The sequence below is a fragment of the Vibrio sp. ZF57 genome (assembly GCF_001691235.1).
GTDB lineage: Bacteria > Pseudomonadota > Gammaproteobacteria > Enterobacterales > Vibrionaceae > Vibrio > Vibrio crassostreae_C.
Window position 1 is genome coordinate 57,672 of the sequence record NZ_MAKD01000097.1, and the last position, 57,671, is coordinate 115,342.

A 57,671-nucleotide genomic window follows, 5' to 3' on the forward strand; every position below is an offset into this window, starting at 1 on the left:
TTATGGAATTCAAAAAGGTGGAACATCAATGGTGTAGAGATGTTATATGGCAAGTTACCAAAGATGCGTAGCTTATTGTTTGGCTTAACCAGTTCTTGGAAATCGAACTTCATCGCATCGCCTTCACGGATCGTTAGCTTGTCCGCAAGATCTGGATGGTTACGAAGACGTTCTGCAAGGTCTCTATCCAATTCGATAACAGTAAATTTATCGACAAGCTTACCCACAGGCTCAGTAATTGCGCCTAGACCAGGACCGATCTCTACCAAGTTTTGACCTGGTAGTGGGTTAATACTCGATACGATGCCATCAATAATGTATGGATCGTTAAGGAAGTTTTGACCAAAACGTTTACGCGCTTTGTGCCCTAAGTGGACATCATTTCTCATTGCTTTTTCTCTACTAATTCAATGGCGTGCGTGAGCGCTGTTCTAAAGCTCCCTGTATCGGCTTGGCCTTTCCCTGCCAAGTCTAAGGCGGTACCGTGGTCGACTGATGTGCGAATAAACGGTAAGCCAAGCGTGATGTTCACTGAGCGACCAAACCCTTTGTATTTCAATACCGGGAGTACTTGGTCGTGATACATACCTAAAACAGCATCTGCATCTTGCAAATATTTTTCATTAAAGATGGTGTCTGCTGGCAATGGGCCAACTAAATTGATGCCATCTTTTTGGCGAATTTTTTCTAGCGTCGGGGTGATAGTTTCAATCTCTTCACGCCCTAAACAACCATCTTCACCAGCATGTGGATTCAAGCCACACACATAGATAGTTGGTTTCTCAATAGCAAATTTTTCAACCAAGTCTTTATTTAGAATAGCAATAATTTGCTCTAATCTGTCTTCGGTCACAGCTTGAGATACATAAGCTAGTGGGATGTGCGTTGTTACTAGCGCAACACGCAGCCCTTCAGTTGCCAACATCATCACCACCAGTGGTGTATTGGACTTCTCTGCAAAGAACTCGGTATGGCCGCTAAAAGCAACGCCAGCTCGGTTAATTACACCCTTGTGAACGGGGCCGGTGACAATAGCATCAAATTCATCATTCATACAGCCAATTGCTGCGGTTTCTAAAGTATTTAATACGTAATGACCATTAGCCTCATTGAGTTGACCTGCAACTGCCGTTTCAGCAAGTGGAACGTGTTTCACTACCAGTGTGCCAGCGCGTTGCGGTTGCTTAGCTGCATTTGCATCGTAGTCCAGAAGATCGACTTCGATACCAAGAATTTTAGCTCGCTCGGATAGCAGTGTTTTATCAGCACAAACCACGAGTTGATGAGGCCAACTTTCTTGAGATAGAGCCAAAGTTAAATCTGGGCCTATCCCTGCTGGTTCACCTGCGGTTATGACAATACGTTTAGTTGTTGTCATCTTGGTCGTCCTCAACCATCTCAACAAAGGCACTTGCTCTTACTTCTTGTAGCCAAGCACCAGCTTCTTCGTTGAATTTACGGTTAAATAGAATTTGGTAAGCTTTGTTTTTCAAAGCTGAATCGGTACGGTCGACTTCGCGACGGTCTAGTACTTCAACAATGTGCCAACCGTGTACGGTTTTGAATGGCGCACTGATTTTGCCTTCTGGTAGCGTTTCTACTTGGTGTTTGAATTCTGGTACATACAAATCTGGTGTTTGGTAGCCTAGCTCACCATCTTGTACTGCAGAACCTGGATCTTGGCTGTATTGCTGTGCAAGGTCGCCAAAGCTCGCTTCACCTGTGTTTACGCGGCGCGTGATCTCTTCAAGTTGTTCTTTCGCGCCATCGTCACTCAAGATTACGGTTGGCTTAATCAAGATATGACGAGCATTCACTTCCGTTACTGCTACGGTTTCTAAGCCTTTCACATCTTCAATTTTTAGAATGTGGAAACCTACACCGCTACGGAAAGGACCGATGATGCTGCCTTTATTTTGCATTTTGATCTGGTCAGCAAAAATGGTTGGCATCTCTTCTTTACGCATCCAACCCCAATCACCACCTTGCAGCGCTTTAGGACCCTTAGAGTAAGTATATGCCATGGTGCTGAAATCTTTGCCTGAGTTCAGTTCTTCAACCAGTTCAGTAGCTTGAGCTTCTAACTCTTCTTTGGTTTGGTCATCATTGAAGCGAAGTTGAATGTGTCCAATCTTGTATTGAACGGTTGCGTTAGTCTCTTGCGCTAAGATATCCGCTAGGTTATCGACCTCTGCAGGAAGGATGTTAATACGACGGCGAACTAGAGCATTGCGAGCCTCACTTGCCGCAATTTCTTTTCTTACTTGCTCTCGAAATGCATTGTAGCTAAGGCCTTCTTCAGCAACCGATGCGGTAAGTTGTTCTACCGTTTGGTTGTTGTCTTTAGCGATACCTTCAATTGCTTGATCAAGTCGAGCATCATCAATACGAACACCGATACGTTCTGCTTCTTGAGTTTGAATAGTATCGATGATCAGTTTTTCTAGTACTTGCTCATTGAGCACATCTTGCGATGGCAGTGTTTGACCGCTTTTTTTTGCGTTGGCACGCAGTGTCTTCATCGAAGCATCGATGTCGCTTTGTAAGATAACGCCTTCGTTAACGATAACTTTTACGCTGTCTAGCTCAACCGGTGCTGCAAAGCTTGTTGATAAAGTACAAGTCGCTGCAATAGCAATTAATGTGCGTTTCCACAATGTCATGTGTAATCCTTTAAATTTACTGATTTCTTATCAGTAAAGAAAATTAGTTGTTTAAGAAGAATGGGCGACCGTAGCTCAATGAGTTATCAGAACTGCTATCCCCAACAGCGCCTGAATCAGAGCCTAAGTTAGTACCAAAGCCGATAATACCGAAATTCACACCAAAGTTATTTTCATATTCAGGCGTGACATTTGGATCACTAATGTTATTTGTCAGCTGGTTACTATACGTAAATCCGATATACCAACAATCCGATTTATAGTTCAAGCGAGCCAACCATTCTAGATTTTCTTGTGTGGTTAAATCATAGAAATATTGAGCACTGGCATTCCACTTCCGCGAAATCTGGTAAGCACCAAGTAAGCCTGCTTGTGAGATACCATCTCTAGTTATGGATGATACGTCAAAATCTACAGTTTCATTTATGTACTCTTCTGTTACATAGCGGTAGTTGGTTTGTATATAGCCGCCGGCAAAACGGTACTCAATGGTACTGTTAGCAAGTTGCATCGAAGATGAATCAATGTCGTATTGCACACCGCCATGGTAGAAAAGGTAATCATCGTAGTTGAAATCCATTTCAATAGCCCAAGACGAATAATTAGTTTTGTCAGCGGAGTCTTCGTTGCCTAAAGTTTGCTTTGTATCTTTATCAAAATAGAAAATTTGACCAAAAGATATGTTTAAGCGCTCTCGGTACTCATCATCAAAAAAGCGAGATGATGCGCCATAGCTAATTTGATTTGCTGACGCAATGCGGTCTACACCACTGTATTTGCGGCTTCTGAATAAGCCATAGTAATCAGTCTGTAGTAGTGTTGTATCGTAAAGACCAATGTCACTTTGATCTTCTTCTGGCACGTAAAGGTACTGAACTTGAGGTTCGAGTGTTTGAGTGTAATTACCTACAATTTTTGTATCACGTTCAAGAACGATACCTGCGTGGCTTCTAAACTCTGGAATAACTCGACTTACTGATTCTTCCAAGCCTTCATAATCAGAGCCTGCGCCGGTATCAACGCCATCAAGGTCTTGTTGATAGTAAGTACCAAGTAGTCGAGCTTCTGTTGTCCAAGTACCCCAAGTGTTACCTACTGGGATTGTAATACCAGGTTCAACGTGAACACGAGTGGCTGATGGTTTGCCTGATGCGTCGGTATCGAACATTGATATATGACTGATTAAGTCAAAATCTAGGTAATCCATTACCTCTGGAGCATAGTAGTTATACTCGAGTTGTGGCATTAGACGATAAGGCAAGTTATTGCTGGTGGTAAGAACTTGGAAGTCTCGAACAAGTACAGACGCATCCCAATTTTGAGAACGGTATGTTGCTTGCCCTTCTTGAAGCAGTTGTCCATCTTCACGGTTACCGATATTTGAGCTCATGTCCGAAAAGTAGTCAATATCACTGACTTTAGAGTAATCAATTTCGAATAACCAAGATTGTTGGAATATTCCTGAATGTTCTAGTTGGAAACCCCAACGATCGCCTAGATCAGTGTACTTTTGATCGTCTGGTAAATATTCAGACTCGATACTACCGGAACCAAAATCGCTTAAATATCTGAATTTACTGTTGAGTTGAGTGCCACGCTCTTGCATGTACTTGAAGGTAGTTTCCAAATCGTAGTCTGGTGCTAAGTTCCAATAAACAGGAATTTCAGCTTCAAAACCATCGCTTGAACCATACGAAACTGTTGGGTACAAGAAACCGGTTTTACGTGTATCACCCACCGGTACTGTTAAGTAAGGTAAGTAAAAGACGGGAACACTTTGGATTTCAAAACGTGGATTATAAAAAGTGGCTTGTTCTTCGTCTTGGTCGACACTGATGCTCGATGCTCTTAGACGCCAAGCATTATCGCCGATAGGGCAAGAGGTAATGGAGCCATCTTCAATCTCATAAACCGCTTTACCTGTTTTTGCTATATAAACAGCATCTCCGCGACCGGGCTCGCAAAGGAATTCGTAATCGGTGTTCTCAAGCGTCATTTCATCTGTAGTCAGATTATTGGTCGCTCTGTCTGAGGTAGATTTGATTTGACCATCACTAAAGTTTACGTTGCCTTCAGCTACAACGATATTTTCTTGTTGGTGCAGGGTTACGTTATCTGCAAGGATGGTCTTGTTCCCTTGCGTAACGACTACGTCACCTGAGTATATTGCCTTGTCACCATTGATAGCTTCTAAGCGATCTGACTCAACATGAGCGGGTAGCTGTGTCTCGTTTTCTGCAGCGGGCTCGATCAAGCATTGATCTATAGAGGGCATTTCCTGCACACTACTATCGGTGATTGTTTCAGCTTGAGTTGTCGACACGTATAACGCCGTACTTATAGACGCGGCTAACAAGGTGCGGGAAAAAGATTGCATGAAGTTGAACTATCCTGTGTCACTAGATGAAGGGTTGATCTAGTATCAATCCAATTAATAAAGCATTTTCCTTATGATAAAGGAAATAATAGCATTCAGCATCATCAGACAGCATTACTCAGATAAAATTCATAGATAGAGAACACATAATGCAAATATTTGGCAAAATTTTGGGCGCGTTTTTTGGCTTTTTATTTGGAGGGCCACTCGGTTTAGTTTTTGGTCTGTTTTTAGGACACCAATTCGATAAAGCTCGCGGATTGAACCAATCAGGCTTCAATAGCTCTGGTTTTGGTCGAGGTCCAAGCCAAGCAGAAAGACAGAACGAGTTTTTTAAATCCGCTTTTGCGGTTATGGGGCACGTTGCTAAAGCGAAAGGGCAGGTAACGCCAGAAGAGATTCAACTCGCTTCTACCATGATGGAGCGTATGAACCTGCATGGCGAACAGCGTAAAGCAGCGCAAGATGCATTCCGTGACGGCAAAGAGAGCGACTTCCCTCTGAACGACGTACTTGAGCGAGTTAAAATCTCATCGGGTGGTCGTTTTGATCTTCTGCAGTTCTTTCTAGAGCTTCAGGTATCTGCCGCATTTGCGGATGGAAGTTTGCACCCGAGTGAACGTCAAGTTCTGCATAAAATAGCGCAAGGGCTTGGGTTTTCGGCAGCACAACTAGAACGCCGCTTGCAGATGCAAGAAGCTGCGTTCCGTTTCCAACAGCAAGGTGGAAGCTTTGGTGGCCATCAGGGTCATGGGCAATCATCAGGTTGGCAACAGGCTTCGCAACAGAACCAACTTGGCGACGCATATAAGGTTCTTGGTGTGAGTGAAAGTGCTGACGGTAAAGAGGTGAAGAAAGCCTACCGCAAGCTGATGAATGAACATCACCCAGATAAACTGATGGCGAAGGGCTTACCGCCTGAGATGATGAATGTTGCGAAAGAGAAATCGCAAGAAATTCAGAATGCTTATGACCTGATAAAGAAAGTAAAAGGTTTTAAGTAATTGAACACTAAACCGAGTAATAACAAAGTTACTCGGTTTTTTATTAAAGGGAATTATATGACGGTAACGTATCAGGATGTTCTAGAGTTTTGGTTCGATGAGTTGACGCCTAAAGATTGGTTTACTGGCGGCGCCGAGATTGACACTTTGATAGAGTCTCGATTTTCTGAATTGCATAAAGCAGCCATTCAAGGCGAGCTATTTGAGTGGCGCCAAACTGCGCAAGGACGATTGGCTGAGATTATCGTACTTGATCAGTTTTCTCGAAATATTGGTAGAAAAAGTCCGACAGCATTTTCTGCTGATCCGATGGCGTTGGCTCTAGCCCAAGAGGCGGTAGCGGGTGGTTTTGATCACCAGCTTAACGAGCAACAGAAAAGCTTCCTGTATATGCCTTATATGCACAGTGAATCTTTGTTAGTCCATGAACAAGCCGTGGAACTCTTTTCTCAAACGGGATTAGAGCATAATCTGGACTTTGAGTTTAAGCACAAGGTTATCATTGAGCGATTTGGTCGCTATCCGCACCGTAATGAGGTGTTAGGGCGAGCTTCGACTCCCGAAGAGATTGAGTTCTTGCAGCAACCGGGCTCAAGCTTTTAATTGTAGAAATACGGTCAAAGAATTGAGAAGAGGCTAGAGGTTAATAAAAACCTCTCGCCTCTTTTTTACTTTAGTGATCAACTTTAGCCTTAGAGCTAGTTTGCTTGGTTGAGCGACCAATCGTATTCATAACTGATGTTTTGAGTATTGGTTACTGCTTCAATTCGATATTGTTCTAAGTGCTGAATAAGCTGTTTCTTCGTACCAAAATCCACAGCAAACCATTCGTAAATCGATGATAGTTGAAGCTTATTGTTTGTAACCATCACGCCTTTGTCACTGCTTACAAACTCAGTTGCAGCTTGCTCTAGCAAGGCTTCAGTATTTTTAGAGGTAAAAGCGTCAGGTTGTAAGTTAGGGCAACCTAGGCTGGCACAGTTCACTGCATAATGCGTGCGAGGATCTTGCCAAATTGGTCTTAGGATTCGGTGTTCAATGTCATTGAGTGTCAGTGATTTCCCATTAACGACTACCACATCATCTCCCCACGGACCGAAACTAAATAGTCCGCCAAGTTTAGTTATGGATTTGATCGGGTAGGTATCAAGAATCAAATCGACAGTCACGGCGTTATATAGATTAACCCAGTAGGCATACTGCTCCGCTTTTGAATAGTTGAGCGGATTCACCTGTTCGAGTTGCTTGATGTATTGCTTAAGTTTGGTCTTATCGGCAGTGTTCACTGCTTTATAGCGAACTAACGTATTTTGCCCCTGTTTAACCAAGTAGCTATCGAGGAATTGCTGCCAATCTTGATGAGATACCTGTTCTAGGTTGGTTTCGTCGCTTTGCTTCCAGTATGGCCAAAGATCGGATTTAGGCGCAGACCAAGCTAAGGTTGAGAAAAGTAGGCTGACAATAAAAAGTAGTTGTTTCATGGCATTCTCCTGATGACTGACTACTAAGACCTTAAGGCTTACCATTTTCTTTCATTGCTCTTCATTTAAATAAACATATGAAGTTAAGTTAAAAGCTTAGCCAAATAAAAAAGGTTGGCACTTGGCCAACCTTTAGATTTATTCAGAAACGTCTCATTATTTTAGGAAGCTAGGAATCTTAGCTTCAAACTCTGAGATCTTATCGGCATGTTGAAGTGTAAGGCCGATATTATCTAAACCATTCAGTAAGCAGTGACGACGGAACTCATCAATTTCAAACGAGTACTCTTTGCCGTTCGCGCTGACTTTCATTGCTTCTAGATCAACCGTAATTTCTGCACCTTCATTCGCTTCAACGAATTGGAATAGCTCATCCACTTCTTGCTCAGTCAATCGAACTGGCACCATTTGGTTGTTGATCGAGTTACCGTAGAAAATGTCGGCAAAGCTTGGTGCGATCATTACTTGGATACCGTAATCGGCAAGCGCCCACGGTGCGTGTTCACGAGATGAACCACAACCGAAGTTTTCACGAGCTAAAAGAATTGAAGCGCCTTGGTAGCGAGCTTCGTTCATTACAAAATCAGGGTTTGGCTGTTGGCCTGCATCGTCTAGGAAGCGCCAATCGTGGAACAAGTGCTTACCAAAACCGATGCGGTTTACTTTCTGTAGAAACTGCTTTGGAATGATCGCATCAGTATCGATGTTGGCCGTATCTAGAGGAACGACTAATCCGGTGTGTTGTTGAAAACCTGACATGTTAAATCCTCTAATTAAAGTTCACGAATATCGACAAAGTGACCAGCGATAGCCGCTGCGGCTGCCATTGCTGGGCTAACTAGGTGCGTACGACCATCACGGCCTTGGCGACCTTCAAAGTTACGGTTTGATGTAGAAGCACAGCGCTCTTGTGGACCTAGACGGTCGTTGTTCATCGCAAGACACATAGAGCAACCCGGTAAACGCCATTCAAAGCCTGCTTCGATGAAGATCTTATCTAGGCCTTCAGCCTCAGCTTGTGCTTTAACTTGCTCTGAACCCGGAACGATAAGCGCTTGAACATGTTTCGCTACTTGACGGCCTTTCGCTACCGCTGCTGCTGCACGCATGTCTTCGATACGAGAGTTAGTACAAGAACCCACGAACACTTTATCTACGTTGTAATCAGATAGAGATTTACCGGCTTCAAGACCCATGTAAGCCAGCGCTTTTTCAGCTGATGCTTTTTCTACAGGGTCTGCGAAGCTTTCTGGTGCAGGGATTGGTGTGTCTACTGAGATAACCTGACCTGGGTTGGTACCCCAAGTGACTTGTGGTTTGATGTCTGCCGCTTCTAATGTAACAACTGCATCGAATTCTGCATCAGCATCGGTTTTTAACGTATCCCAGTATTCGATTGCTGCTTCTAGGTCTTCGCCTTCTGGAGAGAACTTGCGACCTTTGATGTACTCGTATGTCGTTGCATCTGGAGCGATTAAGCCTGCTTTAGCGCCAAGCTCGATTGCCATGTTACATACTGTCATACGACCTTCCATCGTAAGGTCGGTAATTGCCTCACCACAGAATTCAACTACGTAGCCAGTACCGCCAGCAGCCGTTGTTTTACCGATGATCGCTAGCACGATGTCTTTTGCAGTGATGCCAGGAGTAACCTTGCCTTTTACTTCGATCTTCATGGTTTTAGCGCGAGCTTGTTTTAGCGTTTGCGTAGCTAGAACGTGTTCCACTTCTGAAGTACCGATACCAAATGCTAGTGAACCAAATGCACCGTGTGTAGCCGTGTGCGAGTCACCACATACGATGGTCATGCCCGGTAGCGTAATACCTAGCTCAGGACCCATTACGTGCACAATACCTTGGTATTTGTGGTTTAGATCGTAAAGCGTGACACCAAACTCTTCACAGTTCTTCGATAGCGTTTCCATTTGGATACGAGCCATCTCACCAGAAGCGTTGATGTCTTTAGTTTGTGTCGATACGTTGTGATCCATGGTCGCGAAAGTCTTGCCAACTTGGCGAACTTTGCGGCCTTTCTCACGCAAGCCATCAAATGCTTGAGGTGACGTTACTTCGTGAACTAAGTGACGATCGATATAAAGAATTGGTGTTTCGCCCTTCGCTGCAACCGCAACGTGAGCGTCATAAACTTTTTCGTATAAGGTTTTTGCGTGCTGGTTTGTCGACATAGCTTTTCTTCCTTGGGAGCATCGGTCCCAGTGTTTGTTTCGAGCCAAGTCATGCGGTTTACGCTGACTTGGCTTGATATTATTCTTATGTACTTGCTTCTAATCGGAGCCTTTAGCTTATGAAGCTAAGATGTACTCAGCGATCTTGTCACCCATTTCAGAGGTAGTCAGCGCTTGGTTTTTGCCAGCAAGGTCTGCCGTTAGCTCGCCTGCAGAAAGTGCTTTAGAAACCGCTGCTTCGATGTCTTGTGCTGCCGCTTCTTCGCCTAGGCTGTAACGAAGCATTAGGGCTGCAGAAAGGATTTGCGCGACTGGGTTTGCGATGTTCTTACCTGCGATATCTGGTGCGCTGCCACCTGCTGGTTCGTATAGGCCGAAGTTGCTTTCATTTAAACTTGCAGAAGGAAGCATACCCATAGAGCCAGTGATCATTGCGCACTCATCAGAGATGATGTCACCAAAGATGTTTGAACATAGCATTACGTCAAACTGAGATGGGTCTTTGATTAGCTGCATGGTCGCGTTGTCGATGTACATGTGGTTTAGCGTGACATCTGGGTAATCTTTTGCGATTTCTTCAACCACTTCACGCCATAAGATAGAGCTCTGCAGAACGTTTGCTTTATCGATTGAGTAAACGTTTTTGTTACGTAGGCGTGCCGATTCAAACGCAATCTTTGCAATACGTTCGATTTCGTAGCGGTGGTAAACCTCTGTATCAAAAGCTTTTTCAGTTGCGCCTTCGCCTTCACGGCCTTTAGGTTGGCCGAAGTAGATACCGCCTGTTAGCTCACGGACTACCACGATGTCGAAACCGTTACCTGAGATGTCAGCACGTAAAGGAGAGAAAGACTCTAGACCTTTATGGATTTGAGCTGGACGTAGGTTACAGAACAGTTGGAAGTGTTTACGGAGAGGAAGTAGGGCACCACGCTCTGGTTGGTCGTTCGGTGGAAGGTGTTCCCATTTAGGACCGCCAACAGAACCAAAAAGTACTGCGTCAGATTCTTCACAGCCAGTGACTGTTGCTTCTGGAAGTGGACAGCCGTGGTTATCAATTGCAATACCACCAACATCATACTCTTCGCGAGAAAAGCTAATCGCGTGCTTCTTTTCGATCGCGTCTAGCACTTTATGCGCTTGTTGCATTACTTCTGGGCCAATGCCATCACCAGGTAGTACGGCAATTTTGTATGATTTATCAGTCATGTTAATCCTTTAATTCTTTGTTACTGAGCTATTTAGCTCGTTTTAAATTTTGTCCCTAAAGCCAATAACATCGGCTCTAGGGCTCTGTTATTGGGTGTTTAAACTGTTGCGATTCTTTGCTGTTTCATTTCAGCAATGGTGTCTGCGCGTTGAATGCTATTAATAACGTGCAGTAGCGCCTGACCAGAGGCCTCAACGATATCCGTTGAAACGCCTGTACCGTGGTACTTGCGGCCTTTGTAGTTCGCAATAATATCAGCTTGGCCTAAGCCATCTTCGCCTTCACCTTTCGCGGTAAGGTCGAATTTATCCAATGCAATTTCGTAACCCGTTAAGCGGTAGATACATTGGTATAAAGCATCAACAGGTCCGTTACCGACAGCCGCTTCGCATTTCTCTTCATCACCACATTGCAGCTTGATGCTAGTGGTAGACATAACACTACCAGATTGTACGCTTAGGTAGTTAAGTTTATAGAAGTCATCTTCGTCACGTAGATTTGCGAAGTGCATTAGTGCTTCTAGGTCGTAATCGAATACTTGGCCTTTACGGTCAGCCAGTTTCAAAAAGTCTTCGTACAATGAATCTAGGTTGTACTCATTGTCTTTGTAGCCCATTGCGTCCATGTGGCTCTTAACGGCTGCACGACCACTGCGGCTTGTTAGGTTCAATGCTTTGTTTTTCAAGCCAATAGACTCAGGTGTCATGATCTCGTAAGTGTTCTTGTTCTTTAGCATGCCATCTTGGTGGATACCTGAAGAGTGGCTGAATGCGTTAGCACCAACGATTGCTTTGTTGTCTTGAATCGGCATGTGGCAAAGCTGGCTCACCAATTTACTGGTACGGTGGATCTCTTGGTGATCTAGGCCGGTATGAACACCTAATAACTCTTGACGAGTCTTGATGATCATTGCGATCTCTTCTAAAGAACAGTTACCCGCGCGTTCACCAATGCCGTTAATGGTACCTTCAACTTGGCGAGCACCTGCTTGTACCGCTGCGATTGAGTTAGCAACCGACATGCCTAAGTCATCGTGACAGTGAACAGAGATGATCGCTTGGTCGATGTTGGGTACGCGATCAAATAGCGTTTTGATAATGCCACCAAACTCGTTAGGTACTGTGTAGCCTACAGTGTCTGGAATGTTGATGGTTTTTGCGCCAGCGTTAATCGCGGCTTCAACCATACGACATAGGTTGTCGATAGGAGTACGACCTGCATCTTCACAAGAGAATTCAACATCGTCTGTGTAGTTGCGCGCATGCTTTACCGCTTTCACTGCCATCTCGACAACATCGTCGTAGCTGCGGCGTAATTTGTCTTGAACGTGAACCGTCGATGTAGAAATGAAGGTATGAATACGGAACTGCTCAGCCACTTTTAGCGCTTCTGCAGCGGCATCGATATCCTTCGCTACAGCACGAGAAAGCGCACAGATACGGCTATCTTTAATATTTTTTGCGATGGTTTGTACTGATTCGAAATCGCCTGGCGATGACACAGGGAAACCCGCTTCAATAACATCTACACCCAGTCGTTCAAGTGCATAAGCGATCTGTAATTTCTCTTTTACCGTAAGGCTTGCTGCCAACGCTTGCTCGCCATCACGTAAGGTCGTGTCAAAAATTATCACTTGATCGTTCATGGGTGCTTCCTTATATCGATAATGAATCGATTGCTATCCAAATTATTATTAAGAATGATGTTCTTTTAAAAGTGCCAGTTACAAAAAAACCCGCTCAGCGCGGGTTTTAATATTTGTGTAGTTCTTGACCCACAACTTACCCGCGCGATTGGTTCACGATAAGGAGAAGTTTCAGCAGTCGAGAAGAAGAAAAAATCATTACACAAATATCCGTAAATAAACTGTTAACACCATATTTACCGCAATTTATTCTGAGCGTCAAACAAGAAAATCCAATATCAGCGTGCATTAGCGACGTTTTGGTTTGGTTTGTGCTGTTTTGTGTTACGTTATTGGCTAAATCATCTGATTGGAGGTTTTGTATTGGGGGGTTAGTTTATCGTTTGGCTTATGTGTAGGTTAAAACTTTGTAGTAAATCTTTTTGATGGAACGATTCACCAAAAAAATCACAAGCGTGACCAAATTAATTAATCACTTGATTAAATAGTGAGTAATTAATCTTCTACTGTTACACCTGTTTATCTCTATAATTAATCAGATGATTAATTATAGAGATGGATTTTTGCCATGACGGCACGAAAAGCGGGGCGACCTCAAAAAAACTTAGATGTTCGAAAGTTATTGATTGAGCATGCTCGTGATCTGTTTGTCGTTCAACCATACGACAAGGTCTCGACGCGCCTGATTGCTGAGCGTGCGGGTGTGAATATAGCGATGATCCGCTATTACTTTGGTAGTAAGGCCGGGCTGTTTGAAGCGATGCTGCGTGAAACGCTACGACCGATGCAATTGCAGATGCAGAGGTTGGTTGAAGAAAGCAGTCATGAGAACTTTCTTGATTTAATGAGGACTTACTACAAAGAGATGGTCAAGGTGCCGAAGTTTCCTCGCTTGATAGCCCAAGTGATGAATATGCCTCCCTCTGAAGTGCAAAGAGAGTTGCTCGAAAAGGTTTTCCTCGATGTTGCAAAGCCAGCCCAAGATGTCATTTTTGAAAAGTTGGTTGAACAAGGCATCTTAAAACAGAACATGGATCCAAAATTGTGCCGTATTTCGTATGTAAGCTTGATGGTGTTTCCTTTCATCGCTCCGCCGCCTTTATTGGCAATTCATGGGATTGAGATTAATGAAGAATTTCTTAATCGTTTAATCGAACACAACATTCAATTGATGACTGAAGGCTTTATTAACGCACCGAGCCCTTCTTCCGTGCAGGACCAAAGATAATGAAAATAAATAAAAAACTACTCTTCTTTCCAGCACTTGCGGTTGGTGTTATTGGCCTTGTCGCCGCGATTAACTTGAAGCCGGATCTTCCAACCAAACCTGCGGGTGATAGGGCTCGCTTAGTTGATACTGTGAGCCTAGAACAACAACTGATAGCGCCGTTAGCGGTCGGCTTTGGCAAAGTAGTGCCTAAAGTTGAATGGAAAGCGATTGCTGAGGTGACAGGACAGATCGTGTATCGACATCCAGATCTTGAAAAAGGCCAGGTGATCCCTGCAGGAACGGTCGTGCTCAAGGTTGATCCATTGGATTACGAATTGAAACTGATACAAGCAGAGGCGGATCTAAAATCAAGCCAAACCTCATTAGCGAAATTGAATCAAGAAGAAGACAACCTTAATAAGACTCTTAAGATCGAAAAGAATCGTTTGGTGATCAGCAATAAAGAGCTACAACGTAAACAGGATCTGCGTAAGAAAGGGCTCACCTCTCAATCGGATGTCGACCTGCAACAACAAAGCGCATTGTCTCAGCAGAAGTTGGTATTAGATATCGCGAACCAAATCGCGTTGATGCCAGATGAAAAGCGTGTTGCGGAAGCGGTGATTAAGGTCAACGTGTCTAAGGTAAAAGAGGCGCAGCGCTCTCTCGATAAGACCACGATCACTTTGCCAAGAGCGATGCGAATTGCTCAGGTTGATATCGAACAAAATCAAGTAGTTAACCTTCAGCAGGAGATGTTTATTGCTCACGGGATTAATGTCATGGAAGTGGAGGCGCAACTTTCTATTCACGATATGCAAACTTTAGCCTCCAGCTTTAACCAGTTCCCTCGTGATGCTGCAGGAATCCCTAATCCTTATGAAGCGCCAATCAAAGCAAGCATTCAACTTAACAGTGGCAACCTTAACCTCAGTTGGCCTGCGAAGGTGGCAAGAATCAGTGAAACGGTTGATGAAAACCAAGCGACGGCGGGGATTATTCTCGAGATCGCTCAAGATTACTCGCAATTGCAACCAGACAGCGCAACGCCTTTGGTTAACGGTATGTTTGTCAAAGCCGAGATTGAGGGTGTCGCGAATCTAAGTTGGGTGGTTCCAGAGCGAGCACTGCATGGTGCTAAGGTTTACCTGATGGATGACAACCAGCGTTTGCAAGTGGTCAATGTTGAAGTGCTTTATCGCAGAGACAATCAAGTGGTTGTGAGTGGAGAGCTACAAACTGGAGATAAACTGGTTCTCAATGATGTCCTGCCAGCAATAGAAGGCATGTTACTGAGAGAGTCCAACTCTGAAGAGGCTGAGCTTGAATCAGATACTCAGGAGAGTGCGTCATGATCAAGTTTTTCTCTCGGCACCCAACAGCAGCAAACTTGTTGATGCTTGGGTTGTTGATCTTGGGTATAAGCTCACTATCAACCATCAAACGTGAAACCTTCCCCGCTTACGATCCGCCTTACATTATGGCTGCGATTGTTTATCCCGGCGCCTCTCCAAAAGAAGTGGAAGAGAGCTTGTGTGTGCGAATGGAAGATGCAGTAGACGGCTTAGCCAACATTGAAGAAACTCAGTGTGAAGCCATCGAAGGCAGCGCTCGTTTAATTCTAAAGTTAAATGAAAAAGCGGACATCGGCCGAATGCTGGTGGATGTGCAAACCCAGATCAACTCGATCAATGATTTCCCAACTGAGATTGAATCGCCTGTTGTTCAAGAGCTAGATTGGAATGAACCGGTTGTCGATATCGCTATAACAGCCGAAACGTCGTGGCCAGAACTTAAGGCCTACGCGGAAGATCTTAAGCGCACCATGAAGCTTGATTACGATGTATCTTTGGTCGAGGTTAGCGGCTTCTCGGATCATCAATATCGAGTGGAACTGGATACCCAAGCTATTCGTCAGTTGGGTTTGAGTGTCGGTGATATCGCGGATCAAATTGGTCGACAGAATGTAAAACTGCCGAGTGGTAACGTTGAAACACCAGACAAAAACTTTCTGATTCGTTTCGACGAGAGACGAGTTACGCCTGTTGAGCTGGAAAGCATCGTGGTTGGATCTGCGCCTAATGGCTCGGTGATTCGTTTGAGAGACATAGCCAAAATAACCGACCGCTTTGAACTTGATGAGCAAAAGGTGCTATTTGATGGCAAGCCTTCAGCGCTGCTTAAGATCAGTAAGAACAAAGAAGACGATGCGCTGCGAATCAAAGAGAACGTAACACGATTCGTTGAAGATCAAAGCGCGATTGCTCTTGATGGCGTGACACTACAAATGACCAACGATCTCTCATCTGTACTTTGGGATCGTCTAACCATGATGGTGAGCAATGGCTGGCAAGGTATTGTGCTGGTGTTCGCCACCATGTGGCTGTTCTTCAGCTTACGTTATTCATTTTGGGTGGCGGCAGGGTTGCCAGTGGCCTTCCTTGGTGGCTTGTTCTTAATGGCCAACCTTGGTTTGTCGATCAACATTATGTCGCTGGTCGGGTTGTTAATGGCAATCGGTATTATGATGGATGACGCCATCGTGATCGCCGAATCGATAGCCTCCCACTTAGATAGGGGACAAAGCGTCGATGATGCGGTGTACAACGGCGTTAAGAAAGTGCTTCCCGGAGTACTGTCTTCTTTCTTAACCACGGTGTGTATTTTCGGTAGCTTACTGTTTCTTGATGGCGAGATGGGCGCGGTGCTTAAGGCCGTTCCTCAAGTATTGATTTTGGTGCTGTCGTTGAGCTTGATTGAAGCCTTCCTGATTCTACCTAATCACTTATCTCATTCATTACATAAAGAAAAAAATGATAAGCCAGCGTTGCGCTTTAAAGTGGTGTTGCTTGAGAAGTTTGAGAACTTCCGTAATACCACTTTGATGAACATGGTTGAGAAAGTCGTGACCTTCCGCTACGCCTTTATGGGCGGAGTGATTACGCTGTTGTTGCTTTCAGTCGCCTTGATTGCTGGTGGTGTTGTTAAGTTTCAACCTTTCCCAGAGCTGGATGGTGATATTGCTGAGGCGCGTATTATTCTTCCGCCGGGCGCATCACTGTCTCAAACCGAGAAAGTGGTCGACAAAATTGTCGCGTCTGCTGAGCGTTTGAACAAGCAATGGAGCGAAGAGGTTGAAGAAGGCAATACACTGGTCGAGCACATAACTAGCCAATTCAATGCTAACGCCGATGCCAATGAATCTGGCCCGCACTTAGCCACAGTGCGCTTAGATTTACGCGGAGCAGAGAGCCGTAATACCGTTATCGATGATTTCATTGATGCGTGGCGTGAAGATATTGGTGATTTAGCGGATCCTATTTCATTGGTGTTCAAGCAACCCACGATGGGGCCGGGCGGTCGTGCTATTGAAATCCGCGCCAAACACGATGACCTGAGCGCATTGAAATCCGCTTCTTTGGATATTCAGGAGTACCTTAATCAGTTTGATGGGGTGCATGGCGTGCTTGATGACATGCGCATGGGTAAAGAAGAGATCTTGGTGAAGCTGCGTCCGGGCGCTGAAACCTACAATGTGAATGGGCAGATGATTGCTTCCCAATTGCGTGCGGCTTTCTTTGGGCAAACGGCGGATGAGATTCAAATCGGCGTTGAAAATATCTCGATTGAAGTGCGTCTTGATAAGGAACAAGCGGGCGACATACAGCAGCTAGCTAACTTCCCAATCATTACCGCAGATGGCAGTCAGATCCCGCTAGCAACGTTGGCGACATTAGATTTCCAGCGTAACTACGTGCGAATTCAGCGTATTGATGGGCTGAGAACCATCAGTATTTTTGGTGATATTGATAATAAGAAAGCGAGTTCATCCGCGATTTTGGCTCAGTTCCAAAAAGATGAAGCCGCCAAACTTATTCAGAAGTACCCGGGTTTACGCTTTGATTTCGAAGGGGAGGCCAAGGATGCAGCCAAGACTGGCGCTTCGATGGGCAAAGGATTCTTGCTCGGCTTATTCGGCGTGTTTGCGATTCTTAGCTATCAGTTCAGAAGCTATTTAGAGCCTGTGGTCGTGATGTTAGCGATTCCACTCGCTTTTATTGGGGTGGTCGTTGGTCACTGGATACTTGGCCATTCTTTGAGTATGCCAAGCATGATGGGCTTTGTGTCGCTTGCCGGAATTGTGGTTAATGATTCCATCTTGTTGGTGCAGTACATTCGTCACCATGTCGATGAGGGAGATAGCGTGCATGACTCGGTGGTGAAAGCCAGTCGCGAGCGTTTCCGAGCGGTATTCTTGACCTCAATGACGACTGCGGCAGGTTTGCTACCGCTGTTGACGGAAACCAGCTTACAGGCTCAGGTTATCCAGCCATTGGTTATTTCGATCGTATTCGGCATATTTGCCTCGACCTTACTGGTGCTGTTTATGACCCCTGCTGCTTACGCGATATTGGCGGATTTCGGTTTGGTTAAAAAGCACGAGCCACTAGCGCTATAGCCTTTAGCGTTTAATTATTTGCGAGCTCTATTATCATTAGCGAACGCTATAACCATTAACACGATAGAAGTAGCGTTTGCTTGCTTATATAAAGAATTGAAAACATAGAAGAATAAAGCGGCCTTGGGTCGCTTTATTTTTATCGGTCGCTTCTATCGCCATCCTGACTTGATCCATTGACCAGCCTATCAAGCATGGGAAATTTCATTTTAGTTCATTCAAAACGTCACTTAACTGTCATTTCAGGAGCATAACTTGAGCCTTAACTGAATAAGGATTGTTAAGGAGATTGTATGCGTACTATCGAACCTATTGTCCGCTGGGATGTGGCATTTTCTGTTTTCTGTTTAAACAACCGCTATGGCGGGCAACATGCAACGCTCAGTAAAGCGGTGTCTCATACTGGAGATGGACACCTTTATGTTTTGATTGCCTTGATTGCACTGCTGGTCGATAGCAACACCGGTCGAGACTTTCTTTTGGTGGGCTTAACCGCCTTCGCAATCGAACTGCCTATTTACTGGTTTGCTAAAAATACCCTCAAGCGCCGTCGACCAGCTGAATTCTCTTCACTACTTCACTCTCATATTGTGCCATCCGATAAATACAGTCTGCCTTCAGGGCATTCCGCTGCTGCTTTTGTTATGGCGACCCTAATCGGGCATTTCTATCCGAGCTTGTACCTCTTTAGCTTGGTGTGGGCAACTGCGATTGCAGGCTCTCGAATCTTACTTGGTGTGCACTTTTTAACAGACGTACTGATTGGCGCAGCCTTGGGCATCGCTTGTACCAGCCTAGCTATCAGCTTCATCCTGTAATTATTTTGTTGGCAACCACTGCCGAGCTTAAGTGGTAAATTTAAAGGAACATGCATGAAAATTTTATATGGCGTACAAGGCACAGGAAATGGGCACATCGCTCGAGCGAGAGCAATGGCCGTCGCTTTTCGTCAGCAAAATATTGATGTCGATTTTCTGTTCTCTGGGCGAGATGAGAGCAAATACTTTTCGATGGAAGCGTTTGGCAACTATCAGACCCGCAGCGGCTTAACTTTTTACAGCGAGCAGGGGCAGGTTAAATACGGCAAAACATTCATGAAGAACAACATCTGGCGATTTCTCCGTGAGATTAACCAGATCGATCTTACGCCTTATGACTTAGTGATTAATGATTTTGAGCCTGTCACTGCATGGGCGGCTAAGAGACAAGGTGTGTCATGCATTGGGATAAGCCACCAGAATGCGTTTCGTTATGATGTACCCAAAGAAGGGGGCAACTGGATTGAACATTCAGTGATTCAACATTTCGCCCCAACCGAGCACTCTATTGGCTTGCACTGGTATCACTTTGAACAGCCGATTTTGCCGCCTATCGTTCACACGCTGGTTGGTGATCAACAAATAAAAACAACACAAGATTTTACGTTGGTCTATTTGCCATTTGAGGATCTTGAGTCGATCTCAGAGCTGCTGATGAAGTTCATTTCGCAAAACTTTGTCTGTTACCACCCGGATGTGATTGAGCATAGCCGAGTTGAAAATATTGAGTTCAAACCACTGAGTCATGCGGGCTTTCAATTCGACCTCAATCAGTGCTCTGGTGTGGTCGCAAATGGCGGCTTTGAATTGCCATCTGAAGCCTTAACCTTAGGGAAGAAATTGCTTCTCAAACCACTCGAAGGGCAGTTCGAACAACAGAGCAATGTGGCGACGCTAGAGGCCCTTGGGTTAGCTCAAACCATGACGTTTTTAGATGCGGCTATCTTGCGTGCTTGGCTCAGTGAAAAACAGGCCGAAGTGGTCACCTATCCAGACGTGGCAAGTGCACTCGTTGAGTGGGTATTAGCAGGGAATTGGTCTAATCAAGATGATTTAAGAAAGCAACTTTGGGACAAGGTCGACTTTCCAAGTTATGCATCGCTCACCTAACTCATAAGTGCTATTTCTAAATTGACCGGTTGAACAATTCACGAGTTCAATAAATTGTAACAAATGTAACCAAACGATAGAACAGCTAAATAAGTCGAAATTAAACTCATAAGTGACGCATTTTATGTTTTTTTATAACTCTATAAATAATTGATTTTTAGATGTTGTTTAATCATTAAGGTAAAATAAAATTATTCTTTATCAATCTTGTTGGTAGCTCGAGATGCATTGGTTAATAGTAATGTCAATCCGAAAAACATCGGTCTGATAAATATAAGAATTAGTGGTTATCTATTCTCATACCATTACCAATTTAACGCTGTCGAACCGACAAGAGGCAACTTGAATGTTAGATAAGAAAGACGCAATGAGTGCTATTGCAAGCTACAGAATGGAAAGCACACTTCGTGGAGTCGACTTAAATCTTTTGACTGTATTTGATGCAGTTATGCAAGAGCAAAACATTACACGTGCAGCTCACAATCTGGGTATGTCTCAGCCTGCTGTAAGTAACGCTGTTGCTCGTCTAAAAGTGATGTTTAACGACGAACTATTCATGCGCCAAGGTCGTGGTATTCAACCGACTCAACGTGCACGTCAGTTGTTTGGTCCTATCCGCCAAGCGCTACAATTAGTACGCAACGAACTACCAAGTTCTGTGTTCTCTCCAGAGTCTTCTTCTCGCCTGTTCAAGCTTGCGATTTGCAGCCCTTGTGACATGCGTTTTGCACCTAAGATTATGTCGACTATCAACGAGCAAGCACCTAGCGTGAAACTGCACATGGATGCTGAATTCGATCGTCAACTTTCTGAGCGCATGCGCTACCAAGAAATCGACTTCGTGATCGATTACGCTCGCTTTGATGAGCAAGGTTTCTCAAGCACTGAAATCTTCCAAGATGAGTTGGTTGTTGTCGCTTCTGCTTCTCACCCACGCATTAACGGTGAAGTAACAGCGGCAGAGCTGCTTAACGAAAAGCACGCGAAATTGTCTCGCATTCACGGTCAACGTAGCTTCTCTGAGCAAGCTTACCGTGACCTAGACTGCATGCCTTTCTACGAAGGCACGAGCCTAAGCAACGTTCTTTACGTTGTAGGTCAGTCTGAACTAGTAACGATTGCTCCTCGTTGGATGGTAGAACATGCAGCAAACAAAGAGCAGCTTCAGATTCTAGATTTCCCATGTGATAATGCGGCAATTTCAGGCTTCCTAAGCTGGCACGAATCAAGTGAAAAGGACAAAGGACACATTTGGTTACGAGATCAGTTAATGATGATCTGTGGCGAAGTAGTGGCACTTAACTAGACACTAATCCCTATGTTTTATAAGCCCTAAGCTAGGAGACTGGCTTAGGGCTTTTTTATGCGCGCTATTTTAGTAGGTAGAAAACTTAGCGTGAGACGTACTATTACTTATAACTTTGAGCTTCATCAGTTGCCTTTTCCATGATCAGAGGTACACTTGTGCGCTCAAAAAAGCTTACAGGTGTAAGCCTAAAGGTAAAGAGATGGCCAATTTAGATTTTCATATCGTAAAAAGACTTCGTGACCAAATTGCCCAAGGCGGCAACCGTACAGCTTTGAAGCACAAAGTAGACAATGTATGGCAAGGCATTAGCTGGGAACAGTTTGGACAACAAATCGATACGCTTTCATTAGCACTGTTGGCTCAAGGACTGAGAGTTCAGGATAAGATCGGTATCTATTCGAACAATATGCCTCAATGGACCGTGGCAGATTTTGCATCGTTACAAGCACGCCTTGTGACTGTGCCGATTTATCCAACGAATACAGCAGCACAGTCGTCTTACATCATCCAAAATGCGGATGTGAAGATCTTATTCGTTGGTGAGCAAGTTCAATTTGACGCGGCGGTGAGCCTATTCGAAGAGTGTGAACAGCTAGAAGTGGTTGTCGCGATGTCTGATGACATCGACCTACAAGGACACAGCTTTGCCGTATCTTGGAATGACTTCATGGCGCGTGGCGTTGAAGCACAACAAGCTGAACTTGACGTGCGTCTTGCTGATGCAAGCATGGACGACCTGCTGACTCTTATCTATACCTCTGGTACTACTGGCCAGCCGAAAGGCGTAATGCTTGATTACACCAATATTGGCTATCAATTAGAAGGCCATGACGAGCGTCTAAGTTTAAGCAAAGACGATGTCTCATTGTGTTTCCTACCGTTATCACACGTATTTGAGCGTGCGTGGACTTTCTACGTTCTCTATAAAGGCGCAACCAACTGTTACTTGCAAGATACCATGCAGGTGCGTGACGCGCTGAGCGACGTGAAGCCAACCGTAATGTGTGCGGTTCCACGTTTCTACGAGAAGATTTTCTCTGCGATTCACGAGAAGGTTTCGAAAGCGCCGTTTATCCGCAAGGTTCTATTTACTTGGGCGGTGAACATGGGAGCGAAACTCTCTGTTTGTCACCAAGAAGGTCGCACTCCTTCGCTAATGCTGAAGAAGAGCCATGCATTAGCAGATAAGCTAGTACTCTCTAAATTGCGTGCTCTACTCGGCGGTAACATCAACTTCATGCCATGTGGTGGCGCGAAGCTTGATGAGACGATTGGTCGTTTCTTCCATGCTATCGGCATCAACGTAAAACTTGGCTACGGCATGACAGAAACCACGGCAACAGTATCTTGTTGGGATGATCGCTGTTTTAACCCTGATTCGATTGGTATGTCGATGCCGGGCGCAGAAGTAAAAATTGGTGCTAAGGACGAGATTCTTGTTCGCGGTCCAATGGTGATGCGTGGCTACTACAAGATGCCAGAAGAGACAGCTAAGACATTCGATGAGCACGGTTTCTTGAAAACCGGTGATGCGGGTCATTTTGATGAAAATGGTAACCTATTCATTACTGATCGTATCAAAGAGCTGATGAAAACTTCTGGTGGTAAGTATATTGCCCCGCAAGTGGTTGAAGGTGCGATTGGTAAAGATCACTTTATCGAACAGATTGCTGTTATCGCTGATACACGCAAATTCGTTTCTGCGCTGATTGTTCCTTGTTATGACTCGCTAGAAGAGTACGCCAAAGAGCTTAATATCAAGTATCACGATCGCGTTGAACTTGTTAAGCACCACCAAATCGTCGAGATGCTAGAAAAGCGTGTGAATGACCTACAGCAAGAACTGGCTAAGTTTGAGCAAGTGAAGAAATTCAAACTGCTACCAAAAGCATTTTCTATGGATGATGGTGAACTGACACCAACTCAAAAATTGCGTCGTAAAGTTATCAACGATAAGTATCAAGACGAAATCGAAGAAATGTACAACGAAAAGCCTAAAGATAAGTAGTTTTCTGCTTAGATAAATTTTCAGTTGTTTAAAAATCCCCCTACGAATGTGATTGCATTTTTAGGGGGATTTTTTGTATCTAATGACACAGCACAATGTGCGAAAGCGCACACCAGCAAGCTCGCGGTTTATCGATAAATAGCGATCTATTAAAATATTAAGTGCTTTTTTTTGTTCGCTAACTAGTGTTTAAGCCTGGCGTTGGGGGCTGGGTTGGGTTTTATTTAATGCTTTGAGCTAATAGTTGGTTTTTTGGCACAGTTGCCGAATAACAGGTGTTAGACCAGATGATAATAAAGCGTTAAAGTTGTTTCGTATTACTGTTTGTTGTTATCACGACAGACAGCCATAGCCGAAAAAGTGGAAGTATTTCGAATTAGGCTACGAATAAGCCCTAGACTATGAAAAACCAGCCCAACATGTTCACCAAATATGATTGGAAACTGGTGAGGAGAGCAATATGACAACAAAACCTGAAACAGCCATGTCATCCGGCGCTGAAATGTCATCCGGCGCTGAAATGTTATCCGGCGCTGAGATGGTGGTGCAGTCTCTAATTGAAGAGGGTGTAGAACAAATCTTTGGTTACCCAGGTGGTTCTGTACTTGATATCTACGATGCGTTGCATGCTAAAACTGCTGAAATTAAACACGTATTAGTGCGACACGAACAAGCCGCTACCCACATGGCAGATGGCTATACTCGTTCTACCGGTAAACCGGGTGTAGTACTTGTGTGTTCTGGTCCAGGTGCGACCAATACCGTTACTGGTATTGCAACCGCCTACATGGACTCAATCCCAATGATTGTTATTTCTGGTAACGTACCAAATAACCTCATTGGTAATGACGCCTTCCAAGAGTGTGACATCGTGGGTGTATCACGCCCGATCGTTAAACACAGCTTCTTAGTTAAGAAAGCGGAAGATATCCCTGAAGTCGTTAAAAAAGCATTCTATATTTCAACGACAGGGCGTCCCGGTCCTGTGGTTATTGATCTGCCGAAAGATATCTTAAACCCACAAATCAAGCTTCCTTATGAATACCCAGAAACGCTCAAAATGCGTTCGTATAACCCAACGGTTACGGGTCATAAAGGTCAGATCAAAAAGGCGCTAAAAGCCCTTCTTGAAGCGAAGAAGCCGGTACTTTATGTCGGTGGTGGTGCGGTTATTTCTGAGGCAGATAAGCCGCTGTTAAAATTAGCAGAGGCACTGAATTTACCTGTGGTAAGCACCCTAATGGGGCTTGGCGCTTTCCCTGGCACCCATAAGAACTCTTTGGGTATGTTAGGCATGCATGGTTTATATGAAGCCAATATGGCGATGCACAATGCGGATTTGATCTTTGGTATTGGCGTACGTTTCGATGATCGAACGACTAATAACCTAGATAAGTACTGCCCTGATGCGAAGATCATGCACATTGATATCGACCCATCTTCGATCTCTAAGAACGTAAAAGTGGATCTACCGATTGTAGGTTCTGCTGAAAAGGTTCTAGAGAGCATGGTGAACTTGCTCGTTGAGCAAGGCGGCACTAACGATGCAGAAGCGATTGAAAGCTGGTGGAGTGAAATCAAGCAGTGGCAAGAGCGTGACTGCCTAGCTTACGAGAAATCGTCTGAGCGCATCAAACCACAGCAAGTAATTGAAACACTGCATAAAGTAACCAATGGCGATGCCTATGTTGCTTCTGACGTAGGTCAACACCAAATGTTTGCTGCTTTATACTACCCGTTTAACAAGCCACGTCGTTGGATTAACTCTGGTGGTCTAGGCACGATGGGCTTTGGCCTGCCTGCTGGTATGGGCGTTAAGTTTGCTAAGCCAGATGAAGAGGTGGTTGTGGTAACCGGTGACGGCAGCATTCAAATGAATATCCAAGAGCTGTCGACTGCGCTGCAATACAATATCCCGGTTAAGATTATTAACCTTAACAACCGTTTCCTAGGCATGGTAAAACAGTGGCAAGACATTGTTTATCAAGGCCGTTACTCTAACTCATATATGGACTCTGTTCCTGATTTTGCTGCTATCGCTGAGGCTTATGGCCACGTTGGTATGCGCATTTCATCTCCGGATGAATTGGAATCAGGTTTGGAAAAAGCACTGGCGATGAAAGACCGTTTGGTATTTGTCGATATTAGTGTGGATGACACCGAGCACGTATACCCAATGCAGATCAAAGGCGAGGGTATGGATAACATGTGGCTAAGCAAAACGGAGAGAACATAATATGAGACACATTATTTCACTACTAATGGAAAACCAACCTGGTGCGCTTTCTCGTGTGGTTGGCTTGTTTTCTCAGCGTGGCTACAACATCGAGTCTTTGAACGTATCTCCAACCGATGATCCGACGCTGTCTCGTTTGAACGTCACTACTAACTCGAGCGAAATGCAGCTTGAGCAGATTCAGAAACAACTGCATAAGCTAATCGACGTACTTAAAGTACAAGAAGTGTCTGAACTTGAACACATTGAACGTGAGCTGTTGATGGTAAAAGTACGTGCGAGCGGCTTTGCTCGTGCGGAAGTGAAGCGCACAGCGGATATCTTCCGTGGTCAGATCGTTGATGTTACGGCTTCTCAATATACGGTTCAAATGGCGGGTACTAGCGAGAAACTGGATGCCTTCATTCAGGCGCTGTCTGAAGTGACGGAAGTGCTTGAAGTAGCTCGAAGTGGTGTTGTTGGCATCGCACGAGGCGAACGTGCGTTGAAAGCCTAGACGATAAGTCTTTAAAAAATAACTTTAAAGCCGCTTTTTTAAGCGGCTTTTATTTTGTTAATTTTTTAGAGTGCTATAATCCCGCGCTGCACTTCCATTCATCTGAGTTAGCAATGCGAAATAAAAAATCAATAATTACATTGCTGATTATCTCTATCATATTGTCTTCTGCAGTATGTCTGTATTATTTGCAGCGCTACAAAGAAGTAAAACAGCAGAGCTTTGACTACTCAGCTAAGCAAGCCGTTCATCAGTTAGTGTATGCCAAGCGAGATTATGATCTTCTCAAGACTCAGTTAGTCTCGGTCATGGAGCTACTCAGTCATAGCCAGAGCTTGGTTAACTTTGCTTCCTCTCCCTCAGACCAAACCAAACATCTACTTGAAGAGGTCTGGCAATCTGTTCTCGTGAACCAGAAGTGGTATACACAAATCCATCTGTTAGATGTCACTGGCAAAGAATTGGTGCGTGTTAACTACTCCTCTGATACCGGTAGAGTGACGTTTCCTCAACAGCTGCAAGATAGGTCGGATTCTAACTACTTCCAATACGCTCAAAAACTAGAAGCCGAACAGATTGGCGGTTGGGGTATTGAGCTTGAAACTGAGCATGGTGAAGTCACCTTCCCTTATTCGCCGGTAATCCGTGTCTTTACCCCAGTAGAAACCCCTGACGAAAGAGTAGGCTACCTCGTCATCAATCTTGATGTATGGGGCTTATCGTCGCGTCTGAGCTTTTCACCAGATAACGATCTTAGAGCAGAAGTTCTCAATGACGCGGGTTACTTCATCGCGAGTAACAACAGCGGTAAGTTGTTCGGAGACTCTATTCCTGAAAGAAAAGGCTATAACCTGAAAAATATCGCGCCGAAGACGTGGGATGCGATCTCCAATGATCAGGTGGGATACGTTTTTGAAGATGGTAATTTGTTTGCCTTTAACACGGTTATGCTCGCGAACAGTCAAAAGGTCCATTTACTGATTCAACTTAATCAAAAGCAACTGATGGATCGGGCTGAGCGTGATCTAGATGATTTGGCCCATGAAGAGATCATTGTTCTGATTACGGTGCTGATATTCGCTTTCCCGTTTGCTTACCTGGTGACGCACTGCCGACGCCGAAGCCTAGAGAGTAAATTGGCACGCGCCGCATTGAATGGTATGTCGGCAGTGATGATCTCTGACAAGCAGCACCGCACAATGATGATCAACAACGAATTTGAGAACATGACTGGGTACTGCAAAAAACAGGTGATCGGTCAAAATGCATTGCAGTTGCTGCTTGAGAATACCGACCAAGTGCTCTCAAGCTCGGCTATTTGGAGTCATTTAGAGCAAGAAGAAGTATGGGAAGGGGAGGTTCAGTGTAAGAACAAGCTGCGTATTCCTTTTACTGCGATCATGCGAGTGCATGCGGTCAAAAACAATTCAGGCAAAGTCAGTTACTACATCACCTCGTTGGTTGATATTTCCGTAAGGAAGGAGCTTGAAGTACGTTTGAGGATCTTAAGTGAACGTGACTCTTTGAGTAATCTTTGGAATAGACGAAAGTTCGAAGAGCAGCTCGCGTATTATTCTCGCTTGGTTGAGCGTTACCCTAATGAATCGACGACTTGCTTAGCTTTAGTCGATATCGATAACTTCAAGCGAATCAACGACGAACTTGGTCATGACGAAGGCGACCGAGTGATAGCAAGTGTCGCCAAGCTTCTGCAAGATAGCCTTCGCGGGACTGACTTTGTTGCACGTGTCGGAGGAGAAGAGTTTGCACTCTTGATGCCACACACGTCTCTGCCAGAAGCAAAGCGCGTATTGGATCGCTTGCGAATAGAGATTGAACTGGCAGCCGGAACTAAGGTAACGGTGAGTGTTGGCTTTACTGATTTAACAAGTAACAGTACTCGCTCATACAAGTGTGCCGATGTTGCGCTTTACGAATCTAAATCGTCTGGTCGTAATACGGTCTCTATGTGTCCTAGCTACGATGATGTCGCTTAGGTTCGCTTCTATCTAGTCCTGTCTTCTCTTTGCTTCACCTCTTCAAGCTGGCCCCGACTCACTTTATCTCTCCCCCTTTTTATAGGAATCTCACTTTTGAGCGACCTATGTCACAAAATCTATACAGTTAGACTAAAGTCTAATGCTGGTGGAAATTTGAGCTAAAATGAACAATAAGTAAACTACCTTGCTTCAGATTACATCGTGCTTAACGGTGTAATAATTAGAGTGTTTACCAGATGTAAAAGGATGACACCGTTAACTTAATTCAACTGATTAGCTAGCCTTTTCAATGGTTTGAAAGGCAGCAGTAGAATTAGGTTAGCTGGAGCAAGAGTTTGGGGATCATACAGTCTGGTTAAAAGAGGCGTGGTATGTTTGTCGATTTTTTAGTGAGGTTAACCATAGGCACATTAGCCATTCTTGGCTTTCAATTGAGTGCTTTGTATTTTTTACCTATGGTTGTGCTACTCAATACTCATCACAAAGAGTTTTTTGGGTGGTAGTTCAGTCGTAATACTGGAAACAAAAAACGGAGCCATTGGGCCCGTTTTTATTTGGTTAGAAGCTACTTTAGCGTTATGCCGCTTCGATAACTTCTTCAATTCGTTTCATTGAACCTAGCAGGTGTTGATCAAGCAGTTCAGTCGCTTGTTCTACATTCTTAGAGAGTACTAGTTTCATGATCATTTCGTGTTCATCAATATTGAACAGATCATCTGATGCGCTTTCTGCAGACATAGCGAGGAAGCGGTAACGTTTCACTTGGTTAATTAGGTCATCAAAGAACTTAAACATGTTCTCTGAATCTGCACCTTCAAGCAGTGCGACATGGAATTGCTGGTGGCGCTCTTCCCATTCTACACAGTCAAACTCTTCAGATACGTACTGTACTCGCGATAGTTTATGGTAAGACGTTAGTACATCCAGTTCCCAGCTCTCATCACCTGCTGCAATCGCTTTTTTAAGCAGAACCGATGATACAACACGAAGGCTTTCGTATAGGTCATTCAGTTCTTTCTTTGATACAGGAGATACCCAGCAGCCTTTTTGTGGCTCTAGCTTTACGTATTTGCTCCAAGATAACTGTACCAAGGCTTCGCGAATAGGGGATGCGCCAACGTTGTAGCGTGCTTTTAGATCAGCAACAACAAGCTTTTGGCCTGGGGTTAACTCACCATTAAGAATATCTTGGCGAATCATCTTTGATACTTTGTCAGTGAGCGTAGGACTAGACATTACAAACCTCATCTATATATGATTTCTAGTCTGCTAATCCGTCTCTTAGAAAGAGTCAGTTGGAGGTTAACAGTACGTAGTTCTATTGTGATTGATAATACAGCGTACTGAAAAGTTAGGCAAGATTTTGTTTCATAAAAAAAGAGGGCCGAAGCCCTCTTTTATATTTTATGCGAATCGGTTCATTCTTATAGAACGTGAACAGATGCCGTGTTTGTAGTACCAGAAGCTACTAGAGCACCAGAAACCATAACTACGATGTCGCCTTTGTTACCTAGGCCAGATTGTAGAGCGATTTCTTTACCGTTGATGTAGAACGCGTCTGTGTTCTCGATAGAGTCAACAAGAACTGGCTTAACACCTTTAGTAAGAACTAGCTGTGCAGCTGTCTTTTCGTTAGTTGTTAGAGCTAGGATGTTTGCAGTTGGGAAGTACTTACGTACTGAACGTGCAGATTTACCGCCTTCAGTTGCAACAACGATTAGAGGAGCAGCTAGCTTCTCTGCTGTGTCTACAGCGCCTTTACATACTGCTTCAGTGATACGTAGACGTGGGCTGTCTAGACGAGAACCTAGCTCAGCTTTAAGAGCTGAATCAGTACGGTTCGCGATTTGAGCCATGATAGTAACAGCTTCAACTGGGTACTTACCTTTAGCAGTTTCACCAGAAAGCATTACTGCATCAGTACCATCCATGATTGCGTTCGCAACGTCACCCGCTTCAGCACGAGTTGGACGTGGGTTGCTGATCATAGAGTCAAGCATTTGAGTTGCAGTGATAACCATCTTACGTGCACGGTTACACTTCTCGATCATCATCTTCTGAGCGAAGATTACTTCTTCAGCTGGGATTTCAACACCTAGGTCACCACGAGCAACCATGATGCCGTCAGAAGCTTCAAGGATTGAATCGAAGTTATCTACACCTTCTTGGTTTTCAATCTTAGAAATGATGTGGATGTTCTCGCCGCCGTTAGCGTTTAGAAGCTCACGGATTTCTTTAACGTCTTCTTCTTTACGGATGAAAGAAGCAGCAACGAAATCTACGCCTTGCTCACAACCAAACTTAAGGTCAGCTTTGTCTTTCTCAGAAAGAGCAGGAAGTTGAACAGAAACGCCAGGAAGGTTAACACCTTTGTTTTCGCCTAGAGCACCGTTGTTAAGAACTTTACACTTAACTTCAGTTTCTGTTGTTGCGATAACTTCCATTTCGATTAGGCCGTCATCAACAAGGATAGTGTTACCTGCTGTTAGGTCTTTAGCGAAACCTAGGTAAGTTACTGCTACTACGTCTTTGTTACCAACAACTGTTGCGTCAGTTGTGAAAGTGAACTCTTGACCAGCTACTAGATCTACGTCGTTACCATCTTCAAGTTTGATAGTACGGATTTCTGGACCTTTAGTATCTAGAAGGATAGCAAGTTGCTCACCTTTGTTTTCCATTACTTTACGGAAGTTCGCGATACGAGTGCCGTGCTCTGCGAAATCACCGTGAGAGAAGTTAAGACGCATAACGTTCATGCCAGCATCTACTAGTTCAGTTAGCTTCTCTACAGATTCAGTTTTAGGGCCAATCGTACATACGATTTTGGTCTTTTTCATGGAAGGTACTCTCCGGTAAGTATTGTTACAATTTGAAATTTATTTAAGTTCTGAAGATTGGTCCGCTACATCAACATTTTGTGCCTGTTGTGTAAAAGCGCGGGACTTCCAATATGTCCTTCAGAGTTGTAAGTCTTTCATCAATTTTAGTCATTTTATGACTAAAAGATTTTGATTCAATATCGGTTTTCTGTGACTTACCCCACTATATAGGGGGTAAGTTGCAAAAAAATAACAGTCAGTTTTGTAATTTTTTTTCTTTTCGGGTGCGGATTCTACCACCTAATGAGTTCAATATCACTGCTTAACAATTGTCTTAGGACAAGGTTTTATCGCTATTTATTAATTTTTTGGATCAAAATAAATGGACTAAATAGTTTCGTTGTAACTATAATATATTTCATATCGAAACTTAATGGCCTTTTTTAAATGTCGAAACGAAACACCCAGCTCAGAAGACATGCAATTTCTAACCTAGTGAATGAAAAAGGGGAGGTTAGTGTTGATGAATTATCCGCTAAGTTCGAAACCTCAGAAGTCACTATTAGAAAGGACTTGGCGTCTTTAGAGAAAAACGGTCAGCTTTTACGCCGTTATGGTGGTGCGATTTCGTTACCGAAAGAGGTTGTCAACGAAGAACTGGGTCAACAAGTTTCGACTCGAAAGATTTCATTGGCAAAAGCCGCTGCAGATTTAATTCGCGACCATAACCGCATCGTGATCGATAGTGGCAGTACGACCGGTGCTCTAATTCAGCAGCTTAATGCTAAGCGTGGCTTGGTTGTTATGACCAACTCATTGCACGTTGCTAATGCGCTTAATGAGCTTGAAAGCGAGCCGACGTTATTAATGACTGGCGGCACTTGGGATACCCATTCGGACTCTTTCCAAGGCAAAGTTGCAGAGTCGGTACTTCGTGCTTACGATTTTGACCAACTATTTATTGGGGCTGATGGTATCGACCTCGATAGAGGCACAACCACGTTTAACGAACTGGTTGGCCTGAGCAAAGTAATGGCTGAAGTGTCACGAGAAGTGATCGTGATGGTTGAGTCGGAAAAGGTGGGACGAAAGATCCCTAACTTAGAGCTGGCATGGGAACACATTGACATCTTAATTACCGATACAGACTTAGGCGAAGAATCCAAAGCAAGTATCGAATCACATGATGTTCGAGTGATCCTGACCGATCCAGCGTAAAAACAAATTTAAGTATTATGCATTTACCTTCCTATAATTGATCTTAATGAAGATTTGGCCTTTGCTTGCTGCCAATAGGAATAAAACAAAATTGATGGAGTGAAACTATGTGTGGAATTGTTGGTGCAGTAGCACAGCGTGATGTAGCTGAAATTTTAGTAGAAGGCCTTCGTCGTCTAGAATACCGTGGCTACGATTCAGCTGGTGTCGCTGTAGTCGATACTGAATCTAACCTAACTCGTGTACGCCGCCTAGGTAAAGTACAAGAGCTAGCTGACGCAGTAGAAGAGCAACAAGTGATTGGTGGTACAGGTATCGCTCATACACGTTGGGCGACACACGGTGAGCCGTCTGAAGCGAACGCACACCCACACATGTCTGGTGATATTGCCGTTGTACACAATGGCATTATCGAAAACCACGAAGCACTGCGCGCTATGCTGCAAGAGCGTGGTTACGTATTTACTTCACAAACGGATACAGAAGTTATTGCTCACTTAGTTGAGTGGGAACTTCGCACTTCAGCTTCTTTGGTTGAAGCGCTACAGAAAACAGCAAAACAATTAGACGGTGCGTACGGCACGGTTGCGGTTGATCGTAAAGATCCTAGCCGTATCGTTGTAGCTCGTTCTGGTAGCCCGATCGTTATCGGTTTTGGTGTCGGCGAGAACTTCCTTGCTTCTGATCAACTGGCGCTACTGAGCGTAACTCGTCGCTTCATGTACCTAGAAGAAGGTGATGTTGCTGAGGTAACTCGTCGTGATGTTACGGTATTTGATGTAGCGGGTGAGCGTGTTGAGCGTGAAATCGTTGAGTCAAACGCTGAACACGACGCTGGTGACAAAGGTCAATACCGCCACTTCATGCAGAAAGAGATCTTCGAGCAGCCAACAGCGCTGATCAATACAATGGAAGGCCGTATCTCTGACACTTCGGTTATCACTAACGCGATCGGCGTTAAAGCTGAAGAGATCCTAAGCAAGGTTGAACACGTGCAGATCATCGCATGTGGTACGTCTTACAACTCAGGCATGGCAGCGCGTTACTGGTTTGAATCTCTAGCTGGCGTAAGCTGTGACGTAGAGATTGCTTCTGAATTCCGTTACCGTGATTTCGTTGTTCGTCCGAACAGCCTATTGGTGACTCTGTCTCAATCTGGTGAAACGGCGGATACGCTTGCTGCACTTCGTCTTGCAAAAGAGAAGGGTTATATGTCTGCAATGACTATCTGTAACGTTGCGGGTTCTTCACTGGTTCGTGAATCTGATTTTGCCTTCATGACTCGTGCAGGAACAGAGATCGGTGTTGCTTCTACTAAAGCTTTCACAACTCAACTAGCAGCGATGCTGATGATGGTAACGTCAATTGGTCGTCTACAAGGTCGTATCAATGAAGAAAAAGAAGCGGAAATCGTTCAAGCACTTCACCAACTGCCTGCTGATATCGAGAAAGCATTAGCGTTCGATAAAGAAATTGAAGCACTGGCACCTGATTTTGCTGATAAGCATCACACACTGTTCTTGGGTCGTGGTGAGTTCTACCCAATCGCGATGGAAGCGTCTCTTAAACTGAAAGAGATCTCTTACATCCACGCAGAAGCATACGCAGCTGGTGAGCTTAAGCACGGTCCTTTGGCTCTTATCGATGCAGATATGCCTGTAGTCGTTATTGCACCAAGCAACGACTTGCTAGAGAAGCTGAAATCGAACGTTGAAGAAGTGCGTGCTCGTGGCGGTCTACTTTACGTATTCGCTGATGAAGATGCGGGCTTTGAAAGCGATGAGAACATGAAGATCATCAAGATGCCTCACGTAAGTGAAGTAACAGCGCCTATCTACTACACAGTACCGATGCAGCTGCTGTCTTACCATGTCGCACTAATAAAAGGTACCGACGTTGACCAACCTCGTAACCTAGCGAAAGCGGTAACAGTTGAGTAATCGTTAGCCTATCTAAGAACATTAGATAATAAGAAGCCCATCCTGTGATGGGCTTTTTTGTGCCTGTTAGCTAACGATCAGCGTTAGATCTAGCTTTAACGGCGTTAAGCGTTAAGCATTAAGTGCTTGCTCTAGGTCAGCCAAGATATCGTCAATGTGCTCGATACCTACTGAGAGACGAATCATCTCTGGTGACACACCTGCTTGCTTTTGTTCCGCTTCGCTTAATTGACGGTGTGTTGTAGAAGCAGGGTGACAAGCGAGAGATTTTGCATCACCAATGTTCACCAAGCGCTTGAAGATTTGCAGCGCATCATAGAAACGAACACCGGCTTCATAACCATCTTTCAAGCCAAAAGATAAAATGGCAGACGGCTTACCTTGCATGTACTTCTCAGCCAATGGGTAGAACTCAGAGGTTGGTAACCCCGCGTAGCTTACCCAACTCACGTTCTCATGTTGCTTAAGGTATTCTGCTACTTTCAGTGCATTCTCGGTGTGTCGCTCCATGCGTAGCGACAACGTTTCTAGACCCTGCATCAACATGAAGGCATTCATGGGTGACAGTGCTGCGCCTGTATTACGCAATGGAACGGTTCGAGCGCGGCCAATAAAGGCAGCCTCACCAAAGGCCTCGGTATAAACCACGCCATGATAAGAAGGCTCTGGCTGATTAAACACAGGGAAGCGGTCCTTGTGCTGTGCCCATGGGAATTTACCTGAGTCGACAATCACGCCACCTAACGTTGTACCGTGACCACCCACGTATTTAGTTAGTGAGTGCACCACGATGTCAGCACCAAAATCGATAGGTTTACACAGTACAGGCGTCGCCACCGTGTTATCAACAATCACAGGTACACCTTGTGCGTGAGCAAGTTCAGCAACACGCTCTAAGTCGATAATATTACCTGCTGGGTTACCGATACTTTCGCAGTAAACCGCCTTGGTTTTTTCGTCAATCAGTGCCGCTAAGCTTTCTGGTTTATCGTCTTTAGCAAAACGAACTTCGATCCCTTGGTTTGGCAGCATATGAGCAAATAGGGTGTAAGTACCACCGTAAAGCTGAGGTGTTGAAACAATGTTGTCACCGATTTGCGCCAACGTCTGAATCGCATAGTTGATCGCAGCACTGCCCGCACTTACCACTAAGCCTGCGATACCTCCTTCTAAGGCGGCCATGCGTTTTTCTAACACATCATTGGTTGGGTTCATTATGCGAGTGTAGATATTGCCTGGCACCGCAAGGTTGAAGAGGTCGGCGCCGTGTTGTGCGTCATCGAATTCGTACGCGACGGTTTGGTAAATAGGTGTGGCAACCGATTTGGTTGTTGGATCAGTGTCGTAACCGAAGTGAATCGAGAGTGTTTCGTCTTTCATGAGTCTTCCCTGAACTATTGAGCGATTTATGTACTCTCATATTGCCGATTTTTTTATAAAAGAAAAGTATGTTTAGTCACAGAGAGGCAATTGGAATTGTGTGCGGGACGATTCGTTTTTGGTTCGGAAGTGCAGGGTGTGATTGGTACTGAATCAGAAAAGCAAAAAGCCAGAGCAGCGTGAACTGTTCTGGCTTTTCTAATTTGGTGGCCCCTCCCAGATTTGAACTGGGGACCGAACGATTATGAGTCGTGCGCTCTAACCACTGAGCTAAGGGGCCGTAGGGCATAGATTATAGGGGAAGCGTTCAATGGTGTCTAGACACTATAAGGGGCAATTCCGCTTACATCTTAGCCACTTAAATCACACAGATAAAAAAAAGGTGAGCCAACGCTCACCTTTTCTTATTTATGCTTAAAAGCTAACCACACTTGAGTGTGCGATTACTCGTCTAGGAAGCTACGCAGAGTTTCTGAGCGGCTTGGGTGACGAAGTTTACGCAGTGCTTTTGCTTCGATCTGACGGATACGTTCACGAGTTACGTCGAACTGTTTACCAACCTCTTCAAGAGTGTGGTCAGTGTTCATGTCGATACCGAAACGCATACGCAGTACTTTAGCTTCACGAGGTGTTAGGCCTGCAAGAACGTCTTTAGTTGCACCGCGTAGGCTGGTTGCCGTTGCAGAGTCTAGAGGTAGTTCTAGCGTTGTATCCTCGATGAAATCACCTAGGTGCGAATCTTCGTCGTCACCGATTGGTGTCTCCATTGAGATTGGCTCTTTAGCGATTTTCAGTACTTTACGGATCTTGTCTTCAGGCATTTGCATGCGTTCAGCCAGTTCTTCCGGAAGTGGTTCACGACCCATCTCTTGTAGCATTTGACGAGAGATACGGTTTAGTTTGTTGATCGTTTCGATCATGTGAACCGGAATACGGATAGTACGAGCTTGGTCGGCAATCGAACGAGTGATTGCTTGACGGATCCACCAAGTAGCGTAAGTAGAGAACTTGTAACCACGACGGTATTCAAACTTATCTACCGCTTTCATCAGACCGATGTTACCTTCTTGGATTAGATCCAGGAATTGTAGACCACGGTTTGTGTACTTCTTAGCAATCGAGATTACTAGACGTAAGTTCGCTTCAACCATCTCTTTCTTCGCACGACGAGCTTTCGCTTCACCGATAGACATGCGACGGCTGATATCTTTGATGCTTTGAACAGTAAGAGACGTTTCATGTTCGATCATATCCAGCTTTTGGATAGAGCGACGGATGTCGTGCTCGTTACGTTTAATCTTTTCTGCGTATGGCTTGTCTGAAGCAAGAACTTCATCCAACCATGCTTCGCTAGATTCGTTGCCAGTAAATAGAGCAATGAAAGATTTCTTCGGCATTTTGCCGTACTCAACCGTTTGACGCATGATTAGGCGTTCTTGAGTACGTACACGATCCATAGAGTTACGCAGTTCGTTTACTAGGAAATCAAACTGTTTTGGTGTTAGACGGAACTCTTTGAATACGTCTTGCATCATTGTCGTTGCAAGCATTGCTTTCGGGCTTTCATGGCCGTACTCGTTGATCGCTAGTTGACGATTCTGGTAGCTAGTACGAAGTGCTGTGAACTTCTCAAGAGCAAGCTCAGGATCGATACCTGTATCTTCTTCTTCCTCTTCCTCGTCGTCTTCTGCGTCTTCTTTGTCTTCGTCTTCCAGATCAGTTTCAGCAAGTTCTGAACCGATGTGAGTCGCCGTTGGCGCAGCTGTGCCATCGTCGTCTGGGTCAACAAAGCCATTGATTAGGTCTGTTAAGCGAATCTCTTCTGCTTGTACGCGGTCAAACTGTTCCAAGATGTATGGAATAGTGCCTGGGTACTCAGCAACCGATAGTTGAACTGTATTGATACCATCTTCAATACGCTTCGCAATGTCGATTTCGCCTTCACGAGTCAGTAGTTCAACTGTACCCATTTCACGCATGTACATACGAACTGGGTCAGTAGTACGGCCAATCTCGCTTTCTACGCTTGAAAGCGCAGCAGCTGCAGCTTCGGCTGCATCTTCATCTATATTGGCATCGTCATCATTAAGTGCTAGATCATCAGCATCAGGTGCAGTTTCAACTACCTTGATACCCATGTCGTTAATCATTTGAATGATGTCTTCTACCTGTTCAGAATCCACGATTTCTGCAGGTAGGTGGTCGTTTACTTCGGCGTAGGTCAGATAGCCTTGTTCCTTGCCTTTAATAACAAGTAATTTAAGCTGTGACTGCGGATTTTGATCCATAGATGATATCCAACTTCAGGTCTGGTGAAGGACGTTGCATTCTCAAATGCAAACCAATTATGTTAACAAATTTATTAAATGCTGACTAATCAAACAGGGTTACGCTTTTAGATCTAGCATTAAAGCTAGTAGCTCCCTTTTTTCTTCGGCTGATAAACCGACGCTTCTTGCTTTGGCCTGCAGGTTTTCAATTTGTTTTTCAACGCACTGGGCAAGTATATTGTCCAATGAGTCTAAAAATATGTCTTCTTGATTGTCTTCGTCGAGGGGGATTTCCCAGCTCGCGAGACGAGACAGAAGAGCCTCATGTTTATTGTGTCGCCAATGCTCTAATAATTGGCCTGTGTTGATATGGGGATGCGCATGGCATTTATCAAGTACTTCGACGAATAAACTTAGTCCAGGCAGCTGTAAGCCTTTGACACTTGATAAATCCGGTACCATATCAGCATAGCTCGGATTTTGGATAAGCAAAGCGATAACTTCACGCATTGGAGTGCGCTTCAGCTCTTTATGCGGTTGAGGTGTCGGGTTCTGTGTATGAACACGCGCTCGCCTCAATTGGTTATCAAATCCAGTGCGCTCATCGAGCAATTTTTCGAGCAACTCTTGGAAGTAACTGTCAGGGATTTTGTTAATCAATGCGCTAGCGTGTGCGCGCAGTGCCGATTTCCCTTCGGTTGTTCCCAAGTTTAACTTGTGTATTTCAATCAGGTTATCGAACAAATAGGTCGAAAGCGGTGTCGCATTTTGAACAAGCTGTTCGAAAGCGGCTTTGCCGTGTTCTCTTATATAGCTGTCTGGGTCTTCACCGTCGGGCAAGAATAGAAACTTGAGTGTGTTACCGGTTTTCAGGTACTCAAGGGCATTTTCTAGTGCGCGCCACGCGGCTTCTTTACCTGCTCGGTCACCATCGTAACAACAAACCACTGTGCTGGTTTGGCGGAACAGCATTTGAACGTGGTCACCGGTTGTCGATGTGCCCAGTGATGCTACTGAGTAATCAACACCATATTGCGCTAATGCCACGACATCCATGTAACCTTCAACCACAAGTATTTGCGGCGGTTCACGGTAGGCTTGCAGCACTTCATAAAGGCCGTAAAGCTCTTTACCTTTATGGAAGATAGGCGTTTCTGGTGAGTTGAGATATTTTGGAGTACCGTCTTCTAATACACGACCACCAAAACCAATCACACGGCCACGACGATCGCGAATCGGGAACATTACGCGTCCACGGAATCGGTCGTATCGGTTACCTTTATCGTTCTCAATTAACATGCCGCCAGTTACGAGCATGTCTTGGGCTTCTTTCTGTTGGCCAAAGTTCTTACGAACTAAGTCCCACTCATCGGCCACATAACCAATGCCAAACTTCTGGACGATCTCGCCCGAAAGGCCACGATTCTTTAGGTAATCAATCGCAGGTTTGTTGGCTGATATTTTCAGTTGAGAGCGGTAAAAATTACTGATGCCGCCCATCAAATCGTAGAGGTTACGTTTTTGTTCGCTGTTGGCTCTTGGTGCTGTTGATATCTCGCCGCTACGTTGCTCTCTAGGAACATCGAGGCCTAAGAAAGAGGCAAGCTCTTCAATCGCTTCAACAAAATCGAGACGTTCGAACTCCATAATGAAGTCGATAGCATTACCGTGTACGCCACAACCAAAGCAGTGATAAAACTGTTTTTCTTGGCTTACGCTAAAAGAAGGGGTCTTTTCGTTGTGGAATGGGCAACAAGCACCATAGTTTTTGCCTTTTTTCTTAAGTTTCACGCGTGCGTCCACTATGTCGACAATGTCGAGACGCGCTAGGAGATCATCAATGAAACTACGCGGGATGTGTCCTGCCATAAAACCTTAGAAAAATGCACTAACTGAGAGTGTGGATAATAATAGTTTGAATAGGTTACAGATACAAACAAGCCGTGCGTTCCGAAGGATTGCACGGCTTGTTGCAATTTGATTTGGGATTAAGCGAGTTTAGAACGAACTAAACCACTAACTTTACCCATATCTGCACGCCCTTGAATTTGTGGTTTCAAGATAGCCATTACTTTACCCATGTCTTGCATGCCCGCTGGTTGAGCTTCGGCGATTGCGCTATCAAGTAGTGCAATAACTTCTTCATCACTTAGCGGTTGAGGCATAAAGCCTTCAAGTACCGTAATTTCTGCTTTTTCCACGTCAGCAAGATCTTGACGATTTGCTGATTCATATTGAGCAACAGAATCGCGACGTTGCTTAACCATTTTAACTAATACAGCAAGAATGTCGTCGTCGTTCAGAGTGATCCGTTCGTCAACTTCACGTTGCTTAATTGCTGAAAGAGCTAAGCGGATAGTGCCAAGGCGCGGTTTGTCCTTGGCTTTCATCGCTAATTTTTGCTCTTCTTTGAGTTGTTCAATAAGAGCCATAACTCAGTCCTTATGGATTAAGTTATTAGTACAGGCGAACGCGACGTGCGTTTTCGCGAGCTAGCTTCTTAGCGTGACGCTTTTGAGCTGCTGCTTTAGCGCGTTTGCGAACTGTAGTTGGCTTTTCGTAGTGCTCGCGACGGCGAACTTCAGAAAGGATACCTGCTTTTTCACAAGAGCGCTTGAAACGACGTAGTGCAACGTCGAACGGTTCGTTTTCACGTACTTTAACTATTGGCATATGCCTTTCACCTCAGGGGTTATTCATTATCGCTGGCTACTCAGTACCAAATCAGAGAAGTTACCCATCGAGCTAACTCTCTATTCGCGTTTGGCCATTAACCAGCTTGATCAAAAATGGTGCGGAATTTTAATCCGATCACAGTGGCTTTGTAAAGCACTTTGTCGATTATAGTCTGTACAATATTTGTTTGAAGAGCTTAGGCAGGGTAATATTGCGCTAATTTCCCATTTTAGACGAAAGCGTGCCGAGAAAATTATGCGCATTATTGGTATTGAAACCTCTTGTGATGAAACAGGAATCGCGATTTATGATGATGAGCAAGGGCTGCTTTCTCATCAATTATATAGCCAAGTAAAGCTGCACGCCGATTACGGTGGTGTGGTACCTGAGCTAGCTTCACGTGACCACGTGAAAAAAACAATTCCTCTTATTAAAGCGGCATTAGCTGAAGCGAACCTAACGTCGAAAGACATTGATGGTGTGGCTTACACGGCTGGCCCTGGTTTAGTGGGCGCTCTACTGGTTGGTGCAACGATTGGTCGCAGTATTGCTTATGCGTGGGGGGTGCCTGCTGTGCCTGTTCACCATATGGAAGGTCACCTTCTTGCGCCAATGTTAGAAGACAATCCACCTCCATTCCCATTTGTGGCTCTGCTGGTTTCTGGCGGCCATACCATGATGGTAGAAGTGAAAGGTATTGGTGAATACCGAATCCTTGGTGAATCGATTGATGATGCAGCGGGTGAAGCGTTTGATAAAACCGCGAAACTGATGGGCTTAGATTACCCTGGTGGCCCATTGCTATCTCGCTTGGCAGAAAAAGGCACTCCGGGTCGTTTTAAGTTCCCGCGTCCAATGACCGATCGTCCGGGTTTAGATATGAGCTTTTCTGGTCTGAAGACGTTCGCAGCGAATACCATTCGTGATAACGATAATGATGACCAGACTCGTGCTGATATTGCTTACGCGTTTCAAGAAGCCGTTTGTGCAACCTTAGTAATCAAGTGTAAGCGTGCCTTGGTTGAAACGGGCATGAAACGTATAGTTATTGCTGGCGGTGTAAGTGCCAACAAACAACTGCGCGTTGAGCTTGAGGCGCTTGCTAAGAAAGTCGGTGGTGAGGTGTACTACCCACGCACTGAGTTCTGTACAGATAATGGTGCGATGATCGCTTATGCGGGCATGCAGCGCCTGAAGAATGGCGAAACGGCTGATTTGTCTGTTCATGCCACACCGCGTTGGCCTATTGACCAGCTAGAGCCAATTGCGTAATTGACTATAGTGTTTCGATAAACGGTCGCCTTGTGCGGCCGTTTTTATATCCTAGCTTACCGACCGTATGTCGATAAATAATTGCTGATAGAGATTAGGGAAGAAAATGAACAAGTTCACAGTAGACAATCAATCGATGGCGTACCTAGATGAAGGTCAAGGCCCTGTTGTTGTACTCGGCCACAGCTACCTTTGGGATAGTGCAATGTGGAAGCCGCAGATCGAAGCGTTAAAAACTCAGTATCGCTGTATTGTTCCAGAGCTTTGGTCTCACGGTGAGTCTCAAGCTGCACCCGCTTCGATGCGTAACTTGAAAGATTACGCTCAGCACGTTTTGGCTCTGCTTGATCATTTAGAGATCGAAGAATTCTCAGTGGTTGGCTTATCGGTTGGCGGTATGTGGGGAACAGAGTTAGCGGAACTTGCACCTGCACGTATTAAGTCTTTGGTTCTAATGGATACTTTTGTGGGTTTAGAACCAGAGGTTGCTCACGCTAAGTACTTCAGCATGTTAGATACCATCACTCAAACCAAGACGGTTCCTCAGCCAATTGTTGAAGCGGTTGTTCCACTGTTCTTCGCTAATGATGCTCAAACCAACACGCCAACTTTAGTGGAAGGGTTTACTCAGCAGTTATCTGCTCTTGAGGGTGACAACGCTGAAGAAGTGGCACGAATTGGTCGAATGGTGTTTGGACGTCGTGACATGATTGAATCGGTAGAGAACTTTGCTCTGCCTGTTTTGATTGCTGTAGGACAAGAAGATAAACCACGTCCGGTACTTGAGTCATACCTAATGCACGATTGCATTACGGGCAGTGAATTAGTGGTGATTCCTGGCGCAGGTCATATTAGCTCGTTAGAGCAACCAGAGTTTGTGAACACAATGCTGAAGACGTTTTTAGATAAACATCTGCTATAAGCTTTAAATACTGAATATTATGGTTCGGCTTAGACGTGACAGTTTAAGCCGATTTTTTTTGTCCGAGTTTTGGTTCGCTGCCATCGAGTAGGCGGCGGATATTCTGGTGGTGACGTAACACGATCAAACAGCACAGCATGGCTACTGGCAATGTGTATTGAGGTTTGACTAACCAAGCGTAGAAAGGGGCAAGTAGCACAGTAACCAGTGCCGCTAAAGAAGAGTAACGAAACAAAAACGCGACCACTAACCAAGTCGCCATGATCATTCCGGTTAGATCGAATCCTATTGGGGCGATAGCGCCAAGTGCGGTTGCCACGCCTTTACCACCTTTGAAGTGGAAGAAGATCGGATACATATGGCCAAGACACGCCGCAATTGCCACAACCCCAAGAATGATTGGGTCGATCTTGAGGTAGTAGCCAAGCCAGACAGGGATAGTGCCTTTCAGCATGTCACACAAAAGGACGGCAGCTGCTGCGCCTTTACCGCCAACACGCAGGACATTGGTTGCTCCTGGGTTGTTAGAACCTACTGTTCGAGGATCTGGGAGCCTCAAAACTCGGCATATCAAGACCGCACTAGAGATTGAACCTAGTAAGTAGGCAGCAATGATCATGATAAGTGCCAATGGGGTCATGTCTGTCCTTTAACGGTTATACGCCTAACGATGGGAAAATAATGCTCAATCCAAGAGTAATTGATATCATATCTCGAATTACGCAAATAATACGTTTTTTTCCCCAATTTGGGTATCCGACCTCTAAAAGGACAAGTCATGGCACTGGATAAAGTTTTCATTGAGCAGCTAGAAGTAATTACAACGATCGGTGTTTACGATTGGGAGCAAGAGATCAAACAGAAACTGGTGCTTGATATTGAAATGGCTCATGACAACCGCCCAGCAGGCAAGAGTGATGATGTGGTTGATGCTTTGGATTATTCGAAAGTGAGCACTGCAGTACTTGAGCACATTGCAAATGGCCGTTTTCTACTCGTAGAACGTGTTGCTGAAGAAGTCGCAGAGCTTATTATGACTCAGTTCTCTGTGCCGTGGATTAAAATCCGATTGGCTAAACCTGGCGCAGTGCCACAAGCAAAAGCCGTTGGTGTGATCATCGAACGAGGTCAAGCATGACAGTAGCCTATGTTGGTGTTGGCACGAACATAGACCGCGACAAGCATGCAAGGGTGGCATGGACAGAGCTTCAATCGTTAGGGACTAACCTTAAATGCTCTAAAATCTATCACTGTGAGCCCGTCGGTTTTAATAGCCATCCGTTTTATAACTTTGTGATAGAGCTCGACACGTCACTCTCATTGACTGAATTTTCACAGCAGCTGCGTAAAATTGAGTTTAAATGGGGTCGCTCTCAAGATGCGCACAAACTACAAGATCGAAAACTCGATCTTGATATTGTGCTGTTTGGAGAGGAGGTTTCTGAGCGTGAGCCAGAATTACCACGCAGTGATATCTACAAATATCCTTTTGTAACACAACCGCTTTATGATCTTTGTCCTGCGCGAGTGATCCCGCAAGACGGAAGAACCGTCAGTGAAATATGGCAGAAGATGCAGCAATTAGACTCGCTCTCTGTCGTAGATATAAAACTATAATTTTTAAGGTAAGTAATGAGTTATTTTGAAGCGTTTATATTGGCGTTGGTGCAAGGCTTTACAGAGTTTTTACCTATTTCCAGTTCTGCACACCTAATCCTTCCTTCTGCTGTTTTAGGCTGGGAAGATCAAGGTTTGGCCTTTGATGTCGCTGTCCACGTTGGTACTTTGGCAGCTGTTGTTATCTATTTCCGTAAAGAAGTGGTCTCTCTGTTGAGCGCATTCTTTGGTTCAGTGTTTAAAGGCGATCGCAGTAAAGAAGCGAAGTTAGCGTGGATGATCATTCTCGCGACGATTCCTGCGTGTATCTTTGGCTTGTTGATGAAAGATATTGTTGAGCTTTACTTACGCAGTGCGTGGGTGATCGCGACGACAACGGTTATCTTTGGTCTATTGCTATGGTGGGTGGACAAGAACTCAAGCCTGCGCGATGACGAATACCAAGCGGGTTGGAAAAAGGCGCTGTTTATTGGTCTTGCTCAAGCAATGGCGATCATTCCGGGCACGTCTCGTTCTGGCGCAACCATTACCGCGGCGCTTTACCTTGGTTTCACACGTGAAGCAGCGGCTCGATTCTCTTTCTTGATGTCTATCCCAATCATCACTCTGGCTGGTGGTTATTTAGGTCTTAAGTTGGTGACAAGCGGTGACCCAATCCATGTTGGCACTTTGCTAACGGGTGTTGCGGTGTCTTTCATCAGTGCTTACATCTGTATTCACTTCTTCTTGAAGCTTATCTCTCGTATGGGCATGACACCGTTCGTTATCTACCGACTGATTCTAGGTTGTGGTCTGTTTGCTTTCTTAATGATGCAGTAACAGACACAGGCAACGGTCTCGCTGTAAGAATTGAAACAAAAGGCCCGCTTAACTGCGGGCTTTTTAATACGTTTTAGTTAGTGCGGTGACGATTAACTGCTAGCAAGTTCTGATAGAGCGTTTTCAATTGCGATGGCTCTGCGTTTCTCTTGTTCTTCTCGAATATCTTTACCTTTAAAGCCATCGGCAATAATCGCCTTAACTTCGACTTGAAGCGCCGCTTGGTAGGCGACTTCAAAGCGCGCTTTTTGAGGATAAGGCTGATCTTCTAATCCTTTTCGGCCTGCGTGGTCGGCCTGGCAGCAAAGTAGTATATCGTCGAGCCTATCTGGCTTACGCCAAACATCGAACTTGTTGATAACCTTGAGAAAGGTGGTTGGTTTGAGCTCGCCTGCGCGGTGGATATTAGAATGTTGCTCGCACACTAACAACGCAAGGTCTCTGAACTCATTGGGCACTCTCACTCGCTCACACAGTTTCTTGATTATCTTAACACCTGTGTGGCAGTGCATTTTATGGCTTGGCCATTCAGCTTGTGGTGTGACGCCTTTACCTAAGTCATGCACTTGAGCTGCAAAGCGTACCGGTAGCGATGGGCTTAATAGTGCGGCTTGCTGAGCAACCATCAGAGTGTGAATACCCGTGTCGATTTCAGGGTGCCATTTTTCAGGTTGAGGGACGCCAAATAGAGCGTCAATCTCAGGTAATACGACTGCCAATGCACCACACTCTTTCAATACAGAGAGGAACACTTCAGGGTGCGGTGTACTAAGAGACTTATGCCACTCTTGCCAAACTCGCTCTGCAGTAAGGTGTGCCAGCTCACCAGATTGGACGATCTCACTCATCATATCCATGGTTTCAGGTGCAACCGTGAAGTTAAGATGGTGAAGCTTGGCGGCGAAGCGAGCCACACGCAGTACACGAAGAGGGTCTTCAACAAAAGCGTCTGAAACGTGTCTTAAGATACGATCCGAGAGATCTTTCTGGCCATGATAAGGATCGTGAAGTTGGCCTTTATCATCTTGAGCTATAGAGTTGATGGTCAGATCTCGACGCATCAGGTCTTCTTCCAAACTCACGTCTGGCGCGAAGTAACATTCGAAGCCTGTGTAACCAGAGCCTGATTTTCTCTCAGTGCGAGCCAGTGCGTGCTCTTCTTTGGTTTTTGGGTGCAAGAATACCGGGAAATCTTTTCCCACAGCAGTAAAGCCAAGGTTTTCCATCTCTTGAGGGGTACTCCCTACCACGACCCAATCTCTATCATAACTATCAATATTGAGCAGCTTATCGCGCACTGCTCCACCGACTAGATAGCGTTGTAGCCCGTTGTCTTTTGGTAGGCTATCGTAAATTTGCAACTTATCACCTCGAAATGTTTTATCACTGCTGGACTTTACTGCAAGCAATGGTACTTTCCATTAATCGTAATTATAGGGCAGCACATGTATAAGGAATATTTTGGCTTCGTTGAGATGCCATTTTCGATTGTACCAAATTCTCGCTACTTGTTTTTGAGTCAGCGCCATCAAGAAGCGATGCAGAACCTACAAGCCGGTTTAGGCGAGGGTGGGGGCTTTGCGATGCTTACTGGTGAGGTTGGTACAGGGAAAACAACGGTCGCTAAGGCGATGTTGTCTTCATTGGATAGTCATACTCAGGCTGGCCTTATACTTAACCCTACGTTTTCAAATACGGATTTACTAGAAGCTATCTGCGATGAGTTTGAGGTCGAGTACCCAGAACAAGCATCGTTGAAACAGCTCAGTCAGGCTATTCATTATTTTCTACTTGATAGCCATGCCGAAGGCATTCAAACCCTATTGGTGATCGATGAAGCCCAACACCTCGCTGCCGATGTGTTGGAGCAGTTACGCCTTCTAACAAACTTGGAAACCGACAATCGTAAGCTGTTAAAAGTACTGTTGGTCGGCCAGCCGGAATTACAACAGCACTTACAAACCACGCAGCTACGTCAGCTAGCACAGCGCATTACTGGTCGTTATCACTTACTGCCTCTTAATACCGAAGAAACGGGCAAGTACATCGCGTTTCGTTTGGAGACGGCGGGTGGCGAGCAGATGTTGTTTTCGAACCGTTCTATCAAGCTGATTGCTCAATATACGCATGGTATTCCAAGGCTCATTAACTTGGTGTGTGATAAAGCACTGCAGTTGGCTTTTCATGACGGTGAGCAGCTACCGAGCAATGAAACGGTTAACCGAGCGTGTCAGCAGGTTATGTCCTTTCAGGCCGATGTGTATCACGTCGAGAAAGCTCTAACTTCTCGTGTCGCGCCTAAGTTATTCCAAGACGCAGGGATTGCGACGTTAAGCGTTGGTCTTGCAATAGCGACCTTTAACTTCGCTCCAAGCTATATCAATGCTTGGTTGCCTACGGATGCATCAAATGGAGCAAAGACGGAAGTGTTAGCACGTACTCAGCGTTCTTTGGTATCAGATGTTCCTAAGTTGGTTGCTGAGCCAAAACCTGCCAAGTTTGAATTGCCACAACACATTCAACAACATTTGATGCAGGGGACCAATCGTTCTCTCGCTATCAAAGACTTGTATACGCTGTGGGGATATCAATCTTCACTGCGTGATGGATTGTGCTTAAGTGAGCCACAAAGTGTTTTTGTGTGTGAGCAGCAGCAGGCCAGTTTGGATACCTTGTTAGAACTTGGTGTTCCTGTGGTACTTAATCTCGACATAGACCAAAAACCAGTGTTTGCTGTGCTGTATGGCGTGTCTAAGGATTCTGTCGAGTTGCTGGTTAATGAAAAGCTGTTGGTGATGCCGAAGCAATCCTTAGAGCAAATCTGGCAAGGCGATTACGTCGCTATTTGGAAGCAGCCGCTGCGAGAGACCCTTAAAGAGGGCTATCAAGGTGAAGCGGTTGCTTTGCTTGATCTACTGCTTTCTGAAGTATTAGGAGAGGTTGTTTCCGGTAGTGATGTATTTGATTATGAGTTAAAAATGAAAATCGAAGCATTTCAAACGTGGCAAGGTATGTCTGTTGATGGCATTGCAGGTAAGCGCACCTTAGCAAGATTGCAGAGATTAGCTCAACTCGATTCGCCTAAGCTGATGTCACTAGAAGGGGGCGAAAGCTAATGTCACGTATTATGCACGAACTTAAACAGCCGTCTCACAAGCCATCTTCTATTAATCAGCACTCTCTTAGCAAACCAAGCTTCAAAGGCTACCAGAATCATCATGTTCCTAATTCTGCAAAAGGGATGAGCAACAAGCGAGGTTCATCGTTAGCGATGGGGCTACTCTTAATCTTGGTTCCTTCTTTGTTGGTGGGTGGCGTCTTGGCTTATCAATCGTATATCCAACAACAAGAAGCCGTGAACCAAGCTGCCAATGTCGCTCTGCCAGAATTTAAAACTGAATCAGACATTGAGCCTGAAATTGCGGATGCTGATATAGCAAGCATGGATGCCGTGTCTGAGGAAGAAGATGCCTTGTTCACCGTTCGCCCTGCACCGGCGAGCCAACCGTTGAAAGCATTGCCACGCCAAGAGATGTATGCACAGATTGATTCTGGCGCTAATCGTGCAAACACCGCTGGTGGCTCAGCAGTGATCTTCGCTAATGCTGATAACAACACTCAAATGACAGCCAGTTCTGAATCGTCATCCGTTCAGCCAGGCGCGAGTGATGAAACGACTGCTCTGCAATCAAGCACTGATCAGCAATCAAATAGTGACTTACAATCGGACAGTGATCTGCTGCAAGGGCTAGACCTCAGTGAGTTGCCACCTGATTTGGCATTGAAGCTTGAATCCATTATGGGGGAGCAACAAAGCACTCCTGAGCCGATGGACTCTAGACCCGCAGGGCAAAGAGGCTCTCAGGTTATTGAGTTGGAAACGCACACCAATAGCTTATCAGGAGTCCTTCCTAAGTTAGACCTACAAACTCATATGTACTCGAGCAGCGAGACCAAACGTTGGGTAAAAGTGAACGGCCAAGAAGTGGCGCAAGGAGATTGGATTGGACAAGACATTCAATTACTAGAGATTAAGCCACAATCAGTGATCATAGAGTTCAATCAGCAGAAGATAGAAATCCCGGCTCTGTACGAGTGGAAAGGTTAGCGATTTCTATACGTATTTAGATAACAGACAAATAAAAAGGAGCACCTCGGTGCTCCTTTTTGATATTCGATACTGAATTTACTGTACCTGATACAAGCGTTAAGTCTACGCCCAACCGTTTGGTGATTTTCTGCGACGAGGCATGATGTGTGGCAGAACAAGGCCTAGAAGTAGACCAATACCCGCAACACCACCACCGTACATGAAGTACTTCAATAGTAGGTCGTCTTTTTGAGTGTCTAGCTTAGCGCGCAGTTCACGGTTCTCTGTTTGAGAACTCGTTAGCTGTTGGCTAATTTCACTGTAGTTCTGTTCTAGTTCAGCAATCTGCTTGTTACGAGAATCTAGAGAGCTTGCTAGGCCAGCTTTTTCGCTGTCAGCACTCTGACGAGCATTCGCTAGCTTGCCTTTAACTTCCGTCAGCTCTTTCTCTAGCTTAGGCATACGCAGTGCCATGCTTTCTTGAGTGCTTACAAACTTGCTTTCAACCCAACCTTTACGGCCACGGTTGTCTTGAATTTGGGTGTAACCCGTACTCTTGTTAGTTTGTAGGAATGTAATCTTTTCACCAGCATCAACACTACCGATGATACGGAATGTGTTGTTTGGGCCAGAATGCATATAAGTAAATAGTTTGTCAGCAATATAACGGTCTTGTGCAAAGGCAGCTGGAGCCGCAAGCATTGCGAACAAAACTAAGCTAATCAGTTTTTTCACAGTAAATCCCTTAACGATTCAAATTGGGTAGGCGTATGAGTCAGCCTCAATCAGCAAATAATATTTAGTTTCTTTATGCGGTGCAACAAAGAAGGGAGGCAAAGCCTCCCTTTCTGTGCGTTTGAGTCAATAATGACATGGCATTTACATATCGTTACTGAAGCTCACACTGTTCTGACGCTAGTATTCACTAACGCAGTCGCGATTACATAGTAAACGCAGCTTGAATTCCGTAGAAGAACACAACAGCAAGTAGAGCACCTGCAGGTAGTGTCACAATCCAAGAAGCCACGATATTACGTACAACGCCTAAGTTTAGTGCTGCGATACCACGAGCAAAACCAACACCTAAAACAGCACCAACGAGTGTTTGTGTAGTAGAGATTGGAAGGCCAGTACCTGAAGCTAGTACAACCGTACATGCAGTTGCAAGTTGTGCAGCAAAGCCACGGCTTGGTGTTAGTTCTGTAATACCAGTACCAACGGTTGCCATTACTTTATGACCCATTGTTGCAAGACCAACAACGATACCGAATCCACCTAGAGGAAGAATCCACCATGCGATAGTACTCTTACCTGTGATTTCACCCATGTGCTCAACGGTTGATACAACAGCAGACAGTGGACCAATCGCGTTCGCAACGTCGTTTGAACCGTGTGCAAATGCCATCGCACAAGCTGTGATAACCATGAGTACAGAGAAGATGCCTTCAACACCTGCAAAGCCGTGGTCTTCTTCGCGGTTAGCGAATTTCTTCTGGATGTATAGGTAACCGCCGATCATTACAAGCGCAGAAACGCCAGCAGCCCAAACCCATGCTTCAGTGTTGCTTAGGTGAAGACCAACGTGCTTAAGGCCTTTCTTGATGGTTACAAGTGCAATTACCATTGTTGTAATGAACATGTATACCGGTACAAAGCGTTTCGCGTTAAATAGCGGGTTCTCTGTATCAAAAATCAGTCGTTGAGCACTTACAAATATGACGTAAGCGAAGAAACCGGAAATAACCGGTGTGATAATCCAACTGCCCACAATGCCTTGAACGCTGTTCCAGTCTACCGCTTCAGTACCTACAGACACACAAGCGAAGCCGATGATTGCACCGATGATTGAGTGAGTCGTAGAAACCGGCCAGCCCATGTAAGAAGCGAGAAGTAGCCATGTACCCGCAGCAAGAAGTGCTGACATCATGCCGTACACAAGTACATCTGGTTGATGAGCGAATAGAGACGTTTCGATAACACCTTTACGGATCGTGTCTGTTACTTCGCCGCCCGCAAGGTAAGCACCTGCGAATTCAAAGATCATTGCGATAATGATCGCTTGTTTAACGGTTAAAGCTTTAGAGCCTACAGAGGTGCCCATTGCGTTCGCAACGTCATTTGCACCAATACCAATAGCCATCAAGAAACCGAAAGCTGCTGCAACAATAATCAGGACAGTGCCGTAGTTAGCAAGGATATCCATCGTAATACCTAGTTGTTTGATAACAAGCGGAACAAATTTAGACGCAAAAAACCGCTCAGCGAGAGGAATACTCAGCGCATAAGTGGTTTGTTCAAAAAATGCTCTTCGTTATATGGTTAACGTATGATTTAAGATCGAGAAAGCATTACTTCAAGACGAGCGCCTACACGCTGTGCTTGATCTGCAATACCACCAACCCATTCAAGAATTTTGTATAAGAACATGATATCAACTGGATTCAGATCGCCTTCAATTGCCATTAGTTGTTGGCGTAGTTCGATCTGCATCGCATCCGTGTCATCTTCAATTACATCTAATTGATGAATCATTTCGGCAACGAGTGTTACTTCACGGCCTTTAAAGCCAGTCTCAAGTAATTCGTCTAATTCATTGATTACGTTTTGTGCTTGGTTCGCTGCATCTAGACAACGTTTAACGTAAGCGATGAAGTTTTCTTGCATAGGAGCAGGAATGACAAGTTGACGACCATATACACGGCCAGCAATGTCTTTCGCTAGGTTTGCGAGTTTGTCTTGTTGAGTTAATAGCTCCAACATATCGGTGCGATCAACTGGCATAAACAAACCACGAGGAAGTTTAAGGCGAATTTCACGTTTTAGTACGTCAGCTTCTTTCTCAAGGTGAGAAATTTGAGCTCGAATTTCTGATGCTTTTTCCCAGTCACCTTTTGAAGAAACTTCAAAGAAATTAACTAGGTGAGAACAACATTCGTTCACGCATACTACGTGACGCTGCAAAGGTTTAATTGGGGACTTTGCAAATAACCCCATAATTGTATTTACTGGCATGGTCATCCAACCTAATAAATAATAACCTTAAAACAACATACACCATATTCATGGTGAAATGTTAAGCGATGGCTACAAAGTCGCGCATGTTAACCTAATCAATCTCTCATTAAAACTGTTTTAGATCATCATAAGGGCGATATTTCTGACTTGCCGACTTTTCAAATTGGCAATATCCTGTCCCTATCTTCACAGAAAGGTATAACTATGGAAACCGAGATAGAACTGAAGTTTTTTGTTTCTCCTGAATTTTCAGAGACTTTACGCAATAAAATTGCTGAAACTAAAGTACTTCAGCACAGTTGTCGTGAGCTAGGTAACATCTACTTTGACACCGCTGACAACTGGCTACGTAAGCACGATACAGGCTTACGCATTCGACGCTTTGATGACGTATTTGTACAAACCGTAAAGACTGCTGGTCGTGTGGTTGCTGGCCTGCATCAAAGGCCTGAATACAATGCAGAACACGACAGCAACGAACCTAAGTTAGCCCTGCACCCAGAGGATATCTGGCCAGCAGGTAAAGACATCGAAACGTTGCAAGCTGAGCTGACTCCTCTGTTCTCTACCAACTTCACGCGTGAGCAGTGGTTGATTGGTATGCCTGATGGTAGCCAAGTCGAGGTCGCATTCGATCAAGGCTTTGTTGAATCAGGCGACCTGCAAGAACCGATTTGCGAAGTCGAATTGGAACTTAAATCCGGTCAAACGGATGCGCTATTTACATTGTCTCGCCAATTCTGCGAACAAGGTGGCATGCGTTTGGGTAACCTAAGTAAAGCAGCTAAGGGTTACCGCCTTGCTCAAGGTTATCAAGGAGATGAAGTCACTCCTTTGACCTTAGTTGATACTGACAAAAGTGATACCGTTGAATCGTGTTTCATTCAATCTTTAGAGCATGCTCTCGCTCATTGGCACTATCACGAGCAGATTTTCACTGAGCGTCAATCGATTGAAGCGCTACATGAGATCAGTCATTCACTGAGCTTTATCCGCCAGACTTTCACCATTTATGGTGGCATTGTCCCTAGACGTGCGAGTGCTATTTTACGTCAAGAGTTGAAGTGGCTTGAGCAAGAGCTCGACTGGCTGAAAAGCTATGATCACTTCGAAGACTTGCTGGAAGATAAAGGCCATGTACTACGTAAACTCGATGCGCGTAAGTTCTTAGTCGCTGAGCTTAAAGAGATGCAAGAGCAACTGCCAGATCGTGAAGATCTGCTTACCTTGCTGAGCTCTGCTCGTTACACCGGTTTATTGTTAGATTTGAGCCGTTGGATCTTGTCTCGTGGCTGGCAGCCTTTCTTAGATGAGAAAGCGCGTGAGCAAATGGCTCGTGGTATCGAATGGTTTTCCGTGCAGCAACTCGATCGCACATGGGCAGACTTGATGGAAGCTTTCCCGCCAGAGCGAGTGATGACCAGCCAAGCGTATATTGAGCAGCAATACCGTTTGATGCGAAACCTATATTCTGGTGTTGGTTTCGCGAGTTTGTATGATGACGCTGAGCGAAACAGTTTCCGTTTACCTTGGGCCGATATGGTGCAAGGCATTGATGACTTGCTGGCACTTAAAACATTAGAGCCTTTGACTGAGAAGCTGGAAGGCGATGAGAAGCTTCAGCTAGAGCGTTGGTTAGCTCGTCAAGAAGTGTCCATTCTGCATGCGATGGAACAGACACGCCAAATCAGTGTTGAGGTTGAGCCATACTGGCAAGACTAAACTCGATACCTGTATCAATAGAAGTATGAATTTGAAAATAGGGCTCCGGCCCTATTTTTTTGTTTGTTGCTCAAGTTTTTCGAGTCGCTCTAAGATTTTCTGTTGCTGCTCGATGATCTTCTCAAGGTGTTTCTCTTTGTTTTCCGCTTGTTGATTCTCATGATGAGTTGGGGAGGTGATCAAAGAAGTAATCAAGCCTGAAATCATACCAAACACACCGACACCACAGATGATCACCATTGAAGCCACTAACTGACCGGAAGTTGTCACTGGGTAATGGTCGCCATAACCCACAGTACTGATGGTCACAAACGCCCACCATAAAGCATCATGACCTGTAGTGATGTTGGCGTTCGGATCTTTGTGTTCCAATAGCAGGATCGTGCCAGCACCGATAGTCAGTAAGATCACCAAAAGCAGAATGATGGAAGCGAAAGTGGTCTCTTTCCTATTACGAAATAACTCTCTGAAAATACGTTTACTTGAACGCAGAACTAAGATGACTCGCAGAATTTGAAAAATACGGGCGAAACGAAGAGGCTCGATCATTGGGATACTTGCTAAGAAATCGATCCAGTGTACTTTTAGAAATTCTTTTTTGTTTTGTGATCTAAATAGATCAATTGTGAGCTGAAAAAGAAAAACACTACAGATTATAAAATCGAGGCCGATAAGGACTTGTTTCGATTCTTTATCGATCGGTACGAACAATAAGCCTGAGATCACAAATAACGCTAAGAAAGAGAGAATCAGTGACAATAAGCTCATCGGCTTGGTGGCGTCTTTGGTATTATTCAACATTCATACGAGGCTCAAAATAAATCGCGAACTTTGACTGACATAGCCACCTCGCGGATATAGAAGCCATCAATATATAAGAATTAATGGAGAACTGACAATGACTAAACTGTCATTCAAGCCGTGGGAAAGGATAATCTCTGACGTTCGTCTCGTTCCAAAAATGGTCATGTTGATGATATTCAGCACTATCTTGATCATTTCGAAGCAGCTATGGGATGCAAGTACGTTTTACGATTCATTGCTTGCTGTAACGAACAATGCGCAAGTCGCACAACAGCATTACGAGACTTACCTAGTTCAAGTGGCTTGGCAAACAGCCTTGATGATCATTGTGTTTGTGGTTCTTCTGTTAGCAGCGGCGCGCGTTATGCTGCGCCAGACTCAATACCTTAATGACGCCATTAAAACCATGGCAGATAAGAACTTTTCAGTGCCGATTCAAATGGACTGTAAAGATGAATACGGCGATGTGGCACGCGAACTTGAAAAAACTCGCGTCCAATTGAACGACATGATCAAAACTCAGGTGGCCTCTTCTGATGAGCTGTTTGCTCTGACGGAAGTGATGACCATCAGCATGTCTGAAACCAAAGAGTCAGCTCAAGAAGAGTTCAACGAGATCGATCAACTGGCAACAGCAATGAGTGAGATGACGTCGACGGTGCAAACTGTCGCTGAGCATGCACAAAGCGCTTCGTCATTGACTGAACAGGCATCAGGCCAAGCTCTTACTGGTCAGAAGTTCGTTCAAGGATCAGTGTCTAAGATGAGTGAGTTATCTTCAGATATCGCAGCATCTGCAGCAGCGGTAAACCAAGTAGAAGAACGCGTTGACTCAATTGGCAGTGTGGTTGGTACTATCCAAGGCATTTCAGAACAGACAAACCTACTAGCATTGAACGCTGCAATTGAAGCGGCACGTGCCGGTGAAGCGGGTCGTGGTTTTGCGGTTGTTGCTGATGAGGTTCGTAACCTTGCACAGCGCACTCAGCAAGCGACGGTAGAGATTCAAGACATGATCAGTCATCTACAAAGCAGCGCTAACTCTGCGGTAGAACTGATGGAGAAGAGTGTTGTTGAAGCGGCTGAAGGTGTTGATCTGGTGACTAACGCGGGAAGTGAGCTTGACGGCATTGTAAGCCAAGTCAATCAAATCAATGATATGAACTTCCAGATCGCGACCGCTGCAGGCCAACAGAGCAGTGTTGCTGAAGAGATGAGCGTCAACCTGACCAATGTACGCGAGCTTGTTGAAGCTTCAGTTGTGGTGGTTGGTGAACTGCTCGAGACCTCTCAGCTTATGGAAAGTAACGCGCAAGAACTCGACGGTAAGATTAAGCAATTTAAGGTTTAGTCCTCAGCACCCAATCTTCATCCGTCAAAGGCTAATTCCCAGAGACTGTTTCTCGGTTGTAAGCTCAACCAGATAAGTTAATCGATAAAACGCCCACATTGCTAATGTGGGCGTTTTTTATTGGCGTAACTTTGGTATAACTTATCTTTAGTTATGAAAACTCGTTATTGAAGAACTGAATCGATAAACCGATTGTTCGGCGCGCAGCTTATACAAGGAAGAAACATGCCATTGCCTTCTCAACTCATCACTCACTCCCAGTCTGCTTTTGAGCAATTATTAGAGCATCAAAGTGAAGCCATCAATACTTGGTCTGAGCCACTGACTGAAGATCTTAAACGTGTACTCGGTTTAAGCTGTTTTATTGGTGATTGCCTGCAGCGTGATACGGTTTTATGTGGTGACTTACCTAATATGTTGGCATGCGAAGAACGCGCTGAAGGATACCGAGAACGCTTGGCTGAATTACTTTCTAGTTGCACCGATGAAATGAGCGGTCAGCGCGTGCTGCGTCAATTCCGAAATCGAGAAATGACCTACATTGCTTGGCGTGATTTTATGGGTTCGTGGGAGCTAGAGCAGAGCCTAAATCATCTATCGATGTTGGCTGAGGCGATGATCTTCGAAACCTACCAATGGCAGTACGATATTTGTTGTAAAGAGTGGGGCACACCTTGTAATGAACAAGGCGAAGCACAGCCGATGTTGATCATTGGTATGGGCAAGCTAGGGGGCGGTGAGCTTAACTTCTCTTCCGATATCGATCTGATCTTCACCTACCCAGAGAATGGTGAAACCCAAGGTGCAAGACGCAGCATTGCCAATGCGCAGTTCTTTACACGTCTCGGGCAACGTATTATTAAGGCGCTTGATCAGCAAACCTTCGATGGATTCTGTTATCGAGTAGACATGCGCCTGCGTCCATTCGGTGAGAGTGGTCCACTGGTCATGAGTTACGCTGCGCTAGAAGATTACTATCAAGAACAAGGTCGCGATTGGGAACGCTACGCTATGGTCAAAGCGCGTGTGATGGGCAGTGAGATGTACCCTGAGTATCAAGAGCTTCGCCAAATGCTACGCCCGTTTGTGTTCCGCCGTTATATTGATTTTAGTGCGATTCAATCTCTGCGCCGAATGAAGTCTATGATCAGCAGCGAAGTGCGTCGTCGTGGTCTCTCGAACAACATCAAGCTTGGCTCTGGTGGTATTCGTGAAGTTGAGTTTATCGCACAAGTCTTCCAATTGATTCGTGGTGGACGCGAGCCTAGCTTACGCGGTCGAGGGTTACTCGAAACCTTAAGTGCGATTGAATCCCTTCATCTGCTAGAGTCTGAAGAGGTGGGGCACCTACGTGAAGCTTATCTGTTTTTGCGTCGCCTTGAGAACCTGTTACAAGCCATGGCTGATAAGCAAACTCAAACCTTACCTGACGGTGAATTCGAACAACTGCAGCTTGCGGTTGCCATGCAATTTTCCGATTGGGATAGCTTGATTGAGGCAACTCGCGCCCATATGGCGAATGTACATACCGTGTTCGAAGACCT

Annotated in this window: 46 protein-coding genes and 1 tRNA gene (2 of these 47 cut by a window edge); 24 read left to right on the forward strand and 23 right to left on the reverse strand. The window is 44.9% G+C overall.

All coding sequences use genetic code 11. The features are described 5' to 3' along the window. The 4 genes in view from rsmA to lptD are tightly spaced (at most 43 nt apart) and all read right to left on the reverse strand, a layout consistent with a single transcriptional unit that may run on beyond the window. Positions 1–389: the start of a 16S rRNA (adenine(1518)-N(6)/adenine(1519)-N(6))-dimethyltransferase RsmA gene (gene rsmA / locus A6D97_RS14590; protein ID WP_017062942.1), read on the reverse strand. It extends 427 nt beyond the left edge of the window; only the first 389 of its 816 coding nucleotides appear in the window; its start codon is at positions 387–389; its stop codon lies off the left edge, out of view. Then, on the reverse strand, positions 386–1,378 hold the full coding sequence (gene pdxA / locus A6D97_RS14595) for a 4-hydroxythreonine-4-phosphate dehydrogenase PdxA (protein WP_017062941.1): 993 nt from the start codon (positions 1,376–1,378) through the stop codon (positions 386–388). Before pdxA ends, rsmA begins: the two co-directional genes overlap by 4 nt. Further along, entirely contained in the window at positions 1,365–2,663 is a 1,299-nt protein-coding gene (gene surA / locus A6D97_RS14600; protein ID WP_065584690.1) for a peptidylprolyl isomerase SurA, read from the reverse strand. Before surA ends, pdxA begins: the two co-directional genes overlap by 14 nt. 43 nt (positions 2,664–2,706) lie before the next feature. Beyond that, positions 2,707–5,040 (reverse strand): LPS assembly protein LptD, encoded by a 2,334-nt coding sequence (gene lptD / locus A6D97_RS14605; protein WP_083190241.1) that lies wholly within the window; start codon positions 5,038–5,040, stop codon positions 2,707–2,709. A 149-nt stretch (positions 5,041–5,189) separates the two neighbouring features. On the opposite strand from lptD, the gene djlA reads away from it, so the two are divergent. Then, on the forward strand, positions 5,190–6,044 hold the full coding sequence (gene djlA, locus A6D97_RS14610; protein ID WP_017061385.1) for a co-chaperone DjlA: 855 nt from the start codon (positions 5,190–5,192) through the stop codon (positions 6,042–6,044). 57 nt (positions 6,045–6,101) lie between these two features. Further along, a complete protein-coding gene (locus A6D97_RS14615) occupies positions 6,102–6,647 on the forward strand; it encodes a DUF924 family protein (RefSeq protein ID WP_017061386.1) in 546 nt (181 codons plus the stop codon). A 95-nt stretch (positions 6,648–6,742) separates the two neighbouring features. Here the strand turns inward: A6D97_RS14615 and A6D97_RS14620 are convergent, their stop codons facing one another. The 5 genes from A6D97_RS14620 to leuA all read right to left on the reverse strand — a co-directional run bounded on the left by A6D97_RS14620 (position 6,743) and on the right by leuA (position 12,566). Further along, a complete protein-coding gene (locus A6D97_RS14620) occupies positions 6,743–7,525 on the reverse strand; it encodes a DUF547 domain-containing protein (RefSeq protein ID WP_065584692.1) in 783 nt (260 codons plus the stop codon). 156 nt (positions 7,526–7,681) lie between these two features. Continuing rightward, positions 7,682–8,284, reverse strand: coding sequence for a 3-isopropylmalate dehydratase small subunit (gene leuD, locus A6D97_RS14625; protein ID WP_017062937.1), 603 nt, complete (start codon positions 8,282–8,284; stop codon positions 7,682–7,684). A gap of 14 nt (positions 8,285–8,298) precedes the next feature. Beyond that, positions 8,299–9,711 carry a 3-isopropylmalate dehydratase large subunit gene (leuC, locus tag A6D97_RS14630; protein ID WP_017062936.1) on the reverse strand — a complete coding sequence of 471 codons (1,413 nt, stop codon included), beginning with the start codon at positions 9,709–9,711 and terminating at the stop codon, positions 8,299–8,301. Between the two features lie 117 nt (positions 9,712–9,828). Further along, complete coding sequence (leuB, locus tag A6D97_RS14635; RefSeq protein WP_017061390.1) at positions 9,829–10,920, reverse strand: 3-isopropylmalate dehydrogenase; 1,092 nt, start codon at positions 10,918–10,920, stop codon at positions 9,829–9,831. A 98-nt stretch (positions 10,921–11,018) separates the two neighbouring features. Then, entirely contained in the window at positions 11,019–12,566 is a 1,548-nt protein-coding gene (leuA, locus tag A6D97_RS14640) for a 2-isopropylmalate synthase (protein ID WP_017071424.1), read from the reverse strand. A gap of 568 nt (positions 12,567–13,134) precedes the next feature. On the opposite strand from leuA, the gene A6D97_RS14645 reads away from it, so the two are divergent. From A6D97_RS14645 to A6D97_RS14690, 10 genes are all read left to right on the forward strand, one after another. After that, positions 13,135–13,794: a TetR/AcrR family transcriptional regulator gene (locus tag A6D97_RS14645; protein WP_065584693.1), complete on the forward strand. Its 660-nt coding sequence runs from the start codon at positions 13,135–13,137 to the stop codon at positions 13,792–13,794. Continuing rightward, positions 13,794–15,131, forward strand: a complete 1,338-nt coding sequence (locus A6D97_RS14650) for an acriflavin resistance protein (protein WP_065584694.1) — start codon at positions 13,794–13,796, stop codon at positions 15,129–15,131. Before A6D97_RS14645 ends, A6D97_RS14650 begins: the two co-directional genes overlap by 1 nt. Then, the gene (locus A6D97_RS14655) at positions 15,128–18,235 is read left to right on the forward strand and encodes an efflux RND transporter permease subunit (protein WP_065584695.1); all 3,108 of its coding nucleotides are present in this window, start codon (positions 15,128–15,130) and stop codon (positions 18,233–18,235) included. The genes A6D97_RS14650 and A6D97_RS14655 overlap by 4 nt, the downstream gene beginning before the upstream one ends. Positions 18,236–18,528: 293 nt before the next feature. Further along, positions 18,529–19,053, forward strand: a complete 525-nt coding sequence (locus A6D97_RS14660) for a phosphatase PAP2 family protein (RefSeq protein ID WP_017062930.1) — start codon at positions 18,529–18,531, stop codon at positions 19,051–19,053. Between the two features lie 54 nt (positions 19,054–19,107). Further along, positions 19,108–20,163 carry an MJ1255/VC2487 family glycosyltransferase gene (locus tag A6D97_RS14665; protein ID WP_017062929.1) on the forward strand — a complete coding sequence of 352 codons (1,056 nt, stop codon included), beginning with the start codon at positions 19,108–19,110 and terminating at the stop codon, positions 20,161–20,163. A gap of 346 nt (positions 20,164–20,509) precedes the next feature. Further along, positions 20,510–21,469 carry a transcriptional regulator LeuO gene (leuO, locus tag A6D97_RS14670; protein ID WP_017062928.1) on the forward strand — a complete coding sequence of 320 codons (960 nt, stop codon included), beginning with the start codon at positions 20,510–20,512 and terminating at the stop codon, positions 21,467–21,469. Between the two features lie 202 nt (positions 21,470–21,671). Then, positions 21,672–23,480, forward strand: a complete 1,809-nt coding sequence (locus A6D97_RS14675; protein ID WP_017062927.1) for a long-chain fatty acid--CoA ligase — start codon at positions 21,672–21,674, stop codon at positions 23,478–23,480. Between the two features lie 460 nt (positions 23,481–23,940). After that, positions 23,941–25,716 (forward strand): acetolactate synthase 3 large subunit, encoded by a 1,776-nt coding sequence (locus tag A6D97_RS14680; RefSeq protein WP_065584696.1) that lies wholly within the window; start codon positions 23,941–23,943, stop codon positions 25,714–25,716. Position 25,717: 1 nt separating this feature from the next. Continuing rightward, the gene (ilvN, locus tag A6D97_RS14685; protein ID WP_008219984.1) at positions 25,718–26,212 is read left to right on the forward strand and encodes an acetolactate synthase small subunit; all 495 of its coding nucleotides are present in this window, start codon (positions 25,718–25,720) and stop codon (positions 26,210–26,212) included. Positions 26,213–26,325: 113 nt separating this feature from the next. After that, positions 26,326–28,209, forward strand: coding sequence for a diguanylate cyclase (locus tag A6D97_RS14690; RefSeq protein ID WP_065584697.1), 1,884 nt, complete (start codon positions 26,326–26,328; stop codon positions 28,207–28,209). Positions 28,210–28,788: 579 nt separating this feature from the next. Here the strand turns inward: A6D97_RS14690 and A6D97_RS14695 are convergent. Together A6D97_RS14695 and pykF are read right to left on the reverse strand one after the other, a co-directional pair. Continuing rightward, entirely contained in the window at positions 28,789–29,460 is a 672-nt protein-coding gene (locus A6D97_RS14695; protein WP_080582236.1) for a GntR family transcriptional regulator, read from the reverse strand. Positions 29,461–29,636: 176 nt separating this feature from the next. Further along, positions 29,637–31,049 carry a pyruvate kinase PykF gene (pykF, locus tag A6D97_RS14700; protein ID WP_017061403.1) on the reverse strand — a complete coding sequence of 471 codons (1,413 nt, stop codon included), beginning with the start codon at positions 31,047–31,049 and terminating at the stop codon, positions 29,637–29,639. Positions 31,050–31,478: 429 nt separating this feature from the next. On the opposite strand from pykF, the gene A6D97_RS14705 reads away from it, so the two are divergent. Then, entirely contained in the window at positions 31,479–32,249 is a 771-nt protein-coding gene (locus A6D97_RS14705; RefSeq protein WP_017061404.1) for a DeoR family transcriptional regulator, read from the forward strand. A 107-nt stretch (positions 32,250–32,356) separates the two neighbouring features. After that, positions 32,357–34,189, forward strand: coding sequence for a glutamine--fructose-6-phosphate transaminase (isomerizing) (glmS, locus tag A6D97_RS14710; protein ID WP_017061405.1), 1,833 nt, complete (start codon positions 32,357–32,359; stop codon positions 34,187–34,189). A gap of 111 nt (positions 34,190–34,300) precedes the next feature. Here the strand turns inward: glmS and A6D97_RS14715 are convergent, their stop codons facing one another. The 6 genes from A6D97_RS14715 to rpsU form a co-directional block, all read right to left on the reverse strand. Further along, positions 34,301–35,569 carry an O-acetylhomoserine aminocarboxypropyltransferase/cysteine synthase gene (locus A6D97_RS14715; RefSeq protein ID WP_065584698.1) on the reverse strand — a complete coding sequence of 423 codons (1,269 nt, stop codon included), beginning with the start codon at positions 35,567–35,569 and terminating at the stop codon, positions 34,301–34,303. A 204-nt stretch (positions 35,570–35,773) separates the two neighbouring features. Further along, positions 35,774–35,849 (reverse strand) — tRNA-Ile (locus A6D97_RS14720). 163 nt (positions 35,850–36,012) lie between these two features. Continuing rightward, on the reverse strand, positions 36,013–37,857 hold the full coding sequence (rpoD, locus tag A6D97_RS14725) for an RNA polymerase sigma factor RpoD (RefSeq protein WP_017062924.1): 1,845 nt from the start codon (positions 37,855–37,857) through the stop codon (positions 36,013–36,015). A 99-nt stretch (positions 37,858–37,956) separates the two neighbouring features. Further along, positions 37,957–39,708 (reverse strand): DNA primase, encoded by a 1,752-nt coding sequence (dnaG, locus tag A6D97_RS14730; RefSeq protein ID WP_017062923.1) that lies wholly within the window; start codon positions 39,706–39,708, stop codon positions 37,957–37,959. Positions 39,709–39,827: 119 nt separating this feature from the next. Then, on the reverse strand, positions 39,828–40,271 hold the full coding sequence (locus tag A6D97_RS14735) for a GatB/YqeY domain-containing protein (RefSeq protein ID WP_017061409.1): 444 nt from the start codon (positions 40,269–40,271) through the stop codon (positions 39,828–39,830). Positions 40,272–40,296: 25 nt separating this feature from the next. Further along, entirely contained in the window at positions 40,297–40,512 is a 216-nt protein-coding gene (rpsU, locus tag A6D97_RS14740) for a 30S ribosomal protein S21 (RefSeq protein WP_004396009.1), read from the reverse strand. Between the two features lie 258 nt (positions 40,513–40,770). Between rpsU and tsaD the strand changes: the two genes are divergently transcribed. Both tsaD and A6D97_RS14750 read left to right on the forward strand, forming a co-directional pair. Continuing rightward, a complete protein-coding gene (gene tsaD / locus A6D97_RS14745; RefSeq protein WP_017061410.1) occupies positions 40,771–41,787 on the forward strand; it encodes a tRNA (adenosine(37)-N6)-threonylcarbamoyltransferase complex transferase subunit TsaD in 1,017 nt (338 codons plus the stop codon). Positions 41,788–41,893: 106 nt separating this feature from the next. After that, positions 41,894–42,709 carry an alpha/beta hydrolase gene (locus A6D97_RS14750; RefSeq protein WP_017062922.1) on the forward strand — a complete coding sequence of 272 codons (816 nt, stop codon included), beginning with the start codon at positions 41,894–41,896 and terminating at the stop codon, positions 42,707–42,709. A gap of 43 nt (positions 42,710–42,752) precedes the next feature. On the opposite strand, the gene plsY is transcribed toward A6D97_RS14750, so the two are convergent. Beyond that, on the reverse strand, positions 42,753–43,349 hold the full coding sequence (plsY, locus tag A6D97_RS14755; RefSeq protein WP_009847793.1) for a glycerol-3-phosphate 1-O-acyltransferase PlsY: 597 nt from the start codon (positions 43,347–43,349) through the stop codon (positions 42,753–42,755). A 138-nt stretch (positions 43,350–43,487) separates the two neighbouring features. On the opposite strand from plsY, the gene folB reads away from it, so the two are divergent. Genes folB through A6D97_RS14770 form a run of 3 tightly spaced genes read left to right on the forward strand, consistent with a single transcriptional unit; the run spans position 43,488 to position 45,145 of the window. Next, positions 43,488–43,847 carry a dihydroneopterin aldolase gene (gene folB, locus A6D97_RS14760; RefSeq protein WP_017061412.1) on the forward strand — a complete coding sequence of 120 codons (360 nt, stop codon included), beginning with the start codon at positions 43,488–43,490 and terminating at the stop codon, positions 43,845–43,847. After that, positions 43,844–44,326, forward strand: coding sequence for a 2-amino-4-hydroxy-6-hydroxymethyldihydropteridine diphosphokinase (gene folK / locus A6D97_RS14765; protein WP_017061413.1), 483 nt, complete (start codon positions 43,844–43,846; stop codon positions 44,324–44,326). The genes folB and folK overlap by 4 nt, the downstream gene beginning before the upstream one ends. Before the next feature lie 15 nt (positions 44,327–44,341). Continuing rightward, positions 44,342–45,145: an undecaprenyl-diphosphate phosphatase gene (locus A6D97_RS14770; protein WP_065584699.1), complete on the forward strand. Its 804-nt coding sequence runs from the start codon at positions 44,342–44,344 to the stop codon at positions 45,143–45,145. A gap of 92 nt (positions 45,146–45,237) precedes the next feature. Here the strand turns inward: A6D97_RS14770 and A6D97_RS14775 are convergent, their stop codons facing one another. Further along, positions 45,238–46,554 (reverse strand): multifunctional CCA addition/repair protein, encoded by a 1,317-nt coding sequence (locus A6D97_RS14775; RefSeq protein ID WP_065584700.1) that lies wholly within the window; start codon positions 46,552–46,554, stop codon positions 45,238–45,240. A gap of 36 nt (positions 46,555–46,590) precedes the next feature. Between A6D97_RS14775 and A6D97_RS14780 the strand changes: the two genes are divergently transcribed. Together A6D97_RS14780 and A6D97_RS14785 are read left to right on the forward strand one after the other, a co-directional pair. Next, positions 46,591–48,261, forward strand: a complete 1,671-nt coding sequence (locus A6D97_RS14780; RefSeq protein ID WP_206208216.1) for an ExeA family protein — start codon at positions 46,591–46,593, stop codon at positions 48,259–48,261. Beyond that, positions 48,261–49,253: a general secretion pathway protein GspB gene (locus A6D97_RS14785; protein WP_017062918.1), complete on the forward strand. Its 993-nt coding sequence runs from the start codon at positions 48,261–48,263 to the stop codon at positions 49,251–49,253. Before A6D97_RS14780 ends, A6D97_RS14785 begins: the two co-directional genes overlap by 1 nt. Before the next feature lie 105 nt (positions 49,254–49,358). On the opposite strand, the gene A6D97_RS14790 is transcribed toward A6D97_RS14785, so the two are convergent. The 3 genes from A6D97_RS14790 to A6D97_RS14800 all read right to left on the reverse strand — a co-directional run bounded on the left by A6D97_RS14790 (position 49,359) and on the right by A6D97_RS14800 (position 52,247). After that, positions 49,359–49,970, reverse strand: a complete 612-nt coding sequence (locus A6D97_RS14790; protein WP_017062917.1) for a TIGR04211 family SH3 domain-containing protein — start codon at positions 49,968–49,970, stop codon at positions 49,359–49,361. 205 nt (positions 49,971–50,175) lie between these two features. After that, complete coding sequence (locus A6D97_RS14795) at positions 50,176–51,438, reverse strand: inorganic phosphate transporter (RefSeq protein ID WP_017062916.1); 1,263 nt, start codon at positions 51,436–51,438, stop codon at positions 50,176–50,178. 128 nt (positions 51,439–51,566) lie between these two features. After that, positions 51,567–52,247, reverse strand: a complete 681-nt coding sequence (locus A6D97_RS14800) for a TIGR00153 family protein (protein WP_010434644.1) — start codon at positions 52,245–52,247, stop codon at positions 51,567–51,569. A 207-nt stretch (positions 52,248–52,454) separates the two neighbouring features. Between A6D97_RS14800 and A6D97_RS14805 the strand changes: the two genes are divergently transcribed. Further along, on the forward strand, positions 52,455–53,972 hold the full coding sequence (locus A6D97_RS14805; RefSeq protein WP_065584701.1) for an inorganic triphosphatase: 1,518 nt from the start codon (positions 52,455–52,457) through the stop codon (positions 53,970–53,972). A gap of 51 nt (positions 53,973–54,023) precedes the next feature. On the opposite strand, the gene A6D97_RS14810 is transcribed toward A6D97_RS14805, so the two are convergent. Continuing rightward, the gene (locus tag A6D97_RS14810; protein ID WP_065584702.1) at positions 54,024–54,773 is read right to left on the reverse strand and encodes a potassium channel family protein; all 750 of its coding nucleotides are present in this window, start codon (positions 54,771–54,773) and stop codon (positions 54,024–54,026) included. A 97-nt stretch (positions 54,774–54,870) separates the two neighbouring features. Between A6D97_RS14810 and A6D97_RS14815 the strand changes: the two genes are divergently transcribed. Both A6D97_RS14815 and glnE read left to right on the forward strand, forming a co-directional pair. Further along, positions 54,871–56,127, forward strand: coding sequence for a methyl-accepting chemotaxis protein (locus A6D97_RS14815; RefSeq protein ID WP_065584703.1), 1,257 nt, complete (start codon positions 54,871–54,873; stop codon positions 56,125–56,127). A 225-nt stretch (positions 56,128–56,352) separates the two neighbouring features. Next, a protein-coding gene (glnE, locus tag A6D97_RS14820; protein WP_065584704.1) for a bifunctional [glutamate--ammonia ligase]-adenylyl-L-tyrosine phosphorylase/[glutamate--ammonia-ligase] adenylyltransferase crosses the window boundary here: on the forward strand, positions 56,353–57,671 show its start. Its footprint extends 1,531 nt past the window's final position; 1,319 of the gene's 2,850 nt are visible here — the first part of the coding sequence; the start codon lies at positions 56,353–56,355; its stop codon lies off the right edge, out of view.

Coding starts and splice junctions, on each gene's coding strand:
- A6D97_RS14680 (WP_065584696.1), top strand. CDS start 23,941: ATGACAACAAAACCTGAAACAGCCATGTCATCCGGCGCTGAAATGTCA.
- A6D97_RS14660 (WP_017062930.1), top strand. CDS start 18,529: ATGCGTACTATCGAACCTATTGTCCGCTGGGATGTGGCATTTTCTGTT.
- rpoD (WP_017062924.1), bottom strand. CDS start 37,857: ATGGATCAAAATCCGCAGTCACAGCTTAAATTACTTGTTATTAAAGGC.
- A6D97_RS14705 (WP_017061404.1), top strand. CDS start 31,479: ATGTCGAAACGAAACACCCAGCTCAGAAGACATGCAATTTCTAACCTA.
- ilvN (WP_008219984.1), top strand. CDS start 25,718: ATGAGACACATTATTTCACTACTAATGGAAAACCAACCTGGTGCGCTT.
- dnaG (WP_017062923.1), bottom strand. CDS start 39,708: ATGGCAGGACACATCCCGCGTAGTTTCATTGATGATCTCCTAGCGCGT.
- A6D97_RS14655 (WP_065584695.1), top strand. CDS start 15,128: ATGATCAAGTTTTTCTCTCGGCACCCAACAGCAGCAAACTTGTTGATG.
- A6D97_RS14750 (WP_017062922.1), top strand. CDS start 41,894: ATGAACAAGTTCACAGTAGACAATCAATCGATGGCGTACCTAGATGAA.
- A6D97_RS14715 (WP_065584698.1), bottom strand. CDS start 35,569: ATGAAAGACGAAACACTCTCGATTCACTTCGGTTACGACACTGATCCA.
- A6D97_RS14805 (WP_065584701.1), top strand. CDS start 52,455: ATGGAAACCGAGATAGAACTGAAGTTTTTTGTTTCTCCTGAATTTTCA.
- A6D97_RS14675 (WP_017062927.1), top strand. CDS start 21,672: ATGGCCAATTTAGATTTTCATATCGTAAAAAGACTTCGTGACCAAATT.
- leuA (WP_017071424.1), bottom strand. CDS start 12,566: ATGAACGATCAAGTGATAATTTTTGACACGACCTTACGTGATGGCGAG.
- A6D97_RS14780 (WP_206208216.1), top strand. CDS start 46,591: ATGTATAAGGAATATTTTGGCTTCGTTGAGATGCCATTTTCGATTGTA.
- glmS (WP_017061405.1), top strand. CDS start 32,357: ATGTGTGGAATTGTTGGTGCAGTAGCACAGCGTGATGTAGCTGAAATT.
- A6D97_RS14615 (WP_017061386.1), top strand. CDS start 6,102: ATGACGGTAACGTATCAGGATGTTCTAGAGTTTTGGTTCGATGAGTTG.
- plsY (WP_009847793.1), bottom strand. CDS start 43,349: ATGACCCCATTGGCACTTATCATGATCATTGCTGCCTACTTACTAGGT.
- folB (WP_017061412.1), top strand. CDS start 43,488: ATGGCACTGGATAAAGTTTTCATTGAGCAGCTAGAAGTAATTACAACG.
- A6D97_RS14795 (WP_017062916.1), bottom strand. CDS start 51,438: ATGGATATCCTTGCTAACTACGGCACTGTCCTGATTATTGTTGCAGCA.
- A6D97_RS14770 (WP_065584699.1), top strand. CDS start 44,342: ATGAGTTATTTTGAAGCGTTTATATTGGCGTTGGTGCAAGGCTTTACA.
- A6D97_RS14620 (WP_065584692.1), bottom strand. CDS start 7,525: ATGAAACAACTACTTTTTATTGTCAGCCTACTTTTCTCAACCTTAGCT.
- A6D97_RS14815 (WP_065584703.1), top strand. CDS start 54,871: ATGACTAAACTGTCATTCAAGCCGTGGGAAAGGATAATCTCTGACGTT.
- A6D97_RS14650 (WP_065584694.1), top strand. CDS start 13,794: ATGAAAATAAATAAAAAACTACTCTTCTTTCCAGCACTTGCGGTTGGT.
- surA (WP_065584690.1), bottom strand. CDS start 2,663: ATGACATTGTGGAAACGCACATTAATTGCTATTGCAGCGACTTGTACT.
- djlA (WP_017061385.1), top strand. CDS start 5,190: ATGCAAATATTTGGCAAAATTTTGGGCGCGTTTTTTGGCTTTTTATTT.
- pykF (WP_017061403.1), bottom strand. CDS start 31,049: ATGAAAAAGACCAAAATCGTATGTACGATTGGCCCTAAAACTGAATCT.
- A6D97_RS14690 (WP_065584697.1), top strand. CDS start 26,326: ATGCGAAATAAAAAATCAATAATTACATTGCTGATTATCTCTATCATA.
- folK (WP_017061413.1), top strand. CDS start 43,844: ATGACAGTAGCCTATGTTGGTGTTGGCACGAACATAGACCGCGACAAG.
- A6D97_RS14645 (WP_065584693.1), top strand. CDS start 13,135: ATGACGGCACGAAAAGCGGGGCGACCTCAAAAAAACTTAGATGTTCGA.
- leuD (WP_017062937.1), bottom strand. CDS start 8,284: ATGTCAGGTTTTCAACAACACACCGGATTAGTCGTTCCTCTAGATACG.
- pdxA (WP_017062941.1), bottom strand. CDS start 1,378: ATGACAACAACTAAACGTATTGTCATAACCGCAGGTGAACCAGCAGGG.
- lptD (WP_083190241.1), bottom strand. CDS start 5,040: ATGCAATCTTTTTCCCGCACCTTGTTAGCCGCGTCTATAAGTACGGCG.
- leuO (WP_017062928.1), top strand. CDS start 20,510: ATGTTAGATAAGAAAGACGCAATGAGTGCTATTGCAAGCTACAGAATG.
- A6D97_RS14735 (WP_017061409.1), bottom strand. CDS start 40,271: ATGGCTCTTATTGAACAACTCAAAGAAGAGCAAAAATTAGCGATGAAA.
- A6D97_RS14695 (WP_080582236.1), bottom strand. CDS start 29,460: ATGAGGTTTGTAATGTCTAGTCCTACGCTCACTGACAAAGTATCAAAG.
- tsaD (WP_017061410.1), top strand. CDS start 40,771: ATGCGCATTATTGGTATTGAAACCTCTTGTGATGAAACAGGAATCGCG.
- leuC (WP_017062936.1), bottom strand. CDS start 9,711: ATGTCGACAAACCAGCACGCAAAAACCTTATACGAAAAAGTTTATGAC.
- A6D97_RS14800 (WP_010434644.1), bottom strand. CDS start 52,247: ATGCCAGTAAATACAATTATGGGGTTATTTGCAAAGTCCCCAATTAAA.
- A6D97_RS14665 (WP_017062929.1), top strand. CDS start 19,108: ATGAAAATTTTATATGGCGTACAAGGCACAGGAAATGGGCACATCGCT.
- leuB (WP_017061390.1), bottom strand. CDS start 10,920: ATGACTGATAAATCATACAAAATTGCCGTACTACCTGGTGATGGCATT.
- A6D97_RS14810 (WP_065584702.1), bottom strand. CDS start 54,773: ATGTTGAATAATACCAAAGACGCCACCAAGCCGATGAGCTTATTGTCA.
- rpsU (WP_004396009.1), bottom strand. CDS start 40,512: ATGCCAATAGTTAAAGTACGTGAAAACGAACCGTTCGACGTTGCACTA.
- A6D97_RS14785 (WP_017062918.1), top strand. CDS start 48,261: ATGTCACGTATTATGCACGAACTTAAACAGCCGTCTCACAAGCCATCT.